The sequence below is a fragment of the Reyranella sp. genome (assembly GCF_044224635.1).
Taxonomy (GTDB): domain Bacteria; phylum Pseudomonadota; class Alphaproteobacteria; order Reyranellales; family Reyranellaceae; genus Reyranella.
Genome location: NZ_JBGAKA010000063.1, coordinates 1 through 43,873 on the forward strand (window position 1 = coordinate 1; position 43,873 = coordinate 43,873).

Genomic DNA, 43,873 nt, shown 5'->3' on the forward strand with positions numbered 1-43,873 from the left:
ATGGACCGGATACCAAAGTGACAAATCAAATGGCCCCATCACTATGCGCGACGGACTCGAACGCTTCTACGCTATCGCTGATGGTTACCATCTCGCAGCGCAACATCTGTGCTCAAGTTAGCCAGCGAAGCTGGGGAGGTGTCCGCGTCATCGCGGACGGAGGGGTCATGAGCGTCAGTGGTGATGCCCATGACCCCTCCGTCGCCGTATGACGGCGACACCTCCCCGGCGAAGCCGGGGAGGAGGATGAAGCCTACTGCGCGATCCAGAAGGTGTCGGGCTGGTAGAGGCCGATGTATCCGCCCGGATCCCAGGCGTAGTAGCCTTCCTTGGGCACGTTGCGGATCTTGGGGCCGACCACGATCGGCTGGCGGATGCCGTTCACCGTCCCGATCGAGAACACCTCGTCGGCGCTGGCGCTCAGAATCTTCTCCCATGCCTTGCGGCGTCCCTCTACGTCGCTCGCGGTCTCCCATTCGCGGACATAGTCGAGCAGCTTGCAGGCGCTTTCGAGCTCGCACTTCTCGCCCTGGCGGCCCTTCGATTCGACGAACATGCCCCAGCGCGACCATTGCAGGCCGCCCTGCATGGTCGGCGCGAACTCGCGCGGGCTGGTATTGGGCGTCGGCACCGCGGTGACTACGCCGGCGAACGCCGTCATGATCGCCTCGCCCGAGAAGGTCCTGAGGCGGAAATTCTCGCGGGTCTGCGGCTTGGTCAGCATCTTGATGCCGACCTTCTTCCAGAATTCGGCAATCAGCTGCAGGGCGTCGGCGTCCTCGGTCTCCTCGCTGGCGTTCTCGACCACGATGGTCGCCGGGCGGCCGTCGGGCAGCAGCCGGATGCCCTGCGAATCGCGCTTGGTGAGGCCGATCTCGTCGAGCAGCTTGTTGGCGAGCTTGGGATCGTACTGCGCCCACTTCTTGGCGTACTCCGGCTTGAACAGCTCGGAGCGCTCCATGATCGTGTTGTTGCCCGGCTTGGCGAGGCCGAGATAGACGACCTGGTTCAGCTCGTCGCGATCGATGGCGAGTGACAGCGCGCGGCGGAAGCGCACGTCGCGCATCAGCTTGCGCCATTCCTCGTCGTTGGCGTTGAGATTGGGGTAGAGCGCGATCTGCGAGCCCGAGCCGGATTCCCACAACCGGACGTCGACGCCCGAGCTCTTGGCGCTCTTCTGCAGGAAGGTGTAGTCGCGCATGTTGAGATAGCGCGGCTGCAGATCCGCCTCGCCGAGACCGGCCTTGGCCGGTATCAGGTTGGTCGCCGCCTGGGTGAAGATCACGCGATCGATATAGGGCAGCTGCTGACCCTTGGCGTCGATGCGGTGGTAGAAGGGGTTGCGCACGTACACGTAACGCTGGGCCGGCGATACCGTCGTGTTCACCCAGGGATTGAGCGACGGCAGGTCGGGATTGTCATTGGCGTACATCACGTCGTGGCGCCGGTAGATCTGCACCCAGCTCCCGCCCTGCTGGCCGCCCTTGCCCGACTTCGCGATGTCCTCGGGCGAGGTGTACTTGGCGTGGAACTTCTTCAAGTAGTGAGCCGGGCGGAACAGGAACAGCGGCGCGGCGCGGGCCTGGCTTTCGATGAAGTAGGGATTGGGCTTTTCCCAAGTGTACTTGATCGTGCGGGCGTCGATGATCTCGACCTTGGGCGGCTCACCGTCGACCAGCAGCTCGACCGACGGGCCGGACGGGGAAAGCTCCTTGTTGTTGGCGACGTCTTCCCAGAAGAAGCGGAAATCCTCGGTGGTGAAGGGTTGGCCGTCGGACCATTTGTGGCCTTCGCGCAAGTGGAAGGTGAACTCGCGATCCTCCTTGACCTCGTAGCTCCCGAGGATGTCCGGCTTCAGCTTGAACTTGTCGTCGTGGACGATGAGGCGCGTGTAGCTGTAGATCGTCATCAGCCGCGTATCGCGGGCGCTGGCCACCAGTATGTTGATCTGGCCGCCTTGCTTGCCCGGCCCGTCGCCGCCGGCGAAATACGTGACCACCCAAGGCTGCCGGGGAACGCGCTGGTCGATCGGCGGCAGTGCGCCCGATTTCACCTGGTCGACGAGCATCGGCGTCTCTTGCAGCGTCGGCAGCGGATCGGCGGCGAACGCCGGTCCCATGATCATGCTGAAAAGGAAAGCCTTGGTAAGAACGCGTCGCTTCATGTCTGCCTGCCCTGCTGTGTCATTCAGCTTCTTGGCGCCGGATCAGTCCACCAGCGCAACTCTGCCGTTCGTATCACGGTAGATGAAATCGTTGAACAGGTTCAGCGTCAATGGTGTTGGCACAACGCCAACTTGACGCAGGCGTTGCGCCGCGGATTCACACGGCGCCTTAATTAATCCAAGATTCAGACATCCGGAATCCATGTCAGCAGCGATCGAAGGGGGCCGGACGGAGTAACCTCCGCCCGCGGTGGCGTCATGCTCATCCGGACGGCGGGCGTCCCGCTCGCTCATACCCATGAATTGCAAGCACTTCCTGGATCGCGGATGTGACGCCTGCGGTCCGGAAGACCAAGAGCATGAGCGGGACGGGTTCGACCAGATCGGACGTTGCTCCAGCGCCGCCGGCTGCGTTGCGAACGGCCTTCGTTGACGCCAGCGATGGGACGCGCAAGAACCGCTCATTGGACCGGCGGGGGAAGCATGTCGAGCGGGCTGGAGAACGAATTCGCAACGCTGCACGAGATCGTCAAGGCGGCCAAGATCAGGCTCAACCCGAATATCTGGGATTACCTGATCGGCGGCACCGAGACCGAGACGACGCTGCGGCGCAACCGCATGGCGCTCGATTCGATCGCCTTCAAGCCTCGCGTGCTGCGCGATGTCTCGAAGATCGACCCGTCGTCGGAAATCCTCGGCCGCAAGATCCGCATCCCGGTGATGCTGGCGCCGGTCGGCTCGCTCGAATCGTTCGAGCCGGGCGGCGGGATCACGGTCGCCAAGGGGGCAGGGGCCGGCGGCGTCACCATGCTGATCAGCTCGGTGACGACCTTGAAGCTCGAGGACATCGTCAAGGGCGGCGCCGGGCCGAAGATCTACCAGCTCTATGTGCGTGGCGACGACAAGTGGGTGGCCGACCGGGTCAAGCAGGCGATGGACGCCGGCTACGACGCCTTCTGCATCACCGTCGACACCCAGGTCTATTCGCGGCGCGAGCGCGACATCGCCAAGCGCTTCGTCAAGTCGTGGCGCACCGCGGCGACGGGGCAGGATCACCAGGCGGCCTTCTCGTGGGAGAATTTCAAGCGCGTGAAGGACAAGTTCCCCGACGTGAAGTTCATGCTGAAGGGAATCGGGACAGCCGAGGATGCCGAGATCGCCTGCCGTCATGGCGTGTGGGCGGTGTATTGCTCCAATCACGGCGGTCGCCAGCTCGATCATGGCCGTGGCTCCACGGCCGTCCTGCCGGAGATCGTCGAGGTCGTGGCGGGACGGGCGAAGATCGGCGTCGACGGCTCGTTCAGCCGCGGCAGCGACATCGTCAAGGCGATCTGTCTCGGCGCCGACTGGGTCGGCATGGGCCGCCTCTATTGCTATGGCCTCGCCGCCGCCGGCGCCGCCGGCATCGAGCGGGTGATCGAGTTGCTCGAGGAGGAGATGAGGGAGGTCATGGGCCTGCTGGGCGTCACCAGCCTGGCGCAGCTCGACAAGAGCTACATCGCGCCGGCCATGCCGACCAACCTGCCCGGCGTGCACAGCGCCTTCCCGCTGCTCAATCTCCACGACGAGGGTTACTGAGCCGGGAAGTCACTTCTTCTCGACGTTCCAGAATACGGTGGGACCGGCGGATATGAAGCCTGTGACGTTCTTGCGCGCGGCGGAGATCAGGCGCCATTCGCCGAGATGGACGTAGGGCGTCCATTCGAACGCGCGTAGCTGCGCGGCGTCGGCGATTTCCTTCAGCTTCGTCGGATCGGTTTCGCGCGCGAACTGGTCACGCAGCTTCTCCATCTCCGGATCGCAGGGCCAGCCGCTCAGCGCCTTCTCGCAGGAAGAGTTCAGGATGATGTTCGAGACCGGGTTGACGAGGCCCATCGCCGACGGCGAGACGAGATAGGCATTCCAGCCGCCCGCTTCCGGCGGGATTTTCTTGGCGGCGCGGATGACGATGCTCTGCCAATCCATCGCCTGCATGTCGACCTTGAAGCCGGCCTGCTCCATCAGGCGTTTGGCAACGGGAGCGAGGTTGGTCTGCCAGAACAGATCGCTCGACTGCAGCAGGACGACCGGCGTTCCATCGTAACCGGCCTCCTTCAGGAGCGCCCTGGCCTTGTCGAAGTTCGAGTCCAGGCGTCCCGTCGTGCCCTTCTCTGAGGCATAGGTCGTGCCGCAGATGAAAAGCGCCTTGCAGACCTTGTACTTGGCCGGATCGCCGACCACGGCCTTGAGAAAATCCTCCTGGTTGAAGGCGTACCAGAGCGCCTGGCGGATGCCGGGGTTGTCGAACGGCTTGTGCAGATGGTTGATGCGGAAGACGTTCTGGCTGCCGACCGGGCTGAGCGTCAACATCTGGATATTGCGATCGCGCTCGAGCAGGCGATGCAGGTCGAAAGGCGGCGCTTCGATGAAGTCGATCTCGCCCGCAAGCAGCGCATTGATGGCTTGCTGATGGTCGGACATGGCAAGCAATTCGATCCGGTCGACCAGGGCGCGCTTGCCGCCGGCGAGCCGCGAGACGGGCTCGTCCCGCGGCTTGTAGTCGGGGTTGCGCACGTAGACGGCAATCTGGCCCGGCCGCCACAGATCGCGTCTGAAGATGAACGGACCCGATCCCATGGTGTCGGTGATCTGGGTATTGCCCGGTGCCTGGGCGATGCGCTTGGGCATCATGAAGGGCACGTTGACATCCGGCTTGCCCAGGGCCGGCAACACGAGCCCGCTCGGCTCCTTGAGCTGCAGCTCGAAGGTCTTCGGGTCGCGGGCTGTCATGGAAGCGACGATAGCCATAAGCTTCTGGCCCACGGCGTCGCGCGAGGCCCAGCGCTGGATCGAAGCAATGCAATCCTCGGCGGTTACCGGCAGGCCGTCGTGCCACGTCAATCCGTCGCGCAGGGTGAAGGTATAGGTGAGGCCGTCGGACGAAATCTCCGTGCGGTCGACCATCTGGGGCCGGATCTCACCGTTCGCGTCAGTGGCGAACAAGGTGTCGTAGATCATGTAGCCGTGGTCGCGCGTGACGTACGCGCCGCTCCAGATCGGATCGACGATCTTGAGATCCGAGTTCATGACGACGCGCAGCACCGTCTCGGCCCGAGCCGGCACGGCATTCACCAGCAACGCAAACGCAACGAGAAGCAAACGCGTAAGCTGTCGCCTGTTCATGTCGTTCTCCATGGTCATTGGAGACAACGCAACTCGACCCAACGCATGAGCTATGAAACTGTGGCAGGCGCGCCAGCCCCGCACAACAGCGATTCCCTGGTTACGCCTACGCGACGACCGCAAGAATCCCCAGCGGAGACGCTGGGGAGCCCCCCAGCACGCCGGCGCGCACCACGATGCTGAGAAAATCGGGGCGGTGTCCGCTCCGATTTTCATAGGAGGAGAATGAGGTGGCTACCCTCTCCCGACGAACGGCATCTTGGTCGCCATCACGGTCATGAACTGCACGTTGGCGTCGAGCGGCAGGCTGTCCATGTAGACGATGGCGTCGGCTACCGCCTTCACGTCCATGCGCGGCTCGGCCACGGTGGTGCCGTTGGGCTGCAGCACGCCCTTGGTCATGCGTTCGGTCATCGGCGTCACGGCGTTGCCGATGTCGATCTGGCCGCAGGCGATGTCGTAGGCGCGGCCGTCGAGCGAGGTCGACTTGGTGAGGCCGGTGATGGCGTGCTTGGTCGAGGTGTAGGCGACCGAGAACGGCCGTGGCGCATGGGCCGAGATCGAGCCGTTGTTGATGATCCGCCCGCCGCGCGGCTTCTGGTCCTTCATGATCTTCATGGCTTCCTGGGTGCACAGGAACGGGCCGGTGAGGTTGGCCGAGACGACGGAGAGCCATGTCTCGTAGGGCAGCTCCTCGAGCGGCACCGGCGGGGCGCCGCCGCCGGCGTTGTTGAACAGCAGATCGAGCCGGCCCCAGGTCGCCTTCACCTTGGCGAACAGCGCCACGATGTCGTCGCGCTTGGTGACGTCGGTCGGCACCGCCAAGGCATTCGGGGTATTGTTGCCGGCGAGCTTGGCCGTTTCCTCCAGCGCGTCCTTGCGGCGGCCGGCGAGGGCCACCTTGTAGCCGACATGGAGCAGGGCGAGCGCCGAGGCACGGCCGATGCCGCTGCCTGCGCCGGTTACGATCGCGATCTTTGACATGCGTTCCTCCTGGACGGCCGACCCTAGCAGACCGATGCCTGCCGGTTGAAGTGGCGCGAGGGCGGCGGGACGTCGATGCTGCTTTGCGAGGATTACCCTTTTCGGCGACTTCGTGGAGTTCCGCGTTCCCGGCAATCGGCAGCTCGTGTCCGCTTGGGGTCAGTCGAGCGATTTCAGGTAGGCGCGCCATCCGCCCAGGGCGGTGATGTCGCGCGCGCCTGCGGTCGCGTGGCTCTCGCACAGGAAGCCGGTGACGGTCGATCCGTCGGCGAGGCTCACTGTGCCCAAGCCCAGCGGCGCCGGGATCTTGCGGAGGAAGGCACCAACGGCGGTCGCCGGCAGGCTCCACACTTCGAGCTCGATCGCGGCGCCGCCCTCGGCGACGCGCAACAAGCCGGGTCGCTGCGGCGGACCGTCCGGCAGGGCATAGAAGCGGTAGAGCGGCGCGGTGCTTCCTGCCGATTCGAGACGGCCACCGAGCTCGACAAGCTGGCCGTTGAGCGGCAGGCCGCTCATGTGCGCCCCGACGACGGCGACCGGGATGCGGTCCTCCGCAACCACGGGATCGTCGCCCGGCGGCGGCAACCGGCTGGTCGTCCTGCCGAGCGGAAGCGGCACCGCGCGCTGCCAGCGCGCGCCGAACGCCAGCAGCGCCCGCTCGGCTCGGGGCCGGCCGACCAGGGTGACGCCGAACGGCATGCCGTCCGGCCGAAATCCCGCCGGCAGGGCGAGTGCCGACAGGCCGAAGAAATTCACGAAGTTGGTGTAGTGCCCGAGATGGGCGTTGAACAGCACCGGCTCGCGCTCGAGGTCGGCGACGCGGTAGATCGTGCCGGCGGTCGGCAAGGCGAGGAAATCGAGGCCGGCCATTTCCGCCTGGGCGCGCGCCTTCAACTCGGCAAGCTCGTACTGGCCCTCGAAGACGTCGACGGCGCTGTAGTCGCGGCCGCCCAGCACGATGTCGCGCGTGACCGGCCAGACCTCCGCGCCATCGTCCGCGGCCTCGATGAAGGCGCCGACCGCGGCGGTGCGCTCGGCGACCCACGGACCGCCATAGAGCAGCTGCGCCGCCTCGCGAAAGGGGGCGTAGTCGAACTGGACCGGCGTGCCGCCCATCGCTTCGAGGCGCGCGATCGCCTGCGAGTAGAGGGCGCCATAGGCCTCGTCGCCAAAGAACTCGGCGTCGCGGGCGCGCAGCACGCCGTAGCGGAAATGCCGGCCGATGCCAGGGCCGGTACTCGTGCAGGCGTGCGGCTCGGCCAGCACTTTCAGCACGACATCGGCATCGGCGCAGGACAGCGCGAAGACGGAGACGCAGTCGAGCGACTGGCAGGCCGGCACGACGCCCGCCGTGCTGAGCAGGCCGGGCGTCGGCTTCAACCCGACGATGTTGTTGAAGCCCGCGGGGACGCGGCCGGAGCCCGCGGTATCGGTGCCGAGCGAGAAGCTCACCAGCCCGGCGGCGACCGCGACCGCCGACCCCGAGCTCGACCCGCCGGGCACGAACGAGGGGTCGAACGGATTGCGCGGCACCCCGTAGGGCGAACGGACGCCGACCAGGCCGGTGGCGAACTGGTCGAGGTTGGTCTTGCCGACGACGATGGCGCCGGCGTCGACCAGTCGCTGCACGGTCGCGGCCGACTCGCCGGGCTCGTAGGCGAAGCCGGGGCAGGCGGCGGTGGTCGGCAGGCCGGCGACATCGATATTGTCCTTCACCGCGAACGGCACGCCGTAGAGCGGCAGGCGCTCGAGCTCGCTCCGGTGGGCGTCGAGCCGGTGCGCCGCCGCGCGCAGCGCGACGTCCGGGGCGCGGGCGATCCAGACCTTGTCGTCGCCGGACACGGCGATGCGTTTCAGGACCTCCTCGATCATGCGGGCTACGTCGAGCGTACCGGCGCGGTAGGCGTTGCGCAGGGCGTGGAGGCCGAGGTCGAGAAGCATCGTCATGGCGTGCTTGTAGACAAGCGGCGCCCTGAAATCAGCCCTCAGTGACAATCTCTTCTCCTCCCCAGCGTCTTCGCTGGGGAGGAGAATGAGCGAGCGAGACGCTTCTGTGCGGCTCGCGAAACGAACGCGCTCACGCGGTCCGGAAGAGCATGAGCGCCACGGAGTGGCGCGCTCCCGGCCGTGAGCAGCATGGCACGGTCCTTGCATTCGAGAACCGGGGAGTCTGGGAACTCAGGGGACTGACAATGAAACGCCGTAGCTTCATCAAGACCACCGCCGTCGGTGCTGCGGCGACGGCTGCACCGGCAATCTGGTCGGCGGCCAAGGCGCAGGCCCGCAACGAGACCTTGCTGATCGTCGGCGAAAGCCCGCCCAACTCGATGGACATCCATGGCGTCGGCGCCAACCGGCCGGCCTACGAGGTGTCGTGGAACACCCACGATCGGCTGATCACCTACGGCGTCAAGAAGGACGCCAATGGCAACGACCATTACGACTACACCAAGCTCGAGCCCGAGCTGGCGACCGAGTGGAACGTCACGCCGACCTCGGCGACGTTCAAGCTGCGCCGCGATGCCAAGTTCCACGACGGCACGCCGATCACCGCCAAGGACGTGAAGTGGTCGTTCGACCGCGCCGTCACGGTCGGCGGCTTCCCGACCTTCCAGATGGCGGCGGGCTCGCTGGAGAAGCCCGACCAGTTCGTGGTCGTCGACGACCACACCTTCCGGGTCGACTTCCTGCGCGCCGACAAGCTCACGATGCCCGACATCGGCGTGCCGGTGCCGGTGATCATGAACTCGGAGCTGTGCAAGAAGCACGCGACGGCGGCCGATCCGTGGGCGATGGACTGGTGCAAGAACAACCATGCTTCGGGCGGCGCCTACAAGGTCGAGCGCTGGCAGCCCGGCCAGGAGGTCGTCTACGCCCGCAACGACGACTGGAAGAACGGGCCGCTGCCCAAGGTCAAGCGCGTCATCATGCGCATCATCCCGTCGGCGGGGAACCGGCGCGCGCTGCTCGAGCGCGGCGACGCCGACCTGTCGTTCGACCTGCCGTCGAAGGATTTCTCCGAGCTCAGGAGCTCGCCGAAGCTCACCGTGATCGGCACGCCGATCGAGAACGCGATGATGTATCTCGGCATGAACGTCAACCAGAAGCCGTTCGACAATGTGAAGGTTCGGCAGGCGGTAGCGTGGGCGCTGCCTTACCAGCAGATCATGGACTCGGTGCTGTTCGGCCAGGCGATCCCGCTCTACGGCGGCGCCGACAACAAGTTCAAGGGCGTCTACTGGCCGCAGAAGGACGGCTACAAGACCGACATCGCCAAGGCCAAGGCCCTGATGGCCGAAGCGGGCTACGGCAGCGGCTTCGAGACGACCCTGTCGTTCGATCTCGGTCTCGCCAGCACCAACGAGCCGCTCACCGTGCTGGTGCAGGAGAGCCTAGCGCAGATCGGCGTCAGGACCACGATCAACAAGGTGCCCGGCGCCAACTGGCGCGGCGAGCTCCTGAAGAAGAACATGCCGATGATCACCAACGCCTTCGGCGGCTGGCTGAACTATCCGGAGTACTTCTTCTTCTGGTGCTATCACGGCCAGAACGCCGTGTTCAACACGATGGGCTACAAGAACCCGGCGATGGACGTGCTGATCGACAAGGCGCGCTTCACCACGGGCCCCGAGTACGATGCGGCGGTGAAGGGCTTCATCGACATGGCCTTCGAGGAAGTGCCGCGCGTGCCGATCTACCAGCCGCTGCTCAACGTGGCGATGCAGAAGAACATCACCGGCTACCGCTACTGGTTCCACCGCCAGCTCGACTACCGCCAGCTCGTGAAGGGGTGAGGGGTGCGGGTGCACGATGATCGAGAAGTCCACATCCTGAGAGCCTGTGACTTTTTCGGCGTCATCGTCTTCGGCGATGCGATGGAGAAAGGAAAGGTCCCTCGCCGCGCTCGCCGCATGCTCAGGGGGCTTGCCGAAAAAGTCGCAGGCTCTGAGGAGCCGCGCGCAGCGCGGCGTCTCGAAGGATGGGGTCGAGCACGGCCTGTGATCCGACCCTTCGAGACGGCCGCGGAGTTTATCCCGAGGGAACTCGAGGGGCGGTCTCCTCAGGGTGAGGTCTCCCTTTGGCTCGGTCAGCATGAGCTGTGCCCATGCTGAGGATGCTGCTGTCGCGGCTGGCGACGGCGATCCCGAGCCTGGTCGGCGTCGTCATCGTCACCTTCATGCTGACGCGCCTGCTGCCCGGCGACCCGGCGGCCTATTTCGCCGGGCTGGCGGCGAGCCCGAAGGCGATCGCCGAGATCCGCGCCAAGCTCGGCCTCGACAAGTCGCTGCCGGAGCAGTTCGTCGCCTATATCGGCGACCTGGCTCACGGCAATCTCGGCAGCTCGCTCAGCACCGGCCAGCCGGTCGTGACCGAGATCGCCACGCGCCTGCCGGCTTCGGGCGAGCTCACCCTGGCCGCGCTGATCCTGGCGGTCTGCATCGCCATCCCGCTCGGCGTGCTGGCCGCGGTGAAGCAGGGCACCTGGATCGACCATCTGTGCCGCATCGTCACCACGGCCGGCGTGTCGCTGCCGGTGTTCTTCACCGGCCTGCTGTTCGCCTATCTCTTCTATTACGTGCTGCAGATCGCGCCGGCGCCGACCGGGCGGCTCGACGTCTTTCTGTCGCCGCCCACTCACATCACCGGCTTCTACCTGATCGACTCCGCCCTCACCGGCAACATGGAGGCGTTCTGGGGCGCTTTGCGCCAGCTCGCGCTGCCGGCGGTCTCGATGGCGATCTTCTCCCTGGCGCCGCTCGCCCGCATGACCCGCGGCTCGATGCTCTCGGTGCTGGGCAGCGACTTCATCCGCACCGCGCGGGCGAGCGGCCTGGCGCCCCGGACCGTCGTGTTCACCTATGCTTTCCGCAACGCCGTGCTGCCGGTCATCACCACGCTCGGCATGGTCTTCTCCTTCCTGCTCGGCGCCAACGTGCTGGTCGAGACCGTGTTCGCCTGGCCGGGCATCGGGCTCTATGCGGTGAACGCGCTGATCACCTCGGACTACGCGCCGGTCCAGGGCTTCGTGCTCACCATGGCGCTGCTCTACGTCGCCCTCAATCTCGCGATCGACTGCCTGTACGGCGTGGTCGATCCGCGGGTCCGATTGGACAGCTGATAGTGGGCGGCGCGACGGGGCGCTCTTCTCATTCTCCTCCCCACGCTTTGCGTGGGGAGGTGTCGCCGTCTTACGGCGACGGAGGGGTCATGGGCACCACCACTGACGCTCATGACCCCTCCGTCGGCGCAGACGCCGACACCTCCCCAGCGAAGCTGGGGAGGAGGGAAAAGACATGATCCCCCTGCTGCGCCACGCCCGCTACGTGCTGTCGGAGAATCCGGTCACCGGCCTGGCGTTCGGCCTGTTCGCGCTGTTCCTGGTCGCGGCGATCTTCGGGCCGCTGCTGGCGCCCTACAACCCCTTGCAGAGCAATGCCGCGATGGCGCTGAAGCCGCCGTCGGCGGCGCACTGGTTCGGCACCGATCAGCTCGGCCGCGACATCTTCAGCCGCGTGCTGGTGGCGACGCGGCTCGATCTCTCGATCGCCTTCGCCTCCGTCGTCCTGGCCTTCCTGCTCGGCGCCCTGTCGGGCGTGGCGGCGGGCTATTTCGGCGGCTGGACGGATCGCGTGGTCGGCCGGCTCGCCGACACCATCATGGCGTTTCCGCTGTTCGTGCTGGCGATGGGCATCGTCGCCGCCCTCGGCAACGAGGTGATCAACATCGTGATCGCCACGGCGATCATCAATTTCCCGCTCTACGCCCGCGTCGCCCGCGCCGAAGCCAATGTGCGGCGCGACGCCGGCTTCATCGAAGCCGCCCGCCTCTCGGGCAACGGCGAGGCGAGGGTCGTGCTGGGCCATGTGCTGCCCAACATCATGCCCATCATGATGGTGCAGATGTCGCTCACCATGGGCTACGCCATCCTGAACGCGGCCGGCCTCTCCTTCATCGGCCTCGGCGTGCGGCCCCCCGCGCCGGAATGGGGCATCATGGTCGCCGAGGGCGCCAACTTCATCCAGAGCGGCGAATGGTGGATCGCGCTGTTCCCCGGCGCGGCGCTCATGCTGGCGGTGTTCTGCTTCAACCTGCTGGGCGACGGCCTGCGCGACATCATCGACCCGAGGCAGCGGACATGACCGCGATCCCCGCGCTCGCCGTCGAGGATCTGTCGGTCGAGTTCCGCACCCGCTCGGGCACGGTCAAGGTGCTGGAGAAGGTCGGCTTCGCGGTCGACAAGGGCGAGACCATCGCCCTGGTGGGCGAGTCCGGTTCGGGCAAGTCCGTCACCGCCTTCGCCGTCATGGGCATCCTCGACCCGGCGGGGCGCGTGACTGCGGGCCGGGCGATGTTCGGCGGCTCCGACCTGCTGGCGATGAGCGAGCGCGATCTCGCCGAGCAGCGCGGCCGCGAGCTGTCGATGATCTTCCAGAACCCGCGCACGGCGCTGAACCCGATCCGCCGGGTCGGCCAGCAGATCGCCGACGTGCTGGTGCGCCATGGCGGCGCGACCTCGACCGAGGCGCCGCGCGCCGCAATCGAGATGCTGAAGAAGGTCCGCATCCCAGATCCCGAGCGGCGCGCCGAAGCCTATCCGTTCGAGCTGTCGGGCGGCATGTGCCAGCGCATCATGATCGCCATCGCGCTCGCCTGCCGGCCGGCCCTGCTGATCGCCGACGAGCCGACCACCGGCCTCGACGTCACCACCCAGGCCGTGATCATGGACCTGATCGGCGAGCTCGCGCACGAATCCGGCATGGCGACGATCTTCATCACGCACGATCTCGCCCTGGCGGCGGAGCACTGCGATCGCATCGTGGTCATGCATGCCGGCCACATCGTCGAGACCGCGCCCGGCCGCGCGCTGTTCAGCCATCCCCGCCATCCCTATTCGGCCAAGCTGCTGGCGGCGACGCCAGGCGAGACGGCGTCGCTCGCCGACCTGGCGTCCATTCCGGGCGGCCTGCCCGATCTGCGGCGCAGCGACCTGCCGGCCTGCCGCTACAGCGGCCGCTGCGAGCGTCTCGGCGGCGACTGCGCCCGTCCCTTGCCGCGCCGCGAGCTGGGCGAGCGCCACATGGTCGCCTGCTGGAATCCGCTATGAGCGAGGCGCTGCTCGACATCGCCGAGCTGGTCAAGCGGTTCCCGGTCGGCAACAAGCGCCTGCTGCATGCCGTCGACGAGGTCACCTTGACGATCGGCCGCGGCGAGACGGTCGGCCTGGTGGGCGAATCGGGCTGCGGCAAGTCCACACTGGTGCGACTCATCAACCGCCTGCTCGACCCGACGTCGGGCAGCATCCGGCTGGCGCGCACCGAGCTTGCCGACATGAAGGCGCGGGACTTCGCCGGCAATCCCAACCGCAAGCGCATCCAGATGGTGTTCCAGGATGCCGGCGATTCGCTCAATCCGCGCTACACCGCGGCCGACGCCATTGCCGATCCGCTGCGCCGCCTCAGGAAGATGTCGGGCGCGACGCTGCGCGAACGGGTCGACAAGCTCGCCGACATGACCGGCCTGCCGCGCGACCTTCTGACCCGCTTCCCGCACCAGCTCTCGGGCGGCCAGAAGGCGCGCGTCGGCATCGCGCGCGCGATCGCCGTCGAGCCCGAGCTGCTGATCCTCGACGAGCCAACGGCGGCGCTCGACGTTTCGGTGCAGGTCGTGATCCTGCAGCTGCTGCTGCGGCTCAAGCAGGAGCTCGGCATGAGCTACCTGTTCGTCAGCCACGACCTCAATGTCGTCCACCTGCTGTGCGACCGCGTGCTGGTGATGTATCTCGGCAAGATCGTCGAGCAGGGGCCGGCGGCCGAGATTTTCGCCGGACCGAAGCATCCCTATACGCGGGCGCTGATCTCGGCGATCCCGCAGGCCGACCCCGACAAGAGGATCGGCCGCCTGCGCCTCAGCGGCGAGCCGCGCAGCCCGATCGACCCCGATCCGACGGTGTGCCGCTTCTATGGCCGCTGTCCCAGGGGCGAGCCGCGCTGCTCGTCCGAAATGCCGGTCTTGCGCACGGTGGGTCCGGCAAGGCAGGTTGCCTGCCACTTCGCATAGGGAGATTGGGAACGTGGCTGATGACAAGCCGGATATCGGTCGCCTGGTCGACGAGGCGGCCAAGGCCCTGGGGCTGCCAATTGCCGCGCAGTATCGCGCCAACGTGATCGTGAACTACGAGCGCTCGCTCGCCATCGCGCAGCCGCTGCTCGACGTCGACCTCGACGACGAGCTCACGCCGGCGCCGGTGTTCCGGCCATGAGCGATCCCCTGTCGAAGCAGGCGACGGCGACCGAGATCGCCGGCGCCGTGATGGCGGGCAAGGTCAAGGCACTGGCCGTTGTCGACGCCGCCCTGGCGCGCATCGCGGCCGCCGAGCCCACCGTCAACGCCTTCACCGATGTCATCGCCGAGCGGGCGCGCATCCGCGCCGTCGAGATCGATCGCGGCCTGCATCGCGGGCCGATGCTGGGCGTGCCGTTCGCGGTCAAGAACCTGTTCGACATCAAGGGCCACCCGACGCGCGCCGGGTCGAAGATCAACAATGACGGGCCGATCGCGACGCGCGACGGCTCGCTGATCCGCAAGCTCGAGGCGGCCGGCGCGATCCTGGTCGGCGGCCTCAACATGGGCGAGTACGCCTACGACTTCACCGGCGAGAACGCGCATTACGGCCCGTCGCGCAATCCGCGCGATCCCTCGTGCATGACGGGCGGCTCGTCGGGCGGCTCGGGCGCTGCCGTGGCATCAGGCGAGGTGCCGATCGCGCTCGGCTCCGACACCAACGGCTCGATCCGCGTGCCGGCGTCGCTGTGCGGGCTGTTCGGCCTGAAGCCGACCTACGGCCGGCTGAGCCGCGCCGGATCCTATCCCTTCGTCGACGCCTTCGATCATCTCGGCCCGCTTGCCCGGTCGGTCGACGACCTCGCACTGTCGTTCGACGCCATGCAGGGCTGGGATCCCGACGATCCGGTGTGCACCGATCGGGCGGCCGAGCCGACCGTGCCGGCTCTGCTCGAGGGCATCAACGGCCTGCGCATCGCCGTCGCCGGCGACTATTTCGAGCGCGGCGCGCAACCCGAAGCCCTGGAGGCCGTGGCCACGGTGGCCAAGGCGCTCGGGACGACGCGGAAGATCACCATTCCCGAAGCTGCCGCCGCGCGCTCCGCTGCCTACGTCATCACCGCGATCGAGGGCGGCCAGCTTCACCTGCCGCGGCTCAAGTCGCGGCCGCAGGATTTCGACCCCGACACGCGCGAGCGCTTCATGGCCGGCGCACTGCTGCCCGGGTCGTGGTACGTCAAGGCGCAGCGCTTCCGGCGGCGCTATCGCGCCAACGTCCAGAAGCTGTTCGGCGAGGTCGACATCATCCTGGCACCGGCGACGCCATGCACCGCGCCCAGGCTCGGCCAGGTGATGATGACCCTGGGCGGCGCCGAGCTGCCGGTGCGGGCCAATCTCGGCCTGTTCACCCAGCCGATCTCGTTCATCGGCCTGCCGGTGGTGGTGGCGCCGCTGCAGCGCCCGGGCGGCCTGCCGATCGGCGTGCAGATCATCGCCAACCATTACAACGAGGCGGCGGCGCTGCGCGTGGCGCGCGCGCTCGAGAAGCAGGGCGTCGCCAGCGCCCCGCCGGCGTGACGAGGACGCGCGACATGGACATCAACATCCCCGAGGTGGTGGCCGAGGTGACGGCGGCCTTCGAGCACTACGAAAGGGCCTTGAACAGCAACGACGTCGCCGTGCTCGACGAGCTGTTCTGGAAGAGCCCGTACACGCTGCGCTACGGCGTCGGCGAGCAGCTCTATGGCCACGACCAGATCGCCGCCTTCCGCGCCGGCCGCGATCCCGGCTTCGTCGTCAACCGTGACCTTCTGAAGGTGTGGATCGTCACCTACGGCCGCGATTTCGGCACCGCCAACTGCGAGTTCCGCCGCCATGGCGGCAACCGCACCGGCCGCCAGAGCCACACCTGGATGCGCACGCCCGACGGCTGGCGCATTGTCGCCGCCCACGTCTCGCTGCTCGGCGAGGCAACGCCGATGAAGGCGTGATCCTTGAGCGCGCCACTCCGTGGCGCTCTTCTCCTTGATCGCACGACCCGCGAGCACCGCCGAGTGGCGCGCTCCCGGCCATGAGTCACCGCCCGTTGAGCTTCCGCCAGGCCGCGAAATCCTTCAGCGACTGCTCGTTGGTCGGCGGGTAGAGGCCGTAGATGCCCTGGCCGCTGGTGACCTGCTCGGCGACGTAGTCCTCGTAGGCCGTCATCTCGACCGCCTCCTCGGCGATCTCGTCGACCAGGCCCGCGGGAATTACAATGACACCATCATTGTCGCCCAGGATGATGTCGCCGGGAAACACCGGGGCGTCGCCGCAGCCGATCGGCACGTTGATGTCGATCGCCTGGTGCAGGGTGAGGTTGGTCGGCGCGCTCGGCCGCTGGTGATAGGCCGGGAATCCCAGACGGGCGATGTCGGCCGAGTCGCGGAAGCCGCCGTCGGTCACCACGCCGGCGACGCCGCGCTTCATCAGCCGCGTCACCAGGATGGAGCCGGCCGACGCCGCGCGCGCGTCCTTGCGGCTGTCCATCACCAGCACGGCGCCGGGCGGGCAGTCCTCGATCGCCTTGCGCTGCGGATGGCCGCGGTCGCGGAACACCTCGAGCTTGTTGAGATCCTCGCGTGCCGGCATGTAGCGCAGGGTGTAGGCCGGCCCGACCATCGAGGGTTCGACGGGCGACAGCGGCCGCACGCCCTGGATCGCCTGGTTGCGAAAGCCGCGCTTGAACAGCGCCGTCGCCACGGTAGGCGTGCTGACCGAGCGCAGCTTGTCGCGGGTTTCGGGCTTCAACGTCATGGCGATTTCCTCTCGTCTTGCCTTCTAGAGCATCATCTTGCTTGGTCGAAGCGCCAAAGAATGGCCTCACCCTGAGGAGCGGCCGCAGGATCACCTTCCTGTCGTCCTGAGCGCAGCGAAGGACCTCATCGCCGTGTGCCACAAGTGTGCATTGAAACTTCTGGCGATGAGATCCTTCGCTACGCTCAGGATGACAAGAAATACGAGCGGCCTCGCAATACATTCACAGACTCTGAGGAGGGGCCCTCTGGCGATGCAATTTACGAACATCACGCGCTACGCCAGCAGCGCCTCGCCCGCGAGAGCCGTGCCGCTGGCCGGATCCCTGATCACGGCGCCGAGCTCGGCGAGCTTGGCGAAGAAATTGGGGAAGGTCTTGCGCACGCAGGCGGGTTGCCGCAGCCGCATGCCGGGAACGCGCAGGCCCAGCATGCCGAAGCACATGGCGACGCGGTGGTCGTTGTAGGTCTCGATCTCGGCGCCCTGCAAGGTACCGGGCTGGATGACCAGCGTGTCGCCCCTCTCCTCGACGAGCGCACCGCACTTGGCGAGCTCGGCATGCAACGCCTTCACGCGCTCGCATTCCTGGACTCGCAAGCGGCCGAGATCGGTGAACGCCGTGGCCGCCGAGGCGAACGGCGCCAGCACGATCGCGGTCATGATGCTGTCGGCCAGGTCGGTACGGCGCGAATAGCTGGGACGCCACGGCTTCCGGGCGATCAGGTCGAGGAACTTCTGGTCGGCCTGCATGCCGCTCCGGGGCGTGGGCTCGACGCGGACATGGCCGCCACCGTCGCGCAGCAGCCAGTCGGCGCCCCAGAAGTAGCTCGCGCCTGAGGCGTCGGCCTCGATGTCGTAGCTGCCGCCGGTCCATGGGAAGTCGTCGACCAGGCGGCGGGTCATGTCGACATAGGGCAGCTCGTCCTCGTTGGCGCCGGTCACGGCGACGTTCCAGCCGCCGATGCGCGCGCTCAGCAACAGGGCCGACGCGAATTGCGAGCTCTCGGCGACACTGACGCTGCACGCCGCGCCGTGGCGCGGCCCGGTGCCGTGAATGACGGCCGGCAGGCGGTCGTTGGGCGTGTCGATGCGGTAGCCGAGCTGGCGCAGGGCGCCGACCAGCGCCGCCTGCGGGCGCTCGTGCATGCGGGCGATGCCGCTCACCCGATAGCTGCCGTGGCCGAGGCACAGCAGCGGCGGCAGGAAACGCGCCGCCGTGCCGGCGTTCTCGACGAACAGCTCCAGCGGCTGTCCGGGCGTGCCTGTATTGGGAATCGTGCCGCCGCGTCCCGCGACCGTGATCGTGCGGTTGGCCGGCTCGGCCGCATCGGGCTCGACGCGACTGGGAAAGCCCAGCCGCTCCAGGCACTCGACCATCGCCTGCGTGTCCTCGCTCCACAGGGCGCCGCGCAACGTCACGGGCCGGCTTGCCAGGGCGGCCAGGATCAGGGCGCGGTTGGTGATGCTCTTGGAGCCGGGCAGGACGACCGTCGTCTCCCGTCCGGGCTCGGGCGGGACGATCTCGATCAGGTCGGGCAGCATCGCGGCGTCAGTAGATCGACGGCTCGGCCACCGGGGCGCCGAAGCTCGTCTCGAGGAAATCGAAGTCGCAGCCTTCGTTGGCCTGCTTGATGTGGCGGGTGAACATCCAGCCATAGCCGCGCTCGTAGCGCGGCTCGGGCTGCTTCCAGGCGGCGCGGCGCCGGCCGAGCTCTTCCTCCGACACGTTCATGTCGAGCGTGCGCCTGTCGACGTCGAGCGAGATCATGTCGCCGGTGCGCACCAGGGCGAGCGGCCCGCCGATGTAGGATTCGGGCGAGACGTGGAGGATGCAGGCGCCGTAGCTGGTGCCGCTCATGCGCGCATCGGAGATCCGCACCATGTCGCGCACGCCCTGCTTCACGAGCTTGCCCGGGATCGGCAGCATGCCCCATTCCGGCATGCCCGGCCCGCCCTGCGGGCCGGCATTGCGCAGGATCAGGACATGATCGGCGGTGACGTCGAGATCGTCGCGATCGATCGCCGCCTTCATCGACGGATAGTCGTCGAACACCAGCGCCGGGCCGATGTGCTTCAGGAAGCGCGGTGCGCAGGCGCTCGGCTTGATGACGCAGCCGTCCGGTGCCAGGTTGCCGCGCAGCACCGCCAGCGCGCCCTCGGCATAGATCGGGTTGCTGACCGGCCGGATGACGTCGTCGTTGTAGGTCTCCGCGCCCTCGATGTTCTCCGCCAGCGTCTTGCCGGTGACCGTCAGCGCATCGCGATGCAGATGGCCTTCGATCTGCGCCATCAGCGCCGGCAGGCCGCCGGCATAGAAGAAATCCTCCATCAGGTACGTGGTCCCGCTCGGCCGGATGTTGGCGATCACCGGAACCTTGCGGCTGGCGCGCTCGAAATCGTCGAGGCCGACATCGTGGCCGGCGCGCCGCGCCAGCGCGATCAGGTGGATGATGGCGTTGGTCGAGCAGCCGACCGCCATCGCCACGGTGATCGCGTTGAGGAACGCCTCGCGCGTCAGGATGCGATTGGGCGTCAGGTCCTCCCACACCATGTCGACGATGCGCCGTCCGCTCTCGGAGGCCATGCGGATGTGGTTGGCGTCGGCCGCCGGGATCGACGAGGCGCCCGGCAGGCTCATGCCCAGCGTCTCGGCCATCGCCATCATCGTGGCGGCGGTGCCCATGGTCATGCAGGTGCCGTAGCTGCGGGCGATGCCGGCCTCGACGTCGACCCAGTCGGAATCGGATATCCTGCCGGCACGGCGCTCGTCCCAGTATTTCCACGCGTCGGAGCCCGAGCCCAGCACCTTGCCCTTCCAGTTGCCGCGCAGCATCGGGCCGGCCGGCAGGTAGATCGCCGGCAGGTTCACGCTGATGGCGCCGAGCAGCAGGGCAGGGGTGGTCTTGTCACAGCCGCCCATCAGCACGACGCCGTCCACGGGATGTCCGCGCAAGAGCTCCTCGGCGTCCATGGCGAGCAGGTTGCGGTAGAGCATGGTGGTTGGCTTGAGGAAGCTTTCCGACAGCGACAGCGCCGGCAGCTCCATCGGGAAGCCGCCGGCTTGCAGGATGCCGCGCTTGACGTCGTCGACCCGGCTCTTGAAGTGCATGTGGCAGGGCTGGGCTTCCGACCAGGTGTTGAGGATGGCGATGACCGGCCGGCCGACCCAGTCCTCCGGCGCGTAGCCCATCTGCATGGCGCGCGAGCGATGGCCGAAGGCGCGCAGGTCGTCGGGCGCGAACCAGCGGGCGCTGCGCAGGTCGGCGGCGGCTTTCCTCTTGGCGGGGCTCATTCGTTTTCCTCCGGCGGCGGCCATCGCCCGGGCGGTTACGGGCCGTTGCGGGTGTGGTAGGTGTGATGGGACACGAGCGCCGCATCATGCGCGATCGGGCCCTGCGGGTCATCGACTTTGCTGAAAGGGGTTGGGGGAATGATTGCTGGAAGGAGACTGTTTGCGCGAAGACGGGCCTTGTTCGCCATGGCCGCCGTGGCGGCGGCCTGGTCGTCCGGCGCTGCGGCACAATCGGCCGATCCGGCGGCCCTGCTCAAGACCCTGATGGACCTCGAGAAGGAGAGCTGGCAGTTCGTCAAGGACAAGAACATCGCCGGCATGAAGGACTACATGGCCGACGATGGGCTGCAGATCTTCAGCGACGGCACCCGCTTCGACAAGCCCCAGTTCCTGAAGTTCATGCCCGACTTCCGGCTCGACAGCATCGCCTACGACTCGGGCGGCGAGATCAAGGTCTGGATGCCCGATGTCGTGACGCTGTTCTATCGCGTGACCTACGCGAGCGGCGTCAAGGACGGCAAGGCGACGACCTGCAAGGTGATGTCGTCCAACACCTATGTCCGGCGCAGCGGCAGGTGGTGGAGCGTGCTCTATCAGGAGACCCCCGCACCATGAAGTTTCTGGTCATCCACGGTGCCGGCATGAACATGCGCGGCAAGTCGCAAGTGGAGATCTTCGGCCCGATGACCCTGCTCGAGTACGATGACAGAATCCGCGGCTTCGCCGCGAAGCTCGGCGTCGAGGTCGAGATATTCCATTCCAACATCGAGGGCGAGGTCATCAACCGCCTGTACGCGGCGCACGACGAAGGCTTCACCGGCGCCATCATCAATCCCGCGGGCTTCACGCGCGGCTATCCGGCGCTCGTCGCCGCCATCGGCAACGTCGGCTTCCCGACGGTCGAGGTCCATATCTCCAACCCGGCGCGGCGCGGCACGACGTCCGACGTGGCGACGGCCTGCCTGGGCACGGTGTCCGGCTTCGGCATCGCCGGCTATGCGCTCGCCCTGCGCGGGCTGCGCGACCGGGGCAACGGCTGACGGCATGTACCCCGGTCGACGATCAGCGCTTCGACAAGCTGCCGCTCGATGATCTGCTCGGTCGCGCCGACTACGTCATCTGCCTCGCCGTTGCCAACGAGGAGACCGACAACCTGATGAACGCGGCGGCGTTCGCCCGCATGAAGCCCGACGCCTTCTTCATCAACATGTCGCGCGGCAACCTCGTCGACGAAGCAGCGTTGACCAAAGCGCTGGCCGAGCGGCGCATCGCCGGCGCCGCCATGGACGTGGGACGGGCGCCGGACCGGATGCCGTCCCCGGAGCTGGCGCGGCTGCCGACAGTGATCTCCACCCCGCATATCGGCGGCTTGACGCCACCGGCCAGCGAAAGCCAGGCTTTCGATACGGTCCGGCAGGTCGAAGCGTTGGTGGAGGGAAAGGTGTCGCCTGGTGCTGTCAATCTGGCGAGCTGGACGCGCCGCGGTTAGGCATTGGATGGCCAGGGACCTCTCGGCTGTCGACGTGCACACTGACGACCTCGAGGACTACCGCGTCACCGAGACGGGCTGGTACGCCGTCGACGACGGCAACCGCGTCGTCCTCGGCCCCTTCGAGAGCCTCGCCGAGTGCGAGAGCGCGATCCGCGACCGTCAGCAGACGCTGAAGCGGCACTGACGCCCGTCTTTCTGTCATCCTGAGCGCAGCGAAGGATCTCATCGCCGGAACCACACTGCCGTTACGGCTGGCGATGAGATCCTTCGCTGCGCTCAGGATGCCCCCAGCGATGAACTTGGCCTCGATTCGCGAGAAGCGTTCAATCGAGATGCGCGCGGTCGACGTAGGGCCCGTCGATTGACGCCCAAGGATCGGTGTGTATAATACACACCATGAAGAGCGCGGATCTGATCCGCGAGCTGGTCGAGGCCGGCTGGATCCTGGATCGCGTGCGCGGCTCGCATCATGTCTTTCGACATCCCTCACGACCGGAAATAATTGTCGTGCCGCATCCGAAGAAGGACCTCGGCAAGGGACTGGTCGCGAAAATCCGCAAACAGGCAGGTCTGTGATGCGTTATCCAATCCTCATTGAAGAGGGGACCGATTCGACGGCATTCGGGGTCGTGGTTCCCGATCTGCCGGGCTGCTTCTCTGCCGGCGACACGCTCGACGAAGCGGTGGAGGCGGCCAAGGAGGCGGCAGCGGCGTGGATCGATGCGGCCTTGGACCGGGGAGTGTCCGTGCCGGCGCCGTCGAGTCTCCAGGCAGCCCGCAAGCTTCGCGGCTACAAGGGATGGGCGGTCGGGCTCATCGAGCTCGAGGATACGTACTTCGACGACACGGCCGAGAGGGTCAACATTACCCTGCCGAGACGGGTTCTGCAGAGGCTTGACGATATGGCTCGGGCTACAGGCCAAAGCCGCAGTGGGCTGATTGCCCAGCTGACCGTGTCATCCTCGACCAGTGGCAGGAGATCATCGACCGGCAAGACTTGATGGCCGTGAAGCGGACGTAGACTTCCTCCGCTGACCCCCGGACGTCACTCTCCTCCCCAGCGTCGCTGGGGAGGTGTCGCCGTCTTACGGCGACGGAGCGGTCATGAGCAGCGGGACTGGGGCCCATGACCCCTCCGCCCCCGATTACGGGGGCACCTCCCCAGCGTCGCTGGGGAGGAGAATGAAAGGCGCGCCCCCGGCAACGCTCTAGTTCCCCGGGCCGCGCTCCATCGAGAAGGGCTGCCAGCGCACCAGGCTCGACTTCTCGAGCACCGAGGGGTTGACGCAGGCGCGCGGCCATTTGCCGGACAGCACGAGCGAGAGCTCGGCGCCGACGCGGCGGCGGCGCGCCTTGTCGAAGCGGTCCGAGGCCGAGGCGACGTGGGCCGTCAGGGTGACGTTGTCCATGCCGAGCAGGGGGTTGTTGTGGCCGACCGGCTCGGTCTCGAGCACGTCGAGGCCGGCGCCGGCGATCCAGCCTTCCTGCAGGGCCTTGATCAGCGCCGCCTCGTCGACCGTCGAGCCGCGGCCGGTGTTCACGAACAGCGACGTCTTCTTCATCTGCCGGAAGTGCTTCTCCTTCAGCAGGTGGTGGGCGTCCTTGGTGCCTGGCGCGTGCATGCTGACGATATCGGAGCGCTGCATCAGCTCGTCGAGGCCGACCGGCTCGACGCCGTACTCCGCCATCACCAGCTCCTCGATGTAGGGATCGTAGGCCAGCATGTTGAAGCCGAACGGCGCGGCGCGCCTGGCGACCGCGCGCGCGACGTGGCCGAAGGCGACGAAGCCCAGCGTCATGCCGCGCAGGCGCGGGAACTGGTAGAGCATCGGCCGCGCCTTCGTCCATTCGCCCTTGCGCACCATCTGGTCCTGCACCACCAGGCGCCGCCAGCTCCCCAGGATCAGGGTCATGGCATGGTCGGCCACCTCCTCGATGAAGGTATCGGGGCAATTGGTGACCGGAATGCCGAGCCTGGTCGCCGCATCGACGTCGACCGAATCGACGCCGACGCTGCCCAGCGACACGACCTTGAGCTTGCGGCCCGCCTCGATCACCTTGGCGGTGATGCGCGGCCGGCCCTTGGCGTAGATGGCGTCGGCGTCGGCCACTGCCTTGGCGAGCTCGTCGTCGCCGCCGCTCACCTCGACGATCTCCGCGCCGATCGCGCTCAGGGTCTCCATTTCCAGCGAATGGTCGGTGCCGCCGGGGCCGGTCGTCACGATCTTGAAACGGCTCACGTGTTGTCTCCTCCGCGAATTTCGCGGCACTCTAGCGCAATCCGGCGCGGTTCCGCGCGCTCAATCACGGTGATCCGGCATGCAAGCGGTGAAGAATGTCCTGTTGATCGTGGTCGACCGGTGCGCGGCCCGATGCTGCCCAAGCTCGGCGCGACCTGCCTGAAGCTGCCCAACATCGACCGGCTGTGCGGCGAGGGCGTGACCTTCCGCAACCATTTCAGCCAATGTGCGCGGTGCGGGCCGGCGCGGGCCAGCCCTGCTGACCGGCCTCTCCCTGATGAACCCTCGCGCGGTGCAGAACACGGTTCCGCTCGATCCCCTCCGCCCCGCATGACGGGGCACCTCCCCAGCACAGCCGGGGAGGAGAATGAAAGGCGTGCTGCCATTGCGAATGCCGTGCAGCCTCGTCGCTGGCCGATTCCAGCCGGACGAAATGTGCTCTAGACTGACGGCATGAACGAGGGAACCTATCGCCGGCCCTCCGCCGGCCAGCATCCGCCCAACCGGTTCGATGCCTACAAGTCGACGCCCGGCCGCTCGCCCGGCAAGCCCGCGATCGTGCTGCCGCACAGCCTGTCGGAGATCACCGGCCCGCTGCTGCAGGGCGAGCGTCTCGATGCCCTGGAGAACGACCTGACGCGCCAGCGCATGGCCGAGCCGCTGGGCGAGCGCATCATCGTGCACGGGCGCGTGCTCGACGAGGACGGCAAGGCGGTGCCCAACGCCATGGTCGAGATCTGGCAGTGCAATGCCGCCGGCCGCTACCATCATCCCGGCGATCAGCACGACGCGCCGCTCGATCCGAATTTCTATGGCGGCGGTCGCGCCCGCGCCGATGCCGGGGGCAGCTATCGCTTCGTCACCATCAAGCCTGGCGCCTATCCGTGGAAGAACCATCACAATGCGTGGCGGCCGGCGCACATCCATTTCTCGCTGTTCGGGCCGGGCTTCGCCACGCGCCTGATCACCCAGATGTATTTCCCCAACGACCCGCTGCTGGCGTTCGATCCGATCTACAAGTCGGTGCCCGAAGGCGCGCGCGAGCGCCTGCAGGCCGCCTTCGACATGGACGCGACCCAACCCGAATGGGCGCTCGCCTACCGCTTCGACATCGTGCTGCGTGGCCGCGACGCCACGCCGATGGAGTAGCGCCATGAGCCGCGGGCTGACCCCGTCGCAGACCGTCGGGCCATTCTACTGGGGCACCTTGGTCAAGACTTGTCATGCCGAGCTGGCGGCGCCCGGCGTCGCCGGCGAGCGCGTCGCGCTCGCGCTGTCGCTGCACGACGTCGAGGGCGCCGTCGTGCCCGACGGCGTGCTCGAGATCTGGCAGGCCAACAGCCACGGCCGCTACAACCATCCCGACGATCGCCGCAACCTGCCGCTCGATGCCGGCTTCGAGGGCTTCGGCCGGGCCTCGACCGACGCCAAGGGCGTGGCGCGTTTTGGCACGGTGCGGCCGGGCCGCGTGCCGTGGCCCGCCGGCGGCCTGCAGGCCGCGCACGTCAACGTCTCGGTGTTCGCCCGCGGCGTTCTCAACCGTCTTGCGACACGACTCTATTTCGACGGCGACGCGGCGCTGGCCGAGGACCCGGTGCTCAACCTGGTCGAGCCGGCGCGCCGCGGCACCCTGATCGCCCGGCGCAACGGCGAGGGGGTCTGGCACCTGCCGATCCATCTCGGCGGCCCGCAGGAGACGGTGTTCTTCGACATTTAGGCGCTTGCCGGTCAGATCATGTCTTCCGGGCCGCGAGCGTCTCGCTCGCGCGGATTCATAAGCGAGCGAGACGCTCGCGGCCCGGGAGAACGAGACGCTCGCGGCCCGGAAGAATATGATCTCGTCCGTGGAAAACCGCGCTCGCTGGATTCGTCGTCCACGCTTGCACCGATCCGGCGCGCGACAACGGAGTTGGCCCCATGGCTGAGCCACCGATTTCCTATTCCGTCCTCGCGAACTCCACCTCTCTCGACTTCACGAGCTACCGCGGCAATGGAACGCTTCCTCCCACCGACCATTTGCACGACTCGTTTTCCTTCAACGTCGCGCTGGTGCTGGAGCGGGCGAACGATCCGACGGCCCTGCTGCAGGCCGATTGGGCATCGCGGCAGCAGCAACTGGCTGCGCTCGATCAGAACGGGACGTTGTGGTCGACCTATGGCGCGGATCCGGCCAGGTACCATGACGCGCGGACGGCACTGGCCGACATGGGCTTCATCCTGTTTCCCGAAGGCGCCGGCCACCAGTATGTCTCCTCCGCCGAGTCGCGCACGATCTGGCTGCACGTCGACAAGACGAATTTCACCACGCTGTTCGGACCCGATGCGGCCCTGCGCAGCGGGCACGACGAGTCGGGAAACCTGATCACGTTCTGGGAGGGCAACCTCAGCCTTCCCGACAGCCTGATCGCGGCCGGCGTCAAGGGCGTGATGTTCGACACGCCCCTGTTCGCGTCAGTGCTCGCCGATCCCGGCACAGGTGCCTTGGTAGACTTGCCGCAAGGTCCGCAAAGCGCCGGCAATGCGATTCCCCAGGTCGAGGGAATTTTTCCGAACGACCTCGCCGCCCTCTACGACTTTCCGTTCAACTCGGCCGCGACGCCCGATTGGTGGAAGACTGTCCAGACCGGACCGATCGGCCTGCTTGAACCCAACCTGGGAACCGCCCTGCCGTCGGGCTCGGACTCTTTCCGCGACCTCGCGGACACCTACCGACGTCGCGTCGGCCTCGATGCGCACGGCGATTACAGGGAAGTCGCGCCCGGCGGCGCGAGCGGCACGACGAGCGGCGAGCGCTCGCTCGACGTCGGCATCGCGACGACGGTCAGCCCCACGTCGCCGCTCGTTCTCTATGCCGGGTCAGGTACCGACTCGGACGCCCACTCCGCCGCCTACACGGCCTACCAGGCCGCCTTTTGGGACGACGTGAACAAGCCGCGGGTCGTCAGCTCGTCGTACAGGGACCACCCCCATATCGCGCCCGACTCGCCCTTCTACTTCGCCTACCGGGAACTCTTCGTCGATGCGGCGCTGCGCAATATCACGGCGGTCAATGCCGTGGGCGACGACGGCTCCGGCGACCAGCTCGCCAACGGGCTGACGAATGTCGATGTCAGCCACGCCAGTCCCTACAGCATCGTCGCCGGCGGGACGTCGCTCAGCTCCCTGCAGGCGGCGACCCTGGACCCGACGCTGCAGGCCATCGCGGCGGCAGCGACGGCCGGCGATCCGGCGACGATCTGGCAGCTCGTCGCCGGCGGCCTGACGGCGCTGCCGTCCTCGGCCGGGTCAGGCGCCGCCGACACCATCGCGAGGCTGATCGAAACCGTCTGGAACACGTATTTCGTCTTCGGAAACAATATCGTCGACAAGGAGAACAACGGCGGCGGCTACAACAACAATTTCACCAGCTCAGGCGGCGTGGATCCCAGCCGGCCGCAGCCGTCATACCAGACCGACTTCGGCCTCAACCTCGCAACTGCCGATCCGGACGCGTTGCCCGGGCGCGGCGTGCCGGACGTCTCGGCCCTCGCCGGCGGCAACCTGAAGTACAACGTCCCACTGTCGGACATGACGGGGTTGGGGCTCGGCGCCGGCACCAGCGCCGCCGCCCCGCTATGGGCGGCCCTGGTCGCGCAGTTCAACGCGATCTTCCAGGACCAGGGGCTGCCGCCCCTCGGCTACATGAACGACCTCCTCTACATCGCCGCCGCGGTTGCGCCGGCTGCCTTCAACGACGTGCAGCTCGGCAGCAACACGTCGTCGTTCAGGCTGGGGGGCCCGTATCGCACGCCGCCGGAGGACGGCAGCGATCCGACCCAGCACGTAACGCCGACGGGCTTCGGATACTCGGCCGGTCCCGGCTATGACCTGACGTCCGGCCTCGGCACGCCGAACGGGATCCTGCTCGGCCGCGCCCTGACGGCGATCGCGCATCGCCAGATGTCGTTCGCGACAAACCCCGATGTCGTCGAAATCCACGAATCCGGCCACCTCACGACGCCGGTGGCCGAAACCTTGCTGATCCAGGCGATGTCGGACAGCGCGATGTCGGTGGCCGTGCTTGCGGGATCGGACAGCCTGAGCTTCACCAGCACGCCGGCCGCTCCGTTCGCCTGGACCAGCCTGCTCGCCCAGCAGTCGCTGCAGCCCGACTTCGATCCCGGTCTGGCACGGATGTTCGACGTGCAGTCGCAGGGCGTGCTGGCGCAAACCGTTGCCGAGCACGGCGACCGGCTCGAGGTATCGATCGAGGGAACCGGCGCACGAGCGCCCCAGGTGGCTCTCACCAGCCCGTTCGGCTTCGTGGATTTCGTTTCGGCGACCGGGGACAGCGCCGTGCGCGTGGCGCGGCCGATTGCCGTGGCCGAGACCGCGGGCGGCCTCGATGACCAGCACGCGGTTGTCCGCATACGACAGAACGGCCAGGACAGCGTCGCGCTGAAGCTCTATCGGGTGGACGACTTCAACGGCACGATCGATGGCCTGCATCCGGGCGACGCGGGCTATCAGGCAGCAGTGCTGGCCCGCGCCTACCAGACCACGTCAGGCGCCACGTCGATCGACGGGCCGGGCTTCGGCAACTACGGGCAGACGGAACTCCGGCAGGTGAACGCAGGCGACCTGGTCGCCATGCAGCTCGTCAACAGGACCACCGGCAACACCTACTCGGCGTTCAGCCAGGCCAACGAGATCGTCGACGGCCAGCCCATCGGCCACCTCTGGAACTACGGCCTCAATACCTGGGGATGGGAAGACACGCGCGGCGGCGGCGACCGCGACTACAACGACCTGATCGTCGGCATCGACTTCACCAGCGCCTCCGGCAATGGCTGGCTCGTGTGAGCCTGCTGCCCGGCGACGGATCAGGCTCATGCTTCCCCTTCACCAGCCAAGCCGGCTTTCATCGAGCCGCGGGTTGGAATCTCCCTCTGGGCCATCCATCTTCGTGCTCGTTGCTACGGCTGCATCCAACGGGGGGCGTTTCAGAAAGGCGAACGTCCGGATTCCTCACGAGCTAGTCGACGGTGGCGCCCGACGCCTTGACGGCGCGCGCCCACTTGGCGCGCTCCGCTGTCAGGAACGCATCGAACTGCTCGGGCGTGCCGGCGCGCACATCGACGCCGCGTTCGCCGAGACCCTTGCTCAAATCGGCCGAGCGCAGGGCGCGATCGATCTCCACGTTCAGCCGTCCGACGATCGCGGCCGGCGTCCCGGTCGGCGCCAGCACGCCGTAGAACACGCTGTACTCGAAGCCTGGCAATCCCGATTCGGAAAGTGTCGGGACATCCGGCAATGACGATAGCCGTTGCGGCGCGGTGACGGCCAAGGCCTTGAGCTTGCCGCTCTCGATCAGCGGCAGGGCGGCGGGCAGCGAGGCGAAGTGCAGGTCGACCTGCCCGCCCACCAGGTCGATCATCACCGGCCCGGCACCCTTGTAGGGCACGTGCACCATGTCGACGCCGATCGCGCGCCGCCACATCTCGCCGACCAGGTGACCGACCGTGCCGTTGCCCGACGAGGCGAAGGTGAGCTGGCGGCGCTTTGCGGTGTCGATCAGCGCCGCCAGCGTGTCGCCCGGTGCGCTGGCCGCCACCACGAGGACCAGGGGGACGGTGCCGACCAGCGCCACCGGCACGACGTCCCTGGCCGGATCGAACGGCAGCTTGCTGTAGAGCGAGGGGTTGATGGCGAGGTTGCTCGATTCGCCCATGACGATGGTGTAGCCGTCGGGCGTCGCCTTGGCCGCGAGATCGAGGCCGAGATTGCCGCCGGCGCCGGGCCGGTTGTCGATGACGAAGTGCCAGTGCAGCAGCTCGCCGAGCTTGTTGGCGAGCAGGCGGGCCAGCGAATCGGTGCCGCCGCCGGGCGGGCTGGGCACGATGAAGCGGATCGGCTTGTCCGGCCACGTCTGTGCCTGGGCTGGCAGCCAGCCGCTGCACAGGGCCGCGGCGGCGATCAGGTTGGCAAAGATTCGCGGCATGGCGTGCTCCAGTTGGGACGTGTCGCCAGGATGTCGGCCAGCGCGTCGACCGCGGCATCGACCGACGCTTCGTCGACCTGGGAATGGGTGACGAAGCGGATGCGGTTTTTTCCGCGCGACAGCGTCAGCACGTCCCGCGCGCCGAGATCGCGCGCGATGTCGTCGGCGTCGTCGACATGGCAGTTCACGATGTTGGTCTGCACGCGGTCGGCGTCGACCAGGCGGGCATCGATCGCGGCGAGGCCGCAAGCGAGCCGGCGGGCCAGCGCATGGTCGCGCCGGTGGGCCGGGTAGGGATCGTCGAGGGCCACGAGCGCCGGCGCCGCGATCAGGCCGGCCTGGCGCATGCCGCCGCCCAACATGCGCACGGCGCGGCGTGCCTTGCGCATGAAAGCGGCGTCGCCCGCCAGGATCGCGCCGACCGGCCCGCCGAGGCCCTTGCACAACGCGAACCACAGCGAGTCGACGGGACGGCACAGCGCGCCGATCGGCACCTCGAGATGGGCGGCGGCATTGAACAGCCGGGCGCCGTCGAGATGCACCGGGATGCCGGCGCGGCGCGCCACGTCGTGGATGGCCGCCATGGTCTCGACCGGCATCACCGTTCCGCCGGCAGCGTTGTGCGTGTTCTCGAGGCAGACCAGCCGGGTCGGCGCCACGGCCGGGTTGGCCGATCCGCGGATCGCCGCCTCGATGCTGGCCGGCGCGAGGATGCCGTGCCGGCCCTTGACCGGCCGCGCGACGGCGCCGGCAACGACCGACAGCCCGCCGCCCTCCGAGTTGTAGAGATGCGCCGCCTCCTCGACGATGACCTCGCCGCCGCGGCAGTCGTGCGCGAGCAGCGCGGCGAGATTGGCCATCGTGCCCGATGGCACGAACAGGGCGTCATCCTTGCCCGTGATCTCGCGCGCGCAGCGTTCGAGGTCCGCCACCGTGGGATCGTCGCCGCGCGCGGCGTCACCCAGGCGGGCGGCGGCGATCGCGGCCATCATGGCGGGCGAGGGCAGGGTGACGGTATCGCTGCGGAAATCGTGGAGGGGCATCGGACCAGTTGCTCGGGCGCCGCCGATGCTAGCGGTTGAGGAGACCAGGAAAATCGATATGTTTTCATTTCAAAAGTGAGAATCACTTATGAATCTGTCGGCTCTTTCAACCCTGGTCGCCATCCTCGACCGCGGCAGCTTCGTCGCCGCGGCGCGCGAGGTCGGCTGCACGCCGAGCGCCGTCAGCCTGCAGGCCAGGCAGCTCGAGGCGTGGTTCGGCCGGCCGCTGTTCGATCGCTCGGCGCGATCGGTCAAGCCGACGCCGTTCGCCCTCGAGGCGGCGTCGGTGGCGCGCGACATTGCCGCCAGGCTGGAAGCGCTCCGGCTGCGTCCCGCGACGGCCATCTCGGGCCGCGTCCGGCTGGGTGCCATCGCCACCGTCCAGAGCGGCCTGCTGCCGCCGGCCCTGCGCACGCTGCGCGACCGTCACCCCGGCCTCGACGTCGAGATCGTCCTCGAGGACTCCGACCGCCTGCTGCTCGAGCTCAAGGCCGGGCGCCTCGACGCCGCTGTGCTGGTGCGGCCATCGGCCGGCGGATCGTCGCGCCTGGCCTGGCGCGACCTGCAGAAGCAGCCGTTCGTGCTGCTGGCGCCGCCCGGCACGTCGGGCGAGTCGCCCGCCGACCTGCTGCGGCGCTTCGACCTGATCCAGTACGACCCGGCGCTGACCGGCGGCCGCATGGCGGCGCTGCATGCCCGCAAGCTCTGCCCCGAGGCGCGGCGCGCGATGGAGATCCGCTCGATCGACGCCATCGTCGCCATGGTCTCGGCTGGGCTCGGCGTGTCGATCGTGCCGCGCCCGCGCACCGCCCTGCTCGCCGCCCACGGTGTGCGCGAGGTGGCGCTCGGCAAGACCGGCCCGGTCCGCCGCATCGCCTTCGTCCAGCGCCGCAACGATCTCGGCAACCGCAACCTGGACGCCGTGTTTCGCGCCTTTGGCAGGCCTTAGAGCCTGCGGTGCCGAAGGCCCATCCTGCCAGTCGGCAACGGCTCGTCGGCGCGTTGGGCCGTGCTCGCGGCCTCGAACTCGGCAAGGGCCGCGGCCTCGCGAATGCCGGGTATGTTCTTGAGGATCGTGGTGCCCGGATAGCAGTATGGGTCCGCGATGGCATCGTAGTCGGCAGGCCTAGCGGGACTTGCCATACTTTTGATTGATCGCCTTGCGGCGTTCCTCGGCCGAGAGCCCCTTCCGGTCGAATTCACGGAAGTCGGTCTCCATCGTCGCCGTTGTGTGAATGCCCTCGACCGCGTCGATCTTGGCAAAAGCACTCCTGCCGATCACATAGCCTTCGCCACGCGCCGTGACGATCTGATAGCGGGGAGCTTCATAAGCCTAATCTAGCATGGCTGCCGAGAGGCTCCCACCGTCGCGGCGGCCGTCGCCGCCGCTCCGCGCCTTTGTCTCGGCGCGCGCGACATGCGCGCGACATGGTGCACCACGTCCGACCACAGCGCGATCGCGTGGTCTTCCTGTGAGAGGTTGCCGTTGTACTGGAGCACCTCGCCATTGTCGTTGTCGGTCACCAAAATCGTGGTGGTGCCGTCGACCGTGCGGCGCTTGCGCCTGCAGTGGCGGTCGTAGGCCTAGCTCGCGATGTTTCCGGCGCCGCTGGCCGTACTCGAAGGTGGTGACGCGGCCCTCGGCATCGGTGGTGCGGGCCAGGCGGTCGAGGATGTCGTAGGCCCAGGTGGTCACCCCAGGTGGTCACGTTGCCGTTGGCGTCGGTGGCGCCGGCCTGCTTGCCGGTCGGCGTCCAGGTGGCGCTGGTGGTGCTCAGCACCGTGCCGGCGCTGCTCTGGCGAGCCTGCAGCAGCCGGCCGTCGGCATCGTAGCTGTTGGTGGTGACGCTGCCGCCGGGCGCCGCCGGGGTGGCGGCGGTCGTGGTCTCGACCGGCCGGCGCGCGAGATCGAAGGTCGCGCGGGTGGTGTTGCCGTTGGGATCGGTGATCGCGATCACGTCGCCCCAGGCGTTGGACGGTCTTGTCGTTGCGCGTCGCCCTGGTGACGTTGCTGTTGAGGTCGTACTCGTAGGAGATGCTGTTGCCCGCCGGGAGAGACGTCTTGGTCGGCCGATCGCGACCGTCATAGTCCGTGGCGGTCCGGAGGTTCAGGCCGTCCAGGTCCTGGATGTCGAGCCGCGTTCTGCCGCGTGCTGTGGTGTAGAGCACGTGCCGCGTGCCCTTTGGGTCGACCTCCTCGCTGCGCGTGCCGGCGAAGAAATACTGCCAGGTTCCGCCATTGGCATCGGTCTTCGATCCGGCTCGATTCGTGTGCCACAGTCGACGCAGCGGATCGGGAAGGGTCCTCCACAGGCGTTGCGGCGCTGCAAAACTTGCTTCCATCCGAAACGTCGGCCTTGCAGCTGGGACGATGGTCACGTTGGCGTCGGCGGCGCTGGCCTGCTTGCCGGTCGGCGTCCAGGTGGCGCTGATGGTGCGCAGCACCGTGCCGGCACTGCTCTGGCGGGCCTGCAGCAGCCTGCTGTCGGCATAGGTGTTGGTGGTGACGACACCGCCGGGCGTCCCGCCGGGGCGGCGGCGGTCGTGGTCGTGGTGACGGGCCGCTATGGGTCCTCGTGCCGCCTGTCACCCGATCCCCCACCCCGCCAACCTACTGAGCCGCCTACACTCCGCCAAGCCCGTGCCTGCCGCCGTTACCGACTGCAACGGCTTCGCCAAAAGCTGCCCTTACGACCGGAAGCATCGGGTCACCATCAGTCAACCATTCGGCCGAGATTCGCTTCACGAACCCTTCACAAGATGTCGGCCAGTCACATTTTCGAAGCAGCTCAGCATTTTCGTCTAGCACGCGTTTCAGGCCACCGAGATGATAAGCATAAACCGCACCAGATTTGATGCACGTTTGATCTGGCAGAAAGACAGTGCAAATTCCACCGACCTGCTCAACTAAGGATTTGTACTGATCAACATCGAGTTTTAGCAGAGTCTTTATCGTCCTAATGGGCAAATAGCTTACTGGCTTCTCTTCTCCGATATTAAGGTGCTCGTCTAGGATATTCCGCGCGTCATCTGTGAGGTCAGCATCAACAAAGAGACGAGACATAATTAATCCTCTGGCTTAATCGGGATGTAAATCTTTATACCATTTTCAAGCAAAATCGGCGGGCCGCCGTTCTTTAAGCGATTATTACATGTTGGGCAGAGAGGATACACAACTCCCCCGGTGGGAGCGCCGCAGAGTACGTTTTGACAATACAGGGTTGGAGAACCTGAGCTTCGATTGTTACCAGCCACTCGAACTATATCATCTTCTGGCCTAGCAGGGAATTGAGTGGTGCTTTGATTTGGCTGCCTTGACATGAGTGGTTCTACACCCAATAGACTAGCGGCAATCTGCGCGTTATGGCCTTGCCGGTTTACATCGCTCTGAAAAGGGGAACCAGTTACACTTGGAGCTTCTCCAGAGTCGATGATCGCTGCTCTCAGGGGCGTAGAGCCCGCTGGGGACGAATTTCCTAAACTTGAAGGTACTCCCGAGACTAAAGGTTCTAGCAGTCCAGGTTGCAGCCATGCAGTGGGTCCGACGCCAGCGGACCCGACGTAGCTGTTGATGGGGACTAGACTTCCGCCGCTACTCCACGCACCACTCCCAAAATTGTCCGCAACCAATCCAGTAGGATCAACCAAGTTCAGCGGATCGTTGTTGACGTAGTTGTATAGGCTTGCACCGTTGGAATAGCCAATCGGATCCGCCTGGAGGAATCGACCAAGTGAGGCAGAATAGTGCCTCGCGCGGTAGTAGTAGATCCCCCCGGCCTCCGCATCGAAGCGCTGTCCCGTGAAACCAAATAGCACCGGCGGAACAGGGCTGCCACCGTATGGGTGATATATGCTCTTAGTGAGCGTTCCCGCCATGTTGAACGTCGCCACCACCGAGCCCAGAAGGTCAGGAACGAAACTAAAGCGCGTCCCGCCCGGCACGTTCATCTGGCTCAGCACGTCGTTCGGCCCGAGCGCGTAGGCGTACCAGCGCAGGATGGCGCCGCTGCTGCCATCATACTCCAGCACTTCGCGGTTGTCGGTGTCGGTCACCGAGATCGTGGTGGTGCCATTGACCGTGCGGCTCTTGCGCCGGCCGCGGCCGTCGTAGGCGTAGCTGGCGGTGTTGCCGGCACCGCTGGCCGAGACCAGCCGGTTCTCGGCATCGTAGCCGTAGGTATAGGTGCCGTCACCGGTCAGGTTGCCGTTGGCGCCGTAGCTCGGCGTCAGGCCGCTGACCGCGCTGTACTGATTGAGCGCGTTGGCCGTGTAGCTGGTGGTGCTGGGTGCGCCCGTCGGATAGGCGAGCCAGGTGTTGTCGTCGACGGTCTGGCCGATGCGCCGGTTGGTCCTGTCGTAGCTGTGGCCGAAGGTCACCAGCGGGCCGGCGGCCGGTGCCGTCACCGCCGGGGCCGGGTCCCAGGCGATCCCGGTCGGCCGGTTGAGGGCGTCGTAGGTGAAGGTCGTGGCATAGGTGACGGTGCTGCCGGTCGGCGACACCGCCGGCACGATCGCCGCGCTGTTGTCGCCGACGCTGGTCAGCCGGCCGGCGAGGTCGTAGCTGTAGCTGATCGTCTGGCCGCCGGGGACCGACTTCATGATCAACCGGTTCAGCCCGTCGTAGTCGAACGTAAAATTCTGGTCGGCGCGCGATTTGCGCGCGACGATGTTGCCGTCGTTGTCGTAGGTGTTGCCGTCGTTGTCGTAGGTGAAGGTCTCGGTGGTGGCCGCCTGGGGTGGGGAAGGGGCGGCAGCGGCGGGATAGCCGATCGTGACCAGCCGGTCGAAGTCGTCGTAGGTGAAGCCCGTGGTGTTGGTGTTGGTGTTGGCGTCGGTCAGGCTGGCCCGGAGGCCATTGGGCGTATAGGTCTGGCTGACCAGCGCGGCCGACTGGATGGCCAGGTTGTAGGTCGCGGTGGGCCGGCCGACGTTATCGTATTCGTAGGTGGTGACGCGGCCCTCGGCATCGGTGGTGCGGGCCAGGCGGTCGAGGACGTCGTAGGCGAAGGTGGTCACGTTGCCGTTGGCGTCGGTGGCGCTGGCCTGCTGGCCGGTCGGCGTCCAGGTGGCGCTGGTGGTGCGCAGCACCGTGCCGGCGCTGCTCTGGCGGGCCTGCAGCAGCCGGCCGTCGGCGTCGTAGGTGCTGGTCGTGACGACACCGCCGGGTGCCGCCGGGGTGGCGGCGGTCGTGGTCTCAACCGGCCGGCGCGCGAGATCGAAGGTTGCGCGGGTGACATTGCCGTTGGGGTCGGTGATCGCGATCACGTCGCCTCAGGCGTTGTAGGCATAGGCGGTGGTGCGGTTGAGCCGGCCGGTGCCGGCATCCTCGACGGTCGACAGGCGATTGCCGAGCTCGTCGTAGGTGTGGCGCGTGACCATGCCGACTGGGTCGGTGACGGTGAGCGGCAGACCAGCCCCGATCCAGGTATAGCTCGTGGTCGCCTTGGGCGTGCCGGTGCTGTTGGCGACCACGGACAGCAGGTTGCCGGCGCCATCGTAGGCGAGGGTCGTCACCAGCCCACGCGGGTCGGTGATCCGGATCGGCTTGTTGAAAGTCGGATCGTAGACTGCCGAGGTCAGCAGGGTCTTCACCGGGTCGGGCAGGACCTTGTCGTTCCGCGTCATTTCGATGACGTTGCTGTTGATGTCGTACTTGTAGGAGATGCTGTTGACCGCTGGGAGATACGTCTTCGTCGGCCGATCGAATCATAGTCCGTGGCGGTCTGGAGGTTCGGATGCTCTGGGGCGCTGCCCAGCGATGCGGACCTGGCCAGTAGTACGCACAAAGAGCGTTCCAAGAACTATGGCTTAATATAATCTTCTGGGCGAACAAGCTCATCGATTGTAACGTGTTCAAGTCTTCGCCGTGCTTCTACACAATCTTGCCTGACCTCAGGATTTTCCTCAACTGCTCTGCCATACCAGTATTTTGCAGCATGAAGGTCTCCAATCAACTCATAGCACTCACCTAGTCGCTTTCCGAGATAACCTCCATCAAGCGACTCGTCTCCATCTGACATAAATAGATATATGCGGATAGCGTCGTTTGCACGGCCTTCTCGTATTAGTTCCGAGGCGCGCCTCTCTAGTACATTGAAATCGTATCGCATCGCCAATATCCTCAAATTAGAGCCATTGTACATTGCCTAGGGAGATAGCGGAATGTGAATGTTAGGGCCGCTGGGAACTTCAAGGTTTATATGCGGTCCTTGCCCACGTAGATACTGGCCGGGAAGTAGATCGAATCGCAATATCAGGCCGTTCGGAAATATGAACTGAGAGGCGCCCTTTTGGGTCGTGACCAGCCTAGCAGGCTGCTGAAAAAGTCGCTTCTGACGGGCGATAGGGTATTCTTTGGCAGTTCGAGGCGGAGTTGAGTGTCGATGCGTGGTTCGGACGAGCGAACGGGAACATTGTTCTCCTACGTGGATGTTGAGGATCGTGTACCGTCAAACCATCCATTGCGATCGATCCGGACGATCGTGAACGATGTGCTCGAAGGTCTCAACGGGGAGTTTGCAAGGATCTACTCGGACAAGGGGCGTCCATCGATCGCACCGGAGCGGCTGCTGCGGGCGTTGCTGCTGCAGGCGTTTTACACGATCCGCTCGGAACGTCAGCTGATGGAGCAGCTCGACTACAATCTGCTGTACCGATGGTTTGTCGGGTTGGGCGTGGATGAGGCGGTGTGGGTACCGACGGTGTTCACGAAGAACCGCGACCGGCTGTTGGAGGCCGATGTTGCGCGCAAGTTCCTGGCTGAGCTGCTCAATCACGAACGAGTACGCAAGCTTCTGTCGGATGAGCACTTCTCAGTAGACGGGACGCAGGTTCAGGCCTGGGCGTCGATGAAGAGCTTCCGGGCCAAGGACGGCTCGGACGAACCACCTGGCCCGGGCCGCAATGGCGAACGCAGCTTCCATGGCGAGAAGCGCAGCAACGAGACCCATGCCTCGACGACCGATCCGGAGGCGCAACTGCATCGCAAGGGGGCGGGCAAGGAAGCTAAGCTGGCTTTCCTGGGGCATGCGCTGATGGAGAACCGCAACGGGCTGATCGTCGAAGCCGACCTGACGCAGGCCAATGGCCTGGCGGAACGTCAGGCGGCGCAGGTAATGATCGCACGCCACGCGCCGGATGCACGACGCCTCACGCTCGGCGCCGACAAGGCCTACGACACGCGCGACTTCGTTGCCGACCTGCGGCAGCTGAACGTCACGCCGCACGTGGCGCAGAACGACACCAATCGGCGCTCGGCCATCGACGGACGCACCACGCGGCATTGCGGCTATGCGGTAAGCCAGCGGAAGAGAAAGCGCATCGAAGAATCGTTCGGCTGGGGCAAGACGATCGGAGGGTTGGCTCGGCCTATGCTTCGAGGCGTCGACAAGCTTCGCTTCAAGTTCACGCTGACCATGGCGAGCTACAACCTGATCCGAATACCAAAGCTGCTTGCGGCAGCAACCTAAAGGTGTAACCTTTCATACTATGATTACCTCAGATTACAATCGCTCGATTGAGGGGGCACTGTCGCTCCTGCCATCCTCGCCCAAACGGCGGTCGGCAAGGCGAAACGCACTTCTGCCGCCGCGATTTTCAGCAGCCTGCTAGGGGCGCCTCCCCCCAGTATCAACAGATCCGAGGCGATGTCTGCGACTTGAACGGGTCTAGCTTCAGCTTGGCTGTCGGGGGACGACAACGAGCTGGCAGATGGCCCTCTCGCGACGCCCAGATCCGGACGCATCGCCTGAGGGTTGCCTCCACCATCAAGAGCAGAATTAACTGCAACCGGCACCAGACTTCTCTGCGCTGGATCTCCGATCCCAGTCATGCCCGACCGAAGCGGGCTCGCTGGGGGCATCCCCCCAAAACCAGAAGATTCCCCCATGCCTTCTATTGGTGCAGCTGGGAACCATGCAGTGGGTCCAACGCCAGCGGAACCGAAGTAGGAGTTGGTAGGGACTAAACTACCGCCGTTACCCCCAAAACCGCCCCCAGGGTTGTCCGAAGCCAATCCGGTAGGGTCAATCAAGTTCAGTGGATTGTTGTTGACATAGCTGTATAAATTTGAGCCGTTGGAATAGCCAATTGGATCGGCTTGGAGGAATCGACCAAGCGAGGCAGAATAATGCCTCGCGCGGTAGTAATAGCTCCCGCCGGCCTCTGCGTCGATGCGCTGCCCCGTGAAGCCAAATGGCACCGGTGGAACAGGGCTGCCACCGTATGGGTGATATGTGCTCTTGGTGAGCGTTCCCGCCATGTTGAACGTCGCCACCACCGAGCCCAGAAGGTCAGGAACGAAACCAGAGCGCGTCCCGCCCGGCACGTTCATCTGGTTCAGGACATCGTTCGGTCCGAGCGCGTAGGCGTACCAGCGCAGGATGGCACCGTTGCTGCCATCGTACTCCAGCACCTCGCGGTTGTCGGCGTCGGTCACCGAGATTGTCGTTGTGCCATTGACCGTGCGGCGCTTGCGCCGGCCGCGGCCGTCGTAGGCGTAGCTGGCGATGTTGCTGGCGCCGCTGGCCGAGACCAGCCGGTTCTCGGAATCGTAGCCGTAGGTGTAGGTGCCGTCGCCGGTCAGGTTGCCGTTGGCGCTGTAGCTCGGCGTCAGGCTGGTGACGGCGCTGTACTGGTTGAGCTCGTTGGCCGTGTAGCTGGTGGTGCTGGGCGCCCCCGTCGGATAGGCGAGCCAGGTGTTGTCGGTGACGGTCTGGCCGATGCGCCGGTTGGTCCTGTCGTAGCCGTGCTCGAAGGTCACCAGCGGGCCGGCGGCCGGTGCCGTCACCGCAGGCGCCGGGTCCCAGACGACCCCGGTCGGCCGGTTGAGGGCGTCGTAGGTGAAGGTCGTGGCATAGGCGACGGTGCTGCCGGTCGGCGACACCGCCGGCACGATCGCGGCACTGTTGTCGCCGACGCTGGTCAGCCGGCCGGCGAGGTCGTAGCTGTAGCTGATCGTCTGGCCGCCGGGGACCGACTTCATGATCAGCCGGTTCAGCCCGTCGTAGTCGAACGTAAAATTCTGGTCGGCGCGCGACTTGCGCGCGACGATGTTGCCGTCATTGTCGTAGGTGAAGGTCTCGGTGGTGGCCGCCTGGGGTGGGGATGGAGCGTCCGTGGCGGGATATTTGGTCGTGGTCAGCCGGTCGAAGTCGTCGTAGGTGAAGTCGGTCTTGTTGCTCTTGGCGTCGGTCAGGCTGGCCCTGAGGCCGTTGGGCGTATAGGTCTGGCTGACCAGCGCGGCCGACTGGATGGCCAGGTTGTAGGTCGCGGTGGGCCGGCCGACGTTGTCGTATTCGAAGGTGGTGACCCGGCCCTCGGCATCGGTGGTGCGGGCCAGGCGGTCGAGGATGTCGTAGGCCCAGGTGGTCACGTTGCCGTTGGCGTCGGTGGCGCTGGCCTGCTGGTCGCGGTGGGCCGGCCGACGTTGTCGTATTCGAAGGTGGTGACCCGGCCCTCGGCATCGGTGGTGCGGGCCAGGCGGTCGAGGATGTCGTAGGCCCAGGTGGTCACGTTGCCGTTGGCGTCGGTGGCGCTGGCCTGCTGGCCGGTCGGCGTCCAGGTGGCGCTGGTGGTGCGCAGCACCGTGCCGGCGCTGCTCTGGCGGGCCTGCAGCAGCCTGCCGTCGGCATCGTAGCTGTTGGTGGTGACGACACCGCCGGGCGCCGCCGGGGTGGCGGCGGTCGTGGTCTCGACCGGGCGACGCGCGAGGTCGAAGGTCGCGCGGGCGATGTTGCCGTTGGGGTCGGTGGTCGCGATCACGTCGCCCCAGGCGTTGTAGGCATAGGCGGTGGTGCGGTTGAGCCGGCCGGTGCCGGCATCCTCGACGGTCGACAGGCGATTGCCGAGCTCGTCATAGCTGTAGCGCGTGACGGTGCCGACCGGGTCGGTGACGGTGAGGGGCAAGCCGGCCCCGGTCCAGGCATAGCTCGTGGTTGCCTTGGGCGAGCCGGCGCTGTTGGCGACCACGGACAGCAGGTTGCCGGCGCCATCGTAGGCGAGGGCCGTCACCAGCCCGCGCGGGTCGGTGATCTGGATCGGCTTGTTGAAGGTCGGATCGTAGATCGCCGAGGTCACCAGGGTCTTCACCGGGGTGGGGACGGTCTTGTCGTTGCGCGTCGCCCTGGTGACGTTGCTGTTGAGGTCGTACTCGTAGGAGATGCTGTTGCCCGCCGGGAGAGACGTCTTGGTCGGCCGATCGAGGCCGTCATGGGTTGTGGTGGTCCGCAGGTTCAGGCCGTCCAGGTCCTGGATGTCGAGCCGCGTTCTGCCGCGCGGTGTGGTGTAGAGCACGTGCCGCGTGCCCTTGGGGTCGACCTCCTCGCTGCGCGTGCCGGCGAAGAAATACTGCCAGGCTCCGCCATTGGCATCGGTCTGGGTCATCACCCGGCCCAGCGAATCGTAGCTGCTGGTGACGAACGCCGTACTGGGGAAGGAGGGGTTGACGACCGTCGTGAGCTGACCCGCGGCCGCGTAGGCATAGCTCGTCAGGTTGCCCAGCGTATCGGTGAACCCGATGAGATTGCCCGACGGGTCGTAGGTGTAGGAAACGCTGCGGCCGGAATCGTCCTGCACCCGGGTCAACAGATCGGAGTCGTAGGTGAACGTCAGCTGGCGGCGAAAATCGTTGGTGACGCTGACCAGCTTCGCGGGCGATCCGGCATAGGTCAGGGTGGCCGTCGTCCCAGCCGCGTTGCGCCACAGGTCTTCCTGTGGGAGGCCTCCCGCAACAGCGCTACCTCAGACACCCCTGAGGCCGGACTCTTTCCGTGGAGCCGCTTACCGCCCGATCAGTGGCGACGGGGCTGCGCCTGCTCTTTCTACACGAAGGGCACCATTGCTCTCGCATGCAACAATTTCCCCGTCCCAATGATGAAGACTCCATTGAGTGTCGGGTATCTCCTTCGAGGGCCATATTTCAAGGCGGGCATTCAGGTCAAAATGGAAGATCCAGGAGTGCGGGAGAGTTCCTATGCCAGTCGAAGCCAACCGTTGGCCGTCGAGATCAGCAAGACACTCTTCAATTGAGGAACTCCTTGCGGTGCTGTATTCGAGAATCCCGGAGTCGGTTGTCAGTCGCCAGTAACCATATTCAATCCAAAAGTGCCAATCGCCGGTGACGAACACTCTCCGCCGCTTCAGTGCTTGGAGGATCCTCTCACTATGGCCAAGGCGGGGCGAAATCGGCTCCCTGATGGATAGATGCGGTTCTCCGAATTCCATCGTAATTGAGGTTCCCACTCCTCGGCGGACAGACCAGACAATTTGGCCGATGAGTGGTTTCCAGACTTCCCCAATATCGCTCATTTGCTGACCTCAAGGTGTCGCCTGTGGAATCTATCGCCGACCAGGTGTGCCAAACATCTCAATCGCTATCACTTTTATCTCGTGATAGGAGTACCCTCGACCTGTAATCTCGTCGTGCAGTTGCCGCTGCTGAACCTTAGTCAAGCCTAGCTCAACCACAATGTCTCGGACTTGCTTGTTCTCGCGTTGATTGTCTCCAGCGAGCGTGAAGCCACTATCAGTATTGGTTGGGCTACCTGAGGGAAGAGTGACTGTCGGCGTCACGGGAACCACCGATGTCGATGGCGTTACCGTACCCGAGGGCACAGACGAGGTTGAAGGCACAGGTGCCGACCATGAACTCGGGCCGGCGCCGGCAGTGCCGAAGTCGCCGCTTCTCGGATTCAAACCTCCTGATCCAGTACTAAGGTCGATTGGACTCAGGCTGCCGCTATTCCAGCCGCTGTCGTTCCGGCCTCCGCCACTGGCGGCATCCGCTGCCAATCCCGTCGGATCAGTGGCATTGAGAGGATCGTTTCCGACGTAGGCGTACAGGTTAGCGCCACTACGATACCCAGTTGGGTCGGTTTGATGGAATCGACCGAGTGCAGTCGAATAGTGCCGCGCCCGATAGTAATAGAGTTTGCCGGATTCAGACTCCAAACGCTGGCCGGTGTAGCCAAACGGGCTCGCGGCGGCAGCACTACCGCCATAGGCCAAGTAAGCAGCCTTCACGAGTGTCCCGGCCGAACTGTACGTGGCGATGACCGATCCCTGAATGTCGGGCAGGAACACCGAGCGCGTCCCGCCCGGCACGTTCGTCTGGTTCAGGACGTCGTTGGGTCCAACTCCATAGGCATACCATCGCAGGATGGCGCCGTTGCTGCCATCATACTCCAGCACTTCGCGGTTGTCGGCGTCGGTGACCGAGATCGTGGTGGTGCCATTGACCGTGCGGCGCTTGCGCCAGCCGCGCCCGTCGTAGGCGTAGCTGGCGATGTTGCCGGCGCCGGTGGCCGAGACCAGCCGATTCTCGGCATCGTAGCCGTAGGTATAGGTGCCATCGCCGGTCAGGTTGCCGTTGGCGCTGTAGCTCGGCGTCAGGCCGGTGACGGCGCTGTACTGGTTGAGCTCGTTGGCCGTGTAGCTGGTGGTGCTGGGCGCCCCCGTCGGATAGGCGAGCCAGGTGTTGTCGGTGACGGTCTGGCCGATCCTCCGGTTGGTCCTGTCGTAGCTGTGGCCGAAGGTCACCAGCGGGCCGGCCGCCGGTGCGGTCACCGCCGGGGCCGGATCCCAGGCGACCGCGGTCGGCCGGTTGAGGGCGTCGTAGGTGAAGGTCGTGGCATAGGTGACGGTGCTGCCGGTCGGCGACACCG

Annotated in this window: 42 protein-coding genes; 21 read left to right on the forward strand and 21 right to left on the reverse strand. The window is 66.3% G+C overall.

Annotation, left to right across the window (positions count from 1 at the left end):
• Positions 1–253 precede the first annotated feature (253 nt).
• Both ACILR9_RS33960 and ACILR9_RS33965 read right to left on the reverse strand, forming a co-directional pair.
• Positions 254–2,164: an ABC transporter substrate-binding protein gene (locus ACILR9_RS33960; protein ID WP_395714422.1), complete on the reverse strand. Its 1,911-nt coding sequence runs from the start codon at positions 2,162–2,164 to the stop codon at positions 254–256.
• Positions 2,165–2,206: 42 nt separating this feature from the next.
• Entirely contained in the window at positions 2,207–2,473 is a 267-nt protein-coding gene (locus ACILR9_RS33965) for a hypothetical protein (RefSeq protein WP_395714423.1), read from the reverse strand.
• A 174-nt stretch (positions 2,474–2,647) separates the two neighbouring features.
• Here ACILR9_RS33965 and ACILR9_RS33970 point away from each other — a divergent pair, with 174 nt between their 5' ends.
• Positions 2,648–3,742 carry an alpha-hydroxy acid oxidase gene (locus ACILR9_RS33970; protein WP_395714424.1) on the forward strand — a complete coding sequence of 365 codons (1,095 nt, stop codon included), beginning with the start codon at positions 2,648–2,650 and terminating at the stop codon, positions 3,740–3,742.
• A gap of 9 nt (positions 3,743–3,751) precedes the next feature.
• On the opposite strand, the gene ACILR9_RS33975 is transcribed toward ACILR9_RS33970, so the two are convergent.
• The 3 genes from ACILR9_RS33975 to atzF all read right to left on the reverse strand — a co-directional run bounded on the left by ACILR9_RS33975 (position 3,752) and on the right by atzF (position 8,257).
• Positions 3,752–5,326 (reverse strand): ABC transporter substrate-binding protein, encoded by a 1,575-nt coding sequence (locus ACILR9_RS33975; RefSeq protein WP_395714425.1) that lies wholly within the window; start codon positions 5,324–5,326, stop codon positions 3,752–3,754.
• A gap of 234 nt (positions 5,327–5,560) precedes the next feature.
• Positions 5,561–6,310 carry an SDR family oxidoreductase gene (locus tag ACILR9_RS33980; RefSeq protein WP_395714426.1) on the reverse strand — a complete coding sequence of 250 codons (750 nt, stop codon included), beginning with the start codon at positions 6,308–6,310 and terminating at the stop codon, positions 5,561–5,563.
• Between the two features lie 159 nt (positions 6,311–6,469).
• Positions 6,470–8,257: an allophanate hydrolase gene (gene atzF / locus ACILR9_RS33985; RefSeq protein WP_395714427.1), complete on the reverse strand. Its 1,788-nt coding sequence runs from the start codon at positions 8,255–8,257 to the stop codon at positions 6,470–6,472.
• A gap of 245 nt (positions 8,258–8,502) precedes the next feature.
• Here atzF and ACILR9_RS33990 point away from each other — a divergent pair, with 245 nt between their 5' ends.
• From ACILR9_RS33990 to hpxZ, 8 genes are all read left to right on the forward strand, one after another.
• Entirely contained in the window at positions 8,503–10,104 is a 1,602-nt protein-coding gene (locus tag ACILR9_RS33990; RefSeq protein WP_395714428.1) for an ABC transporter substrate-binding protein, read from the forward strand.
• A 311-nt stretch (positions 10,105–10,415) separates the two neighbouring features.
• The gene (locus tag ACILR9_RS33995) at positions 10,416–11,429 is read left to right on the forward strand and encodes an ABC transporter permease (RefSeq protein WP_395714429.1); all 1,014 of its coding nucleotides are present in this window, start codon (positions 10,416–10,418) and stop codon (positions 11,427–11,429) included.
• Between the two features lie 175 nt (positions 11,430–11,604).
• Entirely contained in the window at positions 11,605–12,450 is an 846-nt protein-coding gene (locus tag ACILR9_RS34000) for an ABC transporter permease (RefSeq protein ID WP_395714430.1), read from the forward strand.
• Positions 12,447–13,415, forward strand: coding sequence for an ABC transporter ATP-binding protein (locus tag ACILR9_RS34005; protein ID WP_395714431.1), 969 nt, complete (start codon positions 12,447–12,449; stop codon positions 13,413–13,415). Before ACILR9_RS34000 ends, ACILR9_RS34005 begins: the two co-directional genes overlap by 4 nt.
• Positions 13,412–14,368 (forward strand): ABC transporter ATP-binding protein, encoded by a 957-nt coding sequence (locus ACILR9_RS34010; RefSeq protein WP_395714432.1) that lies wholly within the window; start codon positions 13,412–13,414, stop codon positions 14,366–14,368. The genes ACILR9_RS34005 and ACILR9_RS34010 overlap by 4 nt, the downstream gene beginning before the upstream one ends.
• 13 nt (positions 14,369–14,381) lie before the next feature.
• Positions 14,382–14,570: a DUF4089 domain-containing protein gene (locus tag ACILR9_RS34015; RefSeq protein WP_395714433.1), complete on the forward strand. Its 189-nt coding sequence runs from the start codon at positions 14,382–14,384 to the stop codon at positions 14,568–14,570.
• Complete coding sequence (locus tag ACILR9_RS34020) at positions 14,567–15,949, forward strand: AtzE family amidohydrolase (protein ID WP_395714434.1); 1,383 nt, start codon at positions 14,567–14,569, stop codon at positions 15,947–15,949. The genes ACILR9_RS34015 and ACILR9_RS34020 overlap by 4 nt, the downstream gene beginning before the upstream one ends.
• Positions 15,950–15,963: 14 nt before the next feature.
• Positions 15,964–16,362 (forward strand): oxalurate catabolism protein HpxZ, encoded by a 399-nt coding sequence (hpxZ, locus tag ACILR9_RS34025; RefSeq protein WP_395714435.1) that lies wholly within the window; start codon positions 15,964–15,966, stop codon positions 16,360–16,362.
• An 85-nt stretch (positions 16,363–16,447) separates the two neighbouring features.
• Here hpxZ and ACILR9_RS34030 read toward each other — a convergent pair whose 3' ends face one another.
• The 3 genes from ACILR9_RS34030 to araD form a co-directional block, all read right to left on the reverse strand.
• Positions 16,448–17,164, reverse strand: coding sequence for a ribonuclease activity regulator RraA (locus tag ACILR9_RS34030; RefSeq protein ID WP_395714436.1), 717 nt, complete (start codon positions 17,162–17,164; stop codon positions 16,448–16,450).
• 276 nt (positions 17,165–17,440) lie between these two features.
• The gene (locus tag ACILR9_RS34035; RefSeq protein ID WP_395714437.1) at positions 17,441–18,706 is read right to left on the reverse strand and encodes a 3-phosphoshikimate 1-carboxyvinyltransferase; all 1,266 of its coding nucleotides are present in this window, start codon (positions 18,704–18,706) and stop codon (positions 17,441–17,443) included.
• 7 nt (positions 18,707–18,713) lie between these two features.
• Entirely contained in the window at positions 18,714–20,456 is a 1,743-nt protein-coding gene (gene araD / locus ACILR9_RS34040) for an L-arabinonate dehydratase (RefSeq protein WP_395714438.1), read from the reverse strand.
• A gap of 186 nt (positions 20,457–20,642) precedes the next feature.
• Between araD and ACILR9_RS34045 the strand changes: the two genes are divergently transcribed.
• The 6 genes from ACILR9_RS34045 (at position 20,643) to ACILR9_RS34070 (ending at position 22,949) form a co-directional block, all read left to right on the forward strand.
• Positions 20,643–21,071: a nuclear transport factor 2 family protein gene (locus ACILR9_RS34045; RefSeq protein WP_395714458.1), complete on the forward strand. Its 429-nt coding sequence runs from the start codon at positions 20,643–20,645 to the stop codon at positions 21,069–21,071.
• Positions 21,068–21,496: a type II 3-dehydroquinate dehydratase gene (locus ACILR9_RS34050; RefSeq protein ID WP_395714439.1), complete on the forward strand. Its 429-nt coding sequence runs from the start codon at positions 21,068–21,070 to the stop codon at positions 21,494–21,496. Before ACILR9_RS34045 ends, ACILR9_RS34050 begins: the two co-directional genes overlap by 4 nt.
• Positions 21,493–21,945 carry an NAD(P)-dependent oxidoreductase gene (locus ACILR9_RS34055; RefSeq protein WP_395714459.1) on the forward strand — a complete coding sequence of 151 codons (453 nt, stop codon included), beginning with the start codon at positions 21,493–21,495 and terminating at the stop codon, positions 21,943–21,945. The genes ACILR9_RS34050 and ACILR9_RS34055 overlap by 4 nt, the downstream gene beginning before the upstream one ends.
• A 7-nt stretch (positions 21,946–21,952) precedes the next feature.
• On the forward strand, positions 21,953–22,132 hold the full coding sequence (locus ACILR9_RS34060; protein ID WP_395714440.1) for a hypothetical protein: 180 nt from the start codon (positions 21,953–21,955) through the stop codon (positions 22,130–22,132).
• A gap of 212 nt (positions 22,133–22,344) precedes the next feature.
• The gene (locus tag ACILR9_RS34065) at positions 22,345–22,524 is read left to right on the forward strand and encodes a type II toxin-antitoxin system HicA family toxin (RefSeq protein WP_395714441.1); all 180 of its coding nucleotides are present in this window, start codon (positions 22,345–22,347) and stop codon (positions 22,522–22,524) included.
• On the forward strand, positions 22,524–22,949 hold the full coding sequence (locus tag ACILR9_RS34070) for a type II toxin-antitoxin system HicB family antitoxin (RefSeq protein ID WP_395714442.1): 426 nt from the start codon (positions 22,524–22,526) through the stop codon (positions 22,947–22,949). The genes ACILR9_RS34065 and ACILR9_RS34070 overlap by 1 nt, the downstream gene beginning before the upstream one ends.
• Before the next feature lie 207 nt (positions 22,950–23,156).
• On the opposite strand, the gene ACILR9_RS34075 is transcribed toward ACILR9_RS34070, so the two are convergent.
• Positions 23,157–24,188 (reverse strand): C-terminal binding protein, encoded by a 1,032-nt coding sequence (locus tag ACILR9_RS34075; protein WP_395714443.1) that lies wholly within the window; start codon positions 24,186–24,188, stop codon positions 23,157–23,159.
• Positions 24,189–24,641: 453 nt separating this feature from the next.
• Between ACILR9_RS34075 and pcaH the strand changes: the two genes are divergently transcribed.
• From pcaH to ACILR9_RS34090, 3 genes are all read left to right on the forward strand, one after another.
• The gene (pcaH, locus tag ACILR9_RS34080) at positions 24,642–25,337 is read left to right on the forward strand and encodes a protocatechuate 3,4-dioxygenase subunit beta (protein ID WP_395714444.1); all 696 of its coding nucleotides are present in this window, start codon (positions 24,642–24,644) and stop codon (positions 25,335–25,337) included.
• Positions 25,338–25,341: 4 nt separating this feature from the next.
• Complete coding sequence (pcaG, locus tag ACILR9_RS34085; RefSeq protein WP_395714445.1) at positions 25,342–25,905, forward strand: protocatechuate 3,4-dioxygenase subunit alpha; 564 nt, start codon at positions 25,342–25,344, stop codon at positions 25,903–25,905.
• Between the two features lie 200 nt (positions 25,906–26,105).
• Positions 26,106–29,030: a hypothetical protein gene (locus tag ACILR9_RS34090; protein WP_395714446.1), complete on the forward strand. Its 2,925-nt coding sequence runs from the start codon at positions 26,106–26,108 to the stop codon at positions 29,028–29,030.
• 172 nt (positions 29,031–29,202) lie between these two features.
• Here the strand turns inward: ACILR9_RS34090 and ACILR9_RS34095 are convergent, their stop codons facing one another.
• Together ACILR9_RS34095 and ACILR9_RS34100 are read right to left on the reverse strand one after the other, a co-directional pair.
• Positions 29,203–30,168 (reverse strand): Bug family tripartite tricarboxylate transporter substrate binding protein, encoded by a 966-nt coding sequence (locus ACILR9_RS34095; protein WP_395714447.1) that lies wholly within the window; start codon positions 30,166–30,168, stop codon positions 29,203–29,205.
• Positions 30,144–31,211: a threonine aldolase family protein gene (locus ACILR9_RS34100; RefSeq protein WP_395714448.1), complete on the reverse strand. Its 1,068-nt coding sequence runs from the start codon at positions 31,209–31,211 to the stop codon at positions 30,144–30,146. The genes ACILR9_RS34095 and ACILR9_RS34100 overlap by 25 nt, the downstream gene beginning before the upstream one ends.
• Positions 31,212–31,299: 88 nt before the next feature.
• Here ACILR9_RS34100 and ACILR9_RS34105 point away from each other — a divergent pair, with 88 nt between their 5' ends.
• Positions 31,300–32,160: a LysR family transcriptional regulator gene (locus ACILR9_RS34105; protein ID WP_395714449.1), complete on the forward strand. Its 861-nt coding sequence runs from the start codon at positions 31,300–31,302 to the stop codon at positions 32,158–32,160.
• On the opposite strand, the gene ACILR9_RS34110 is transcribed toward ACILR9_RS34105, so the two are convergent.
• Genes ACILR9_RS34110 through ACILR9_RS38410 form a run of 4 tightly spaced genes read right to left on the reverse strand, consistent with a single transcriptional unit; the run spans position 32,157 to position 33,169 of the window.
• Positions 32,157–32,354: a hypothetical protein gene (locus tag ACILR9_RS34110; protein WP_395714450.1), complete on the reverse strand. Its 198-nt coding sequence runs from the start codon at positions 32,352–32,354 to the stop codon at positions 32,157–32,159. The genes ACILR9_RS34105 and ACILR9_RS34110 overlap by 4 nt on opposite strands.
• On the reverse strand, positions 32,338–32,493 hold the full coding sequence (locus ACILR9_RS34115; protein WP_395714451.1) for a hypothetical protein: 156 nt from the start codon (positions 32,491–32,493) through the stop codon (positions 32,338–32,340). Before ACILR9_RS34115 ends, ACILR9_RS34110 begins: the two co-directional genes overlap by 17 nt.
• Positions 32,494–32,549: 56 nt before the next feature.
• Positions 32,550–32,735 carry a hypothetical protein gene (locus ACILR9_RS34120; protein ID WP_395714461.1) on the reverse strand — a complete coding sequence of 62 codons (186 nt, stop codon included), beginning with the start codon at positions 32,733–32,735 and terminating at the stop codon, positions 32,550–32,552.
• Entirely contained in the window at positions 32,732–33,169 is a 438-nt protein-coding gene (locus tag ACILR9_RS38410) for a hypothetical protein (protein WP_407075383.1), read from the reverse strand. Before ACILR9_RS38410 ends, ACILR9_RS34120 begins: the two co-directional genes overlap by 4 nt.
• 413 nt (positions 33,170–33,582) lie before the next feature.
• Between ACILR9_RS38410 and ACILR9_RS34135 the strand changes: the two genes are divergently transcribed.
• On the forward strand, positions 33,583–33,705 hold the full coding sequence (locus tag ACILR9_RS34135; RefSeq protein ID WP_395714462.1) for a hypothetical protein: 123 nt from the start codon (positions 33,583–33,585) through the stop codon (positions 33,703–33,705).
• Between the two features lie 129 nt (positions 33,706–33,834).
• On the opposite strand, the gene ACILR9_RS34140 is transcribed toward ACILR9_RS34135, so the two are convergent.
• From ACILR9_RS34140 to ACILR9_RS34150, 3 genes are read right to left on the reverse strand one after another with little or no spacing between them, the layout of a single operon-like run.
• Positions 33,835–34,275: a hypothetical protein gene (locus ACILR9_RS34140; RefSeq protein ID WP_395714452.1), complete on the reverse strand. Its 441-nt coding sequence runs from the start codon at positions 34,273–34,275 to the stop codon at positions 33,835–33,837.
• A 2-nt stretch (positions 34,276–34,277) separates the two neighbouring features.
• Positions 34,278–36,476, reverse strand: a complete 2,199-nt coding sequence (locus tag ACILR9_RS34145; RefSeq protein WP_395714453.1) for an RHS repeat-associated core domain-containing protein — start codon at positions 36,474–36,476, stop codon at positions 34,278–34,280.
• A 6-nt stretch (positions 36,477–36,482) separates the two neighbouring features.
• Complete coding sequence (locus ACILR9_RS34150; RefSeq protein ID WP_395714454.1) at positions 36,483–36,836, reverse strand: hypothetical protein; 354 nt, start codon at positions 36,834–36,836, stop codon at positions 36,483–36,485.
• A 758-nt stretch (positions 36,837–37,594) separates the two neighbouring features.
• Here ACILR9_RS34150 and ACILR9_RS34155 point away from each other — a divergent pair.
• A complete protein-coding gene (locus tag ACILR9_RS34155) occupies positions 37,595–38,680 on the forward strand; it encodes an IS5 family transposase (RefSeq protein ID WP_395714455.1) in 1,086 nt (361 codons plus the stop codon).
• Between the two features lie 23 nt (positions 38,681–38,703).
• Here ACILR9_RS34155 and ACILR9_RS34160 read toward each other — a convergent pair whose 3' ends face one another.
• From ACILR9_RS34160 to ACILR9_RS34170, 3 genes are all read right to left on the reverse strand, one after another.
• Entirely contained in the window at positions 38,704–40,584 is a 1,881-nt protein-coding gene (locus tag ACILR9_RS34160; protein ID WP_395714456.1) for an RHS repeat-associated core domain-containing protein, read from the reverse strand.
• A complete protein-coding gene (locus ACILR9_RS34165) occupies positions 40,581–41,795 on the reverse strand; it encodes a hypothetical protein (RefSeq protein WP_407075384.1) in 1,215 nt (404 codons plus the stop codon). Before ACILR9_RS34165 ends, ACILR9_RS34160 begins: the two co-directional genes overlap by 4 nt.
• Before the next feature lie 753 nt (positions 41,796–42,548).
• Positions 42,549–43,873: RHS repeat-associated core domain-containing protein (locus ACILR9_RS34170; RefSeq protein ID WP_395714457.1), on the reverse strand; the 1,325-nt coding region annotated here is incomplete at its 5' end.

What these genes read in the sequence shown, in the direction of transcription:
- ACILR9_RS33960 (WP_395714422.1), bottom strand. Translation starts at nt 2,164, where the DNA reads ATGAAGCGACGCGTTCTTACCAAGGCTTTCCTTTTCAGCATGATCATG.
- ACILR9_RS33970 (WP_395714424.1), top strand. Translation starts at nt 2,648, where the DNA reads ATGTCGAGCGGGCTGGAGAACGAATTCGCAACGCTGCACGAGATCGTC.
- ACILR9_RS33975 (WP_395714425.1), bottom strand. Translation starts at nt 5,326, where the DNA reads ATGAACAGGCGACAGCTTACGCGTTTGCTTCTCGTTGCGTTTGCGTTG.
- ACILR9_RS33980 (WP_395714426.1), bottom strand. Translation starts at nt 6,310, where the DNA reads ATGTCAAAGATCGCGATCGTAACCGGCGCAGGCAGCGGCATCGGCCGT.
- atzF (WP_395714427.1), bottom strand. Translation starts at nt 8,257, where the DNA reads ATGACGATGCTTCTCGACCTCGGCCTCCACGCCCTGCGCAACGCCTAC.
- ACILR9_RS33990 (WP_395714428.1), top strand. Translation starts at nt 8,503, where the DNA reads ATGAAACGCCGTAGCTTCATCAAGACCACCGCCGTCGGTGCTGCGGCG.
- ACILR9_RS33995 (WP_395714429.1), top strand. Translation starts at nt 10,416, where the DNA reads ATGCTGAGGATGCTGCTGTCGCGGCTGGCGACGGCGATCCCGAGCCTG.
- ACILR9_RS34000 (WP_395714430.1), top strand. Translation starts at nt 11,605, where the DNA reads ATGATCCCCCTGCTGCGCCACGCCCGCTACGTGCTGTCGGAGAATCCG.
- ACILR9_RS34005 (WP_395714431.1), top strand. Translation starts at nt 12,447, where the DNA reads ATGACCGCGATCCCCGCGCTCGCCGTCGAGGATCTGTCGGTCGAGTTC.
- ACILR9_RS34010 (WP_395714432.1), top strand. Translation starts at nt 13,412, where the DNA reads ATGAGCGAGGCGCTGCTCGACATCGCCGAGCTGGTCAAGCGGTTCCCG.
- ACILR9_RS34020 (WP_395714434.1), top strand. Translation starts at nt 14,567, where the DNA reads ATGAGCGATCCCCTGTCGAAGCAGGCGACGGCGACCGAGATCGCCGGC.
- hpxZ (WP_395714435.1), top strand. Translation starts at nt 15,964, where the DNA reads ATGGACATCAACATCCCCGAGGTGGTGGCCGAGGTGACGGCGGCCTTC.
- ACILR9_RS34030 (WP_395714436.1), bottom strand. Translation starts at nt 17,164, where the DNA reads ATGACGTTGAAGCCCGAAACCCGCGACAAGCTGCGCTCGGTCAGCACG.
- ACILR9_RS34035 (WP_395714437.1), bottom strand. Translation starts at nt 18,706, where the DNA reads ATGCTGCCCGACCTGATCGAGATCGTCCCGCCCGAGCCCGGACGGGAG.
- araD (WP_395714438.1), bottom strand. Translation starts at nt 20,456, where the DNA reads ATGAGCCCCGCCAAGAGGAAAGCCGCCGCCGACCTGCGCAGCGCCCGC.
- ACILR9_RS34045 (WP_395714458.1), top strand. Translation starts at nt 20,643, where the DNA reads ATGGCCGCCGTGGCGGCGGCCTGGTCGTCCGGCGCTGCGGCACAATCG.
- ACILR9_RS34050 (WP_395714439.1), top strand. Translation starts at nt 21,068, where the DNA reads ATGAAGTTTCTGGTCATCCACGGTGCCGGCATGAACATGCGCGGCAAG.
- ACILR9_RS34060 (WP_395714440.1), top strand. Translation starts at nt 21,953, where the DNA reads ATGGCCAGGGACCTCTCGGCTGTCGACGTGCACACTGACGACCTCGAG.
- ACILR9_RS34065 (WP_395714441.1), top strand. Translation starts at nt 22,345, where the DNA reads ATGAAGAGCGCGGATCTGATCCGCGAGCTGGTCGAGGCCGGCTGGATC.
- ACILR9_RS34070 (WP_395714442.1), top strand. Translation starts at nt 22,524, where the DNA reads ATGCGTTATCCAATCCTCATTGAAGAGGGGACCGATTCGACGGCATTC.
- pcaH (WP_395714444.1), top strand. Translation starts at nt 24,642, where the DNA reads ATGAACGAGGGAACCTATCGCCGGCCCTCCGCCGGCCAGCATCCGCCC.
- pcaG (WP_395714445.1), top strand. Translation starts at nt 25,342, where the DNA reads ATGAGCCGCGGGCTGACCCCGTCGCAGACCGTCGGGCCATTCTACTGG.
- ACILR9_RS34090 (WP_395714446.1), top strand. Translation starts at nt 26,106, where the DNA reads ATGGCTGAGCCACCGATTTCCTATTCCGTCCTCGCGAACTCCACCTCT.
- ACILR9_RS34095 (WP_395714447.1), bottom strand. Translation starts at nt 30,168, where the DNA reads ATGCCGCGAATCTTTGCCAACCTGATCGCCGCCGCGGCCCTGTGCAGC.
- ACILR9_RS34100 (WP_395714448.1), bottom strand. Translation starts at nt 31,211, where the DNA reads ATGCCCCTCCACGATTTCCGCAGCGATACCGTCACCCTGCCCTCGCCC.
- ACILR9_RS34105 (WP_395714449.1), top strand. Translation starts at nt 31,300, where the DNA reads ATGAATCTGTCGGCTCTTTCAACCCTGGTCGCCATCCTCGACCGCGGC.
- ACILR9_RS34110 (WP_395714450.1), bottom strand. Translation starts at nt 32,354, where the DNA reads ATGGCAAGTCCCGCTAGGCCTGCCGACTACGATGCCATCGCGGACCCA.
- ACILR9_RS34135 (WP_395714462.1), top strand. Translation starts at nt 33,583, where the DNA reads ATGGTCACGTTGGCGTCGGCGGCGCTGGCCTGCTTGCCGGTCGGCGTC.
- ACILR9_RS34140 (WP_395714452.1), bottom strand. Translation starts at nt 34,275, where the DNA reads ATGTCTCGTCTCTTTGTTGATGCTGACCTCACAGATGACGCGCGGAAT.
- ACILR9_RS34150 (WP_395714454.1), bottom strand. Translation starts at nt 36,836, where the DNA reads ATGACGCGGAACGACAAGGTCCTGCCCGACCCGGTGAAGACCCTGCTG.
- ACILR9_RS34155 (WP_395714455.1), top strand. Translation starts at nt 37,595, where the DNA reads ATGCGTGGTTCGGACGAGCGAACGGGAACATTGTTCTCCTACGTGGAT.